Here is a 57303-nt window from a genome sequence, read left to right as displayed (position 1 = left end):
GAAGCACAGCGTGAATCGATGATGACGAGATTCATGCCCGGATTTCCTTCTTTGACTTGGTCCTTCATCATGATTGCTGTGTTGTACGTGCCTGATAGCTCGGACGAAAAAGCGATGTACAGACCGTCTTCTCCTGATGCGGCAAGTTCCTTCCAAGTGGAAAGGAACAGTTCGGGCGATGCTTGTGATGTTTTTGGATGCTTTCCACTACGGATGGCACTATATACTTCCTTGGAATCAATCTCAAGGACATCATCGCCTTCCTTGTCATCGATTAACACGCGTAATGGGATAAGCGTAACATCGTTTTCGTCAAAAAATGATTTCGGCAAATCTGAACCACTGTCAGCAAAAATTCTCATTGTAAAGTCCCCTCACATTCTTTTTATATTTTGTTTGTTAATAATAACCGTTCTTTCAGTACTTCGGCAATTCCATCTTCGTTATTCGTCAACGTCACTTCGTCAGCAATGGATTTCAGTCTGTCTATTCCGTTGCCCATTGCGACGCCGACACCTGCGTAATCGATCATTTCAAGATCATTATCTTCATCGCCAAAAGCGATAATACGCTCGCGCGGGATTCCTAGATATTTAGCGACATGCGATATGCCGACTGCCTTATTCAACCCGTGGCGTACAATTTCGATGACATCAAATGGAGCACCCCATCGTCTATGGTCGATCGCTTCTGCGTGGACTTCCGCCAAATGCCTTCGGATCGTATCGACATTCGTTGGATCCGCTTGAATAAGCAAGCTCGTAGGTTCGACTTGCAAGGATTCCCGTATATCGCCTTGTTTGATGACAGGAGCTCCGAAGCTGAGGATATCCAAAAGCTTTTCATCGTGATATTGCAAGTATACATCGTCCATCACTTCCGCAATGATATTATGGAATCGGAAATCCTGCATCGCTTCGACAACATCATTGACGACGGGAAGAGCAATCGTTTCATGGACCGTTTTCCATGAGCGGTCGGTCGGATTATGTACGAACGCTCCATTAAAGTTGACGATCGGTGTAGTTAAGCCAAGCTCGCGGTAGTAAATCGAGCTTGCACGATATGGCCTTCCAGTCGCAATCATTACTTGGTGGCCTTGTTCTTCCGCACGCTTTAATGTATTGGCAGTTTCCTCCGAAATCACTTTCTCGTCTGTTAACAATGTCCCGTCCAAGTCGAGGACAATCAAATGCGGCTTCATAATTCCGCCCCCTTTGGAAAGTTTCTTTGTTCTATACCCAATTCATTCAGTGATTCAACGAGCTAATACAGCTTGTTATTATACTGTCCAGTTTATCGTTATCTATCTTGGCAAGTCAAAACATTCCAGCGGAAAACCGTCCTTTTTGTTTTTCTAGTAAAACTTTGATACGATTTAGAAAAAGTACAGAAGGTGTTCGAATGATTGTCAAAGAGGAAAATTGGAGCAATATACCATTACTGCATATTGTGGATGAAACAATGGAAAATAGCAATATACCAACCGTCATCTTCCTACACGGCTTTACGAGTGCCAAAGAGCATAACTTGCATTACGCATATAATATCGCAAAGAAAGGATACCGCGTCCTGTTGCCCGATGCCCATTTGCATGGTTCACGGGATGAAGGTTTGGATGAAGTCCAATTGAGCTTGCGTTTTTGGGAAATCGTCCTCACATCGATTGAAGAAATGGATGTGCTATATAAAGAGTTGAGGGAGAGAGGCGTATCAAAAATCGGCATGGGCGGCACTTCTATGGGCGGAATTACTACGCTTGGCTGCTTGACTGCGTATCCATGGATTGACGTAGCGACCGTCATGATGGGAGCACCAGGATATGTAGAGCTTGCTAAAGCACAAATGTCTCAATTTGAGCGTCGCGGTTTCAAATTGCCAATTACCGACGAAGAACGGAAAGCGCTGCTTGATACACTCGCTATTTTCGATTTGACGAAACAAAAGCAAAAGCTCAACAATCGTCCCGTTTTCTTCTGGCACGGGCAAAACGATACGACCGTTCCGTTTGAACCGACATTTAATTTCTTCAACGCGGCGAAGAAGGATTATGAAAATGAACCTGAGCGATTTGAATTTATAAAAGATCCAATAGCAGGGCACGCCGTTTCAAGATCTGGCATGCTTCGGTCGGTCGATTGGTTCGCATCTTATTTGAATGAATAAGCCATCCTTGCTATGATGAAGGCAGAACAGATTCGGAAAGGGGAATTTCAATGAATGATGATATGAAAGGCAGCTTGATGGGTGCCTTGGAAAATGTGATCGATCCCGAGCTCGGTATTGATATCGTCAACTTGGGACTTGTCTATGATGCAGAACTGGACGAAGAAGGTACTGCCAAAGTAACAATGACATTGACATCACTCGGTTGTCCGATGGGACCTCAAATCGTCGCCAACATCAAACAGGAACTGCAAGAGTTGCCTGAAGTGAAAGACGTGGATGTCAACATTGTTTGGAATCCGCCATGGTCGAGAGATAATATGTCACGCTATGCGAAAATGGCGCTTGGCGTGCGTTAATAAACCATAAAAAAAGGTTGTTTGACTTATTGTCAGACGGCCTTTTTTGTTTAACGCTTTTTAGGAAGGGTAGAGGAAAAAAGTAGGCAGTTTGCTTTACTTATAGGAAGGAAAAGCATATAATTTTAATTAATCAAAGATAGTCAAAGTCAAACAATGAGGTGATTGTATATGAGAATGGATGGCGTACAAGAAGACCAACGTACACCACTTGAACAATTTGGCCGAAATCTCGTTGAAGATGTGAAAAACGGCAAAATGGATCCAGTCATCGGACGAGATGAAGAAATTCGGAATGTCATTCGGATTTTATCAAGAAAAACGAAAAACAATCCCGTACTGATCGGGGAGCCTGGTGTCGGTAAAACCGCGATTGTCGAAGGGCTTGCCCAACGGATCGTCAAAGGTGATGTGCCGGAAGGGCTTAAGGATAAGCAGATTTTCGAATTGGATATGAGCTCGCTTATCGCCGGCGCCAAATACCGAGGGGAATTCGAGGAGCGGTTGAAAGGCGTTTTAAAGCAAGTGAAGGAAAGTAATGGAGAAATCATCCTTTTCATCGATGAAATTCATACGATTGTCGGGGCAGGCAAGACGGAAGGCGCGATGGATGCCGGTAATATGTTGAAACCGATGCTTGCGCGCGGAGAGCTGTATTGCATCGGGGCGACGACGCTCGACGAATACCGAATGTATATTGAGAAAGATCCGGCACTGGAGCGCCGCTTCCAGCAAGTTATGGTGCGCGAACCTTCCGTTGAAGATACGATTTCAATCCTACGTGGCTTGAAAGAACGTTTTGAACTGCATCACGGCGTTCGCATCCATGACCGTGCTTTAGTTGCGGCTGCGACATTATCTGACCGCTATTTGACGGAACGGTTCATGCCGGACAAAGCGATTGATTTGATGGATGAAGCGAGCGCGATGATCCGGACGGAAATCGATTCAATGCCGCAGGAACTTGATTCGGTCACACGACGGATCATGCAGCTCGAAATCGAGGAGCAAGCGTTGCGGAAAGAAAAGGATGCAATCAGTCAAAACCGTCTCGAAGCATTGCGCACCGAGCTGCAAGAGCTGAAAGATTCTTCTGCCGGTATGCGGGAACAGTGGAACAAAGAGAAAGAGGCTTTGCGTAATATTCAAGCGAAACGGGAAGATCTTGATCGGTACCGCCGTGAGTTGGAAGATGCGCAAAATCGTTTTGATTTAAATAAAGCCGCAGAACTCCAATACGGCAAAATTCCAGAGCTTGAAAAACAACTTCAGGAATTGGAAGCGCCGCTTGCGAATAGTTCAGACAGCCGTTTGCTCCGCGAAGAAGTGACTGAGGACGAAATTGCAATGATCGTGGCCCGCTGGACGGGAATTCCGGTCACGAAGCTCGTTGAAGGGGAACGGGAGAAGTTGCTGCGTCTCCGCGAAACATTAGAAGAGAGAGTTATTGGTCAAGACGATGCCGTGCAGCTCGTTACTGAAGCGGTTTGGCGTGCACGTGCAGGCATAAAAGACCCGAATAAGCCAATCGGATCCTTCCTGTTCCTTGGTCCTACCGGGGTAGGGAAGACGGAGCTTGCGAAAACGCTGGCAGCAACGCTGTTCGATTCGGAAGATCATTTCATAAGAATCGATATGTCCGAATATATGGAGAAGCACAGTGTATCTCGCCTCGTCGGAGCGCCTCCAGGTTATGTCGGCTACGAAGAGGGCGGACAGTTGACGGAAGCGGTACGACGCAATCCGTACTCGGTCGTACTTCTTGATGAAATCGAGAAAGCGCATCCAGATGTATCTAATATTTTGCTGCAAATATTAGATGACGGTCGGATTACGGACAGCCAAGGACGTCTCGTCAATTTCACAAATACTGTCGTCATTATGACGTCCAATATCGGCTCGGCATACTTGCTGCAAGGCCAGTTTGATTCGGATGAGCATGCCGCAGAGGATCTGGTCATGGCGGAGTTGCGCCGCCACTTCAAACCGGAGCTTTTGAACCGGATGGATGATATTATCATCTTCCATTCGTTATCAGGCGACTCGTTCCGTTTGATTGCACGTAAAATGCTCGAGGATCTTGTTAGACGGCTCGATGAACAAGAGATCGACTTGGAGTATAACGATGATGTACTAGACTGGATTGTCAAGGAAGGCACGGACGCGGAGTTTGGTGCAAGACCGTTGAAACGATTCATTCAACGCCACGTCGAAACAGTCGTCGCGAAGGAAATCATTAAAGGTGATTTGAAAGATGGCCAGAAATTGGTGTTGACGATGGAAGACGGGAAATTGAAGATTGATAAACAATAAAGAAAGCCTTGGTCACCGATTTAACATCGGCTACCAAGGCTTCTTTGCTTCTCGCGCCCAAAGAAGCGTCTCTCGCGTCCAAAGTGGCGTGTTCCGCGTCCAAAGTGTCGTGTTCCGCGTCCAAAGTGGCGTGTTCCGCGTCCAAAGTGACCTGTTCTGCGTCCAAAGTGGCGTGTTCCGCGTCCAAAGTGGCGTGTTCCGCGTCCAAAATGGCGTGTTCCGCGTCCAAAGCGGCATGTTCCGCGTCCAAAGTGGCGTGTTCCGCGTCCAAAATGGCGTGTTCCGCGTCCAAAGTGACCTGTTCTGCGCCTAAAGCGACGTTTTCCACGCCCAAAGTTACGACTACCGCGCTTAAAATATCAACTTCCACATGCAATGGACTTAGAACAAATAAAAAAACCATCCACAATTAAGTGAACGGCTTTACAGATGAATCAATAATCTGCGACTTGCTCGTCAGGAATGACAGCAGTTACGCCTAGTACGATAACTGACAAGATGACCGAAGCGATGACTCCGCCCATGAAGTCGAAAGATGCGATTCCGGCGATTGAACCGGCTACGTAGTTCAACATCGTTACAAGTAGAAAAGACCAAACAAATGTAATGATATATTTCATCAAATTCACCTCATTGTAACTATTTCCTCGTTCATCATACCATAGCACCACCAATCAATAAACAAAATTATATGCAATCTAGATTTTCTTTGGCGAAATCGTGTCGACATATTGAAAAACGATGTGTTATCTTCTATAATTAATACCAGGTACTAATATTAGATGATAAGGAACGGGGTATGTAATATGAATGCAGGGTTGATCGGTGTAGGGAAATTTGTTCCTACGCAAGTTGTGACAAACCATGATCTTGAACAGCGTATCGATACGACAGATGAATGGATCCGCACGCGCACAGGTATTGAAGAAAGACGCATTGCAGATGACAATACCGATACATCCGACATGGCGTATAACGCAGCAGTGGACGCTATTGAAAATTCAGGTCTCCATCCGGAAGATATCGAAATGATCATCGTAGCAACTGTGACGCCAGACCGTCCATTCCCATCCGTCGCAACGATGATCCAAGAGCGACTAGGTGCGAAAAATGCGGCAGCGATGGATGTATCTGCGGCTTGTGCGGGCTTCATGTACGGCGTTGTCATGGCTAAACATTTCGTTGAAGCGGGAACGTATAAACATGTCCTCGTCGTAGGTGTAGAGAAACTATCAAAAATTACGGATTGGGAAGACCGCAATACAGCAGTCCTTTTCGGAGACGGTGCAGGTGCTGCGGTTGTTGGAAAAGTAAGCGAAGGCCGGGGAATCCTTTCCTTCGAATTAGGAGCGGATGGTACGGGAGGCAAGCATTTATACCAAGATAAATATATCCATATGAATGGGCGTGAAGTATTTAAATTTGCGGTCCGTCAAATGGGCGAATCAGCTGTAAATGTAACGAAAAAGGCTGGTCTGACGACAGATGACGTCGATTACTTAATTCCGCACCAAGCGAATATCCGCATTATGGAAGCATCTCGTGAAAGGCTCGGACTTCCTATTGAAAGAATGTCCAAATCCGTCCATAAATACGGAAACACGTCAGCTGCATCGATTCCAATCTCGTTATTCGATGATTTGCAGGAAGGCCGCGTCAAAGATGATGACGTTATCGTCCTAGTCGGCTTCGGCGGCGGACTCACATGGGGCGCCCTATGTATAAAATGGGGAAAATAAAATAGGATTACTATATAATAAACGAAGCGATATAACTAATTATGAATTGTAAAAATGAAGGGGAGTTTTCAATAATGGAAAAACGTCGTGTAGTCGTTACAGGAGTTGGAGCAGTTTCTCCAGTAGGAAATTCCGCAGAAGAATCATGGGAAGCGGTATTGAACGGAAAATCTGGAATCGGACCTCTTACAAGACTGGATAGTGAACAATTTCCGGTAAAAGTAGCGGCAGAAGTGAAAGATTTTGATATCGAAGAATACATTTCTCGAAAAGATGCGCGGAAGATGGACCGTTTTACACATTACGCATTGGCTGCGTCCATCATGGCAATGAAAGATGCAGACCTCGAATTGGATGAAGAGACAGCATTGCGCACCGGCGTCTGGATCGGTTCAGGCATCGGCGGCATGGAAACGCATGAGCAGCAATTCAAGACATTCCTTGAAAAAGGATACCGTCGTGTCAGCCCATTCTTCGTTCCAATGATGATTCCTGATATGGCATCAGGTCAAGTATCGATTCATTTCGGTGCGAAGGGCATCAACTCATGTACAGTGACAGCATGCGCATCCGGAACGAACTCAATCGGAGATGCATTCGAAGTAATTAAACGCGGTGATGCAGACGTCATGATTACAGGAGGCGCGGAAGCACCAATTACAACGATGGCGGTGGCAGGCTTCTGCTCCAACACAGCATTATCCCTAAACCCTGATCCCGCAACAGCTTCACGTCCATTCGATAAAGAGCGGGACGGCTTTGTCATCGGGGAAGGCGCGGGCATCCTTATTCTTGAGGAGTATGAGCATGCAGTGAAGCGCGGTGCCAAAATCTACGCGGAAATCGTAGGATACGGCTCAACAGGCGATGCGCATCATATTACAGCACCTGCCCCTGAAGGAGAGGGTGCTGCACGTGCAATGCGTCAAGCTCTTGACGAGGCAGAGATTAGCCCAGATAAAATCGATTACATTAATGCCCACGGTACGAGCACACCGTATAACGACTTGTTCGAAACGATTGCTGCGAAGACGGTTTTCGGTGAACATGCGTATAAGCTTGCAATGAGCTCAACGAAATCGATGACTGGACATTTGCTCGGCGCTGCAGGCGGACTGGAAGCAATCTTTACGGTAAAGGCATTGCAAGAAGGGATTCTTCCTCCGACAACGAATTATGTGAATGAAGATCCTGAATGCGACCTCGACTATGTCGTTAATCAAGCAAGAAAAGCGGACATCGAATATGCGATGAGCAACTCTCTCGGTTTCGGTGGACATAACGCATCACTCGTTTTCAAGAAAATATAATTTTAGGCAAGTAGTAATGGTCAGGAGTTTCTTCAGCCTGATTGAAAACGCTTGCCAGCCTAGGCGCGAAGTCGAGCGAAGACGCGAATAGAACTAAAGTTCATGAGCGGACGAGCGAGACGAGCAACAACGGATGCGAGCGTTTGCCAACAGGCTGAAAGCTCCCCTTTTGATTCTTAAAGGGGAGCTTTCTTTCATACACTGGAAGAAAAGAAAAAGGGCGATGTATATGATGCGTATCTTCCTCTTCCTCATCAGCTACGGACTTATAGTCGTTACTGTCACACATATGATATTCTATTTCAATTATCTTTCGCTTGGATATAGTTGGCAACGGATTTTGCTGTTCATTATCCAAACGCCCGATTTCACGCTTTTTGTCATGGCGGTCATTCTATTAGCGATTACCGTCTTCTTCCAAGCCCCATCGCGGACTCCATTTTTTTGAGAGTAGCAGATGCAATCTCATTTGCTTTTTCTGCTCCCCTGTCAAGATGTCCATCAAGCTCCGAGGAATTGAGAAGCTCTCCATAGCGCTCTTGGAATGGTGTAAGATGCCCGATAACTGCTTCAGCGACGCCAGCTTTAAACGCTCCATAGCCGAGTCCTTCGTACTTCGATTCGAGGTCGGTAATTGAGATGCCACTTAATGCCGATTCAATTGTCAGCAAGTTGGACACCCCAGGCTTGTTTTCAACATCAAATTTTACGAAGCCGTCAGAGTCCGTCACAGCACTCTTGATTTTCTTTTCGATTTCCTTCGGTGTGTCCAATAGCGTAATCGTTCCTTTTTTGTTTGGATCCGATTTGCTCATTTTCTTTAATGGATCTTGCAATGATTTAATGCGGGCTCCATTTTTCGGTATGCGTACTTCCGGGATGGTTAACACCTCGCCGTATCGTTTATTGAAACGTTCCGCCAAGTCTCTTGTCAATTCAACGTGCTGCTTTTGGTCTTCTCCGACTGGCACGATGTCTGAATTGTAAATAAGGATATCTGCGGCCATTAGTGGCGGGTATGTGAGAAGCGCTGCAGAGACGCCTTCTTTCCCCTCGGATTTATCTTTGAATTGAGTCATGCGCTCAAGCTCGCCGATATAGGAAATGCATTGCATCATCCAGCCTGCTTGGGCGTGCGCTGGCACTTCAGATTGAATGAACAGCAAAGATTTCTCCGGATCGATTCCGCTGGCGATATAGATTGCAGCAAGCGAGCGGATTGTTTTTGCCAATTCATCAGGATCTTGCTGTACTGTAATGGCGTGCTGGTCGACGATGCAGAAACGGCAGTCGTATTCATGCTGAAGTTCTGTAAATTGTTTAAATGCACCGATATAGTTCCCTAATGTTACTGTTCCTGTGGGCTGAACACCCGAAAAAATAGTTTTCATCCAATATTCCTCCTCTGAAAATAAAAAAACACCAGACATCCCTAAAAAGGGACGACTGATGTGTATCAACCGTGGTACCACCCGAATTAGCCTGCGTGCAGGCCACTCAAACCCCTTAACGCGGGGGGACGTGAATGGCTACTGGAGAAGCAATCCTTTTTCGCCAATCAAGCTCAGGAACCCAATTCCTCTTGTTCGCCATACCTGGTCGCACCAACCACAGGCTCTCTTCAATGCCATAACAAGAATACTCTTTCCGTCTTCGCTTTTCATAATAGTTGTCAAAAGTATAATACGACATTTGAAATAAAGCAACTATAAAAAATTGATGTAAGAACTAGGTCTATATGCGGAATCTGACAAAAAAATAGGTTTTTCGACTCGATATCCAGGGAATAGATTACTTTCCCTATTCATTGTATTTTTGCTTTGATAGAATAATTGAGAGAGAGGAAGTGTCGTATGAAAAAAATAAAATGGATGACCTCTGTGATGCTTGCAAGCGCAGTTGCCATGCCGATTGCAGTGCAAGCTGACGAGGCGAATACGGATTTTGAATTCGCTGAACGTACATATGGATTTGAAACGATAGATAGTGGAATTGTATCAAGCTCAAAATTATTTCGTTATGATTCCGGACTTGTATTTGAGTACCCGGATGCAGTAAGAGGAATTTACGTGACGGGACATTCGGCAGGGGGTTCCCGATTCGATAGATTGTTAAAACTAATCGACTCGACGGATTTAAATGCAATGGTTATCGATATTAAAGATGATTTCGGCAACTTAACGTATAAGCCTCAAGAGGATTCGCCTTTATTTAAACTGGATATTGGAAAGCCGTACATAAAAGATCCACGTAAAATGTTAGAGACGCTTGAGGAGCAAAAGGTTTATCCAATTGCGAGGGTCGTAGTATTTAAGGATAGCGTGCTTGCGGAGCAACGGCCAGAACTGTCATTCATGGATGGAAATGAAGTTTGGAAAAATGGGAGAGGCGAGTCATTCGTCAATCCATTCATGAAAGAAGTTTGGGATCACAATGTTGATATAGCGATTGAAGCCGCAAAAATGGGATTCAAAGAAATTCAGTTCGATTATGTTCGTTTTCCGGAAGGATTCGAAAAACGGCATGAGACATTGAAATACTCAATGGATGACTACGCAGAGTCGGATCTTGATCCGGTTCAGCGCAGAGTTGAGGCAGTTACGGATTTTGTGGCATATGCACGAGAACAACTGAAGCCATATGACGTGGACGTATCCGTTGATATTTTCGGCTATTCCGCTACTTTGCCTGAAGCGCCTGGAATCGGACAAAACTTCTCGAAGATTTCCGAGAATGTAGATGTCATCTCGTCAATGATTTATCCAAGTCACTGGACGTCGTATTTTGGCATTTCCAAACCCGACCTCGAACCATATCGACTTGTGACCGAATATGCGAAAGTAGAGAACGCCAAGCTGGGAGCCCTGGAAAGCCCACCGGTTTCACGTCCTTGGCTTCAGGATTTCAGCGCACCTTGGCTCGGGAAAGGGAACTATCTTCGCTACGGCAAAAAAGAAGTAGAAGCACAAATTAAAGCACTGAAAGAGAATGGAATCGACGAGTATCTATTATGGAACGCAGGGAATAATTATACAGAAGGTGTAGATTATACGCCATAAATCATTTCCGGAAGCCTTCGTTAATAGGTTTCCGGAAATTTTTCATTGTTTACTGAAACTTTTTATCGTTCCATTTCGTACTACTTAGTGTAGAATGACATTTTTCATTCAACGAATTCTAAATGAGAAAATGATTTTTTTGAAGTAATGATGTTTAAACAATTCATTCGCCGGGTATAACAGTAAAGAAGTGTCCAAGTACATAACTTAAGGAGCTGTAAACCCTACAATATTGCGAAAATGTGACAAAGAAATCATCTGTTCCACTTTTCTTTGAAAAAGTGTATTCATTGAGAATGAATATGTGTATAATAGGAGTTAAGCTCGTTACTTTAAAATTATTCTAATTTAATTTTCTAAATATAAGATAGTTAGCCGACTGAAAGGAAGTGTCAGCGAATGGGAGTTACATTATTTACCTCACCTAGTTGCACATCATGTAGAAAAGCGAAGGCTTGGTTAGAAGAACACGAAATTCCGTATTCTGAAAGGAACATTTTCTCAGAGCCTTTGAATATCGATGAAATTAAACAAATTTTGCGGATGACGGAAGACGGAACGGACGAAATCATTTCAACGCGTTCGAAAATCTTCCAAAAACTAAACGTAGACGTAGAAAGCTTACCGCTGCAACGTTTATATGAACTAATCCAAGAACATCCGGGCCTATTAAGAAGACCAATCATCTTAGATGAAAAAAGGCTTCAGGTAGGATATAATGAAGATGAAATCAGACGCTTCCTACCTAGAAAAGTAAGGGCCTATCAGCTTCTTGAAGCGCGGCGCATGGTAAACTAACTAAAGACATAGTAAAGCTGATAGGGAGATAACAGGCATTTAGCCAATCCTATCGGCTTTTTATTTTCTCCTTGCTTTGTGGGCTGGTGTTCTCTACAATGCTAGTAACATTATTTAACTCCCTGAGGATAACCCTTTCAAAACCTCATGGACGGTCATATAGTAAGTATAAGCATTGCAGGTTTATTGCGAAAATAACGAAATGGGCTCAAGCCTGTTTGTAGGAAGGGAGAGAAAAGGGATGGAAATAGAGCGAATTAATGATAATACTGTAAAGTTTTACCTTTCGTATATAGACATTGAGGAACGGGGCTTTACACGTGAAGAGGTTTGGTACAATCGCGATAAAAGCGAAGAGCTCTTCTGGGAGATGATGGATGAGATCAATGACGAGACTGAATTTGAAGTGGAAGGTCCGTTATGGATACAAGTCCATGCGATGAATAACGGAATTGAAGTGACAGTGACGCGGGCTCAAGTTTCGGATAATGATGAATCGGATGGCCAATTCGGTTTGGATGATTCCAGAAAGCCTTTTGAACCAGATCCCAGCATGTTTGCCAATTCCGAACAGCTTATGAGCGAGTTGAACGATGAGCCAGTTGTTTGGACGTCCGATATGTTCGTCTTTGATGAGTTTGAAAACGTCATTTCGCTGTCAAAAGTCATTCCGCAATTTGCTGTTGAATCATCTCTCTATTCGTTTGAAAATAAATTCTATTTATACGTAGTTTATGATGAATCGAAAATGGACGATGATGATAAATCCGACTACTGTAGCCTCGTTTCTGAATACGGCTCGTTATCCCAAGTGACGATCCACCGCCTTGAGGAATACGGCAAAGTCATTATGGAATCTGATGTAATGGCAACTGTGAATAAATATTTCGGCTAATAACGATAATATAGCTGTTTCCCGGTAATAAGGGGGGACGGCTTTTTTGTTGTGAAATGAATTTATAGTTAGATCCAGACTTAATTACCAGTTAAATAGGTTAAGATTCATAATATTTGAAATCACATGCCGTGTTTCCTACAATACAATTGAAAGGAGTGAGGGTCATTTTAACAGCTTGGACAAATGAAGGCCGACTGATCATTCTATCCCCAGAGCTGGGAAGGAAAGAATTGCGAGAATGGAGGCAGAAGCAAAGTTTTTATTGTCCGCAATGCAAAAGTCCGGTCCAGTTGAAAGTCGGCGATATTGTGGTACCGCATTTTGCACACCAGAGGAATACTACTTGTATCGATTCTTTTTCCGAAGGGGAATCCCAACAACATTTGAACGGAAAACGGTTATTGTATCAGTTGCTGAAGGAACGCGGGCAAGAAGTAGAATTGGAGCCATTATTGAACAAGATTTCACAGCGTCCCGACTTGCTCGTCAAAGTAGGAAAAAAGAAGTTTCCGATTGAATTCCAATGCAGTACAATCCCCATTTCCGATCTAGAAGAGCGGACAGGTGGATATCGCAGAGCAGGCATGGAACCAATCTGGATTTTGCATACACCTGCAAAATTCGCTAACACCCCAGAAGGCGTCGGCATTTTTCAGTTTTCTAAGTTTCAAGAATGGTTCATCGTCAGTACCCATCCTAATGGAGACGTTCTCCTCACTTTTAACCCCCACACACTAACATTTCACTATTTCAGTAGTCTGCTGCATGTAGCCGGACAGCGGTATATCGGAATGCACCGCGTTCTTCCCCTTGGTTTTCAAATTTTCCCTTTCGCACGCCCGAAGTCACCAACCGAAAATGATATTAAACTATATGGAAATCTTTATGCTGCACATCGGCAAAAGGATTTGCAAAACAGGATTTTATTGAATAGAAAAGGCATCAAAGACCCATTCTTAAGAAGCTGCTATGAAATGAAAATGCTCCCTACACAGCTGCCGCCATGGATCGGTATACCGATTATAGGAAATCAATCATTCCGCGAAGCAGATGTTGAATGGCAGTTCCGTTTTATTCATTTTCTCAAGCGGAACAGAATTCCGGTTTCAGATGTTTCAACATATGCAATTGAGCGTTTTATCCACGGATTTGATAGGAAATTCAACGGAAAAGTCATGGCTTGTAAAAACTATGTCGAATTATTAAGCCAGTTCGGCATAGAGTCAACTGCGTCAAAAACAGATTTTGGTGAAAATGTAATTTTGCAATTAATTTCAGAAAGATTTCTTGCAAATGAGGAACGGAATTGAGAGAATAAAAATGATTCGATTTACGAAGAAAAATGATGGGGAGGTTTTTGAATGTCGACAGAAACTAAAAACAAAGTGTTGACGCGTGATCAAGTGAAAGTAGAAGAAACATGGCGTCTCGAAGATATTTTTCCAAATGATGAGGCATGGGAAAAGGAATTCAAAGAAATTGAAGAACTCTCAGGAAAGGCTGAAACATTTAAAGGCACTTTGAATGAAGGTGCAGATGCATTGTTCGCGGCGCTTTCATACCGAGATACGATTTATCAAAGAATGGGGAAACTGTATACGTATGCCCATTTGAAAGGCGACCAGGATACGACGAACAGCTTCTACCAAGCGATGGAAAGCCGAGCGAAAACTTTGTACGTCAAAATTTCGACAGCACTTTCTTACTTCGCGCCTGAATTGCTTGCTATTCCTGAAGAGGAATTGAATAGCCTCGCAGAAAACAACGATAAATTGAAAGTGTACAAGCATGAATTCGAAGAAATGAACGCTTATCGTGCACATATCCTCCCGGCTGAGCAAGAAGCTATCTTAGCACAAATGGGTGAAGTGACGGGCAGTTCTTCCGAGACATTCAGTATGCTAAACAATGCAGACTTGACGTTTCCGACGGTGAAGGATGAAGACGGGGAAGAGGCAGAGCTGTCACATGGCCGATATATCCGTTTCCTCGAAAGCAAAGATGCTCGTGTACGAGAAGACGCATTTAAAGCAATGTACAGCAAATACGGCGAATTCAAGAACACATTCGCTTCAACGTTGAGCGGAAATGTTAAAAGAAATAACGTCAACGCGCGCATCCGGAAATACTCATCTGCGCGGGAAGCCGCATTGTCAAATAACCATATTCCAGAGCAGGTATATGATAACCTCGTCAATACGATCAATAAAAACCTTGAATTGCATCATCGCTATGTTGCATTGCGAAAAAAGGTCCTCGGTTTAAATGAGCTCCATATGTGGGATATGTTTGCGCCGATGGTGAAAGACGTGGAAATGAAAATTCCATATGAAGAAGCGACAGAAACGATGCTTGAAAGTTTCCATCCGCTAGGTGAGGAGTACACTTCAATTGTAAAAGAAGGACTTGAAAACCGTTGGGTGGATGTCCGTGAAAATAAAGGGAAGCGTTCAGGCGCTTATTCATCTGGCTCATATGGAACAAATCCGTATATCCTTATGAACTGGCAAGACAACGTAAATAATATGTTCACATTGGCTCACGAGTTCGGGCATAGTGTGCATAGCTATTATTCGAGGAAGAATCAGCCGTACAACTATAGCGGTTATTCAATCTTCGTTGCAGAAGTTGCGTCTACAGTAAACGAAGCGATCTTAAACGATCATTTACTGAAAACAATCGATGATAAGCAAAAACGTATTTATTTATTGAACCACTGGCTAGAAGGCTTCCGTGGAACGGTCTTCCGCCAAACAATGTTCGCGGAGTTCGAGCATCTGATCCATCAGCTTGACCAACAAGGCGTCGCATTGACTGCAGACAAATTGTCGGAAGAATATGCTGCATTGAACAAGAAATACTTTGGAGATGCAGTCGAAGAAGATAAGGAAATCGCTCTCGAATGGGCGCGCATCCCTCATTTCTACTACAATTATTATGTGTATCAGTATGCGACAGGCTTCAGTGCTGCTGTGGCACTTAGCCATCAGATCTTGTCAGAAGGGCAGCCAGCTGTCGATCGTTACATCAATCATTTCCTAAAAGCCGGTTCATCGGATTATCCGATTGAAGTATTGAAAAAAGCAGGAGTCGATATGACAAGCACGGCGCCGATTGAAGAGGCGTGCAAAGTGTTTGAGGAAAGATTGAACGAGCTGGAAGAATTGCTTGGTTAATCTAAAACAGTGAAAAAGAACCTGACGCAGCGCTTTCGGCGACTTAGTCAGGTTTTTTCATTTAAGTTGTATTATGATTATATTTATATAACAATAAGTTAAGCGCTTTCATTTTGGTGAGTGAGTAAATGTGTATTTTTACAACTTCTTGAAAGTCTTTAGGTATAGGATTTATCTCGTGTTTTATTTGTGACAGAGATGTGAATTTTTATGTGAAATGTTGATGTTACTATTATTTTATGATAAGTTATAGATGTGAAATAAATCACATACCAAACATACACCCCTTTTGTTTGAACGTGAACATTTCTCCCATTCCCTTTGTAAAAGAGCATCCCTCTCCCCCAAGAGTGGATGCTCTTTTCTTTTATTGTTTACTATAATGTAAAAAGCAGATTGCATGGGATTCGACGACCATGCAATCTGCTTTTTTCAATTAATGCGTTTACGCCATAGCGTCATGTTTGTCAAAGGTAGTCTTTCTATCTTTTGGAGAAGAAGCTGTTTCTTTAATTCGCGCTCGGCCGATTTTTCCGGGATGTTGTATATTTCGGCGATCTCTTTCGTTGAAAGTGAATCGAAACGCAGGAACAATTCATCTAAAGTCGGTGGGGCGTCTGGTCTGATTTCGTACCCGACCATCTCTTCCAAAATCTGTTCATATATTTCATAAGAATGTAAACCATTCACTTTCAAGCCTTCATCTTCAATATTTTCATTGAAGAAAACAAAGGAAGGTGCGTCCTCGACTTCCATTTCATTCGCTAAATGCAAATCGACTTGCATGGAACGCAGTACATGATGTGATGAAAAATCAAGGATGAATTCATCAACATCTAAATTAATACTTTCTGCTATTTCGACGAGCACTGAAAAGGAGAAGACGTTCCTCTTTTTCAAATATGTGTATTCGAATAGTTTCGATAGGAATCGGAAACCTGCACGCTTTCCTTGAAACTCCGCGGCTTTTAAAGCGATGCTCGGAAATGCAGGATGATTTTTATCGCAAGCTTTCGCATCATTCAAGTTGACGAAACAGCATGAATTCGTCTTTGTCAAGGAAGTTCTAAGAACGACTTTCAATGTGAAATAACGTTCATATTCGACTTGCAATCTGCGCAGCAATGGCTGTAGCGCCCAACTGTTCATGCATAAGGGATCTACGAATACGTAAATCTCGATGGGCTTCGACAAGGAGGCTGAAGAAGTAGCGCTGCTTTCCAACAGAGTTTCCCGGTTCACCGCTCATCCTCCTCGCTTCTATTCACCATATGATTTGCAGTTAGTACGAGTCGTTGATAATATACGTCCCGCAATGGTCCTTCCAAACCTACATCATCCATCGCTTCTGCCATGCAGGCGAGCCAAGCTTTTGCACGTGTTGGAGTTATCGGAAAAGGCATATGACGCGCTTTCATCATCGGATGGCCGTGCTCTTCCGTGAATAAATTCGGTCCGCCTAAATATTGTGTTTGAAATTGTTTCTGCTTTCGTGCTGTTTCCGTCAGATCTTCAGGGAAAATCGGATATAGGTCCGGGTGGACAGCCACTTTTTCATAAAAACGATCGATGAGCTCCGACAATTTTTCAGCACCGATTTCCTCATAAGGAATCAAAGGTTTTCGAGTCATGTATGTCAATCTCCTTTGTTCTGACTGTATGGACATTTTATCAACCAAACAATTCTTTCACAAACATATTGCTTTCAACTGAACTAGGAAGCTGTCAGACTTCAAAGCGATTGTAGTAGTTTAGCACTTTAGATACATATTGTTCTGTTTCCTTGAAAGGCGGGATTCCGCCATATTTTCTAACATTTCCGGGGCCGGCATTATAGGCAGCCAATGCCATTTCGACATTGCCGAATTGGTCAAGCATTTGCCGTAAATATTTTGCCCCGCCCATTATATTTTGCTCTGGATCGAATCCGTCTTGCACACCTAACAGTCTAGCAGTGCCTGGCATGAGTTGCATTAAGCCCATGGCACCTGCGCCACTGACTGCTGAGCTGTTAAAGTTGGACTCCTGTTTAATGACAGATGAAATCAAGTTCTCTGGTAAGCTATATGTTTCCGCCGCCCGCTTAATGAAAACTGTGAAGTTGTTCTCTCCAGCAGGTACAGAAGTTTCACTGTTCAACGCTTGAGAGTTGAAAATAGCCGATTGAAGGCCATTTGGTACATAAACGTTATTCGAACCTGCGTATTGGAGACTGTTCATCGACTCAAGTCCTCCAAGCATTCCGAACGACTGTATTGGAAATGTCTCTGTTCGTGTAGAATCTTCTGTCATGCCATTCAATAGATCATTTATCATAACGCTGAATAGCGAGGAAGTTGAATCCTGACTGTTCGCGATAGTTTGCACCGAACCTAGTGTCTGCATCGCCTGGATATCCATCAAAGTGCGTATTGCACGTGCATCCATTTTGCTACTCCCTTTCTTTAGGACTTTCTACTGTTGCTTATGAATTAAGTATATCAAGTTTGACATAAAAACGCATGTTACAGACTGCACCGACGGCTCTCATATGGTAGACTGAACGTAAGATAATTGAAAGGAAGAAGACCTATGCGAATTCAGAACCGAGTAATTAACGGGCAACAGAGCGGTGACGACATCCTGTTTTTGTTGGAGGCGGAAGCTGACCGTCCGACTGGGGTCCCTGCAAAGAAAATGATAACCGATTCCGAAGAACATTCATTTGTCTATTTGATGGACGAAGATGAAGGGTATACATACATACATTTCCCAAAAGAAACTTGGCCATATATGGCGCTTGTATTGGAAGCCGGAACAGACCCGGTTCTCATGTGGAACGATGAAAAAATTCCCTTGCCAGGTTTTGTAGAAGAGCTGACGATGCTCGTCTATAATATCGAAGGGAACGACAATTATGGAGAGGCATTCACGACTGCGGTGGAGCAGGAATTCGAGGCCTTCCTCCAAAACATCAACTACTAGTTTGGAGGGCTACTCATGAAGGAGTGGAAGCAATTTCTTGAACCGTATAAACAGGCCGTTGCCGAACTGAAGGTGAAACTGAAGGGGCTTCGCACGCAGTATGAACTTGAAGGAGTCCATATGCCTGTAGAATTCGTGACAGGCCGAGTGAAACCGCTCGCAAGCATTTATGATAAAACACTTGAAAAGGGTATTCCTTTCCAACCTTCCGCGGAGTTGGCGGAAGAATTGCCGGATATCGCGGGGGTCCGCATCATGTGCCAATTCGTTGATGATATTGGCAAAGTTGTTCATACATTGCGGCAGCGCACCGATATGCAAGTCGTTGAGGAGAGGGACTATATATCTCATAAGAAACCGAGCGGATACCGTTCCTTTCATATGATCATCGAGTACCCGGTTCAAACGATCCACGGGGAAAGGACGATACTCGCGGAAATCCAGATCCGTACGTTGGCAATGAACTTCTGGGCTTCCATCGAACATTCCTTGAATTACAAATATCAAGGCGAATTGCCGAACGAAATCAGACATCGACTGGAACGGGCAGCAGAAGCCGCATTCAGATTGGATGAAGAGATGTCATTGATTCGGGATGAAATACATGACGCCCAGCAATACTTCAGCGCATTTAAAGAAACAGCCGATAGGGATTACGGCAAAACGAAACGGAAAAGGGGAGTCAATGATGAAATTCGCCATCCAGACGAGAAATGATTCATTATCGAATCGGTTAAAAGATGAAGCGAAGGATTATTTGACTGATTTCGGGTTAGTTTTTGACGAAGATGAACCTGATATCGTTTTATCAGTCGGAGGGGATGGCACTTTGCTCCATGCTTTCCATAAATATATCCACCGACTGAAGGATACTGCATTCATCGGCATCCATACGGGGCATCTCGGATTCTATGCCGATTGGAAGCCTGCTGAAATGGAAAAGCTTGTCTTGTCCATTGCCCGGAAGGAATATAATGTCATCGAGTATCCCCTTCTCGAAGTGACGATCAACTATCGGAATTCGGAAAAAGTCGCAAAATATCTTGCGCTCAATGAATCGACGGTAAAATCCCCTGAAGTGACATTAGTCATGGACGTAGAGTTAAATGGTGTACATTTCGAAAGATTCCGCGGGGATGGACTTTGTATGTCGACGCCATCCGGATCAACCGCCTATAATAAGGCACTCGGTGGCGCGATTATCCACCCGTCTTTACATGCCATTCAACTGACTGAAATGGCTTCTATCAACAACCGGGTCTTCCGGACAGTCGGTTCTCCGCTCGTTCTGCCAGCGCATCATAGTTGTGTACTGACGCCGGTCAAAGGGCCGGATTTCATGGTGACGATCGACCATTTGCAACTATTGCATAAAGATGTGAAATCGATTGAATATAAAGTGGCAGATGAGAAAGTTCGGTTTGGCAGGTTCCGTCCTTTCCCATTTTGGACGAGGGTCCACGATTCGTTCATCGCGAGTGATGAGTGAAGTGGTTGTGGATAAAAAGAAGTTCATCCTGGAATTCATTGTTGACGAAGACCGGATCCTACTCCGGGAATTCCTTCATAGCCATGGAATTTCCAAACGGACTTTGACGGCTGTAAAATACGACGGAGGCTGCCTGCTTGTAAACGGGACAGAGAAGACGGTGAGGCATATGCTCAGTAAAGGCGATGCTGTCACAGTTCAGTTTCCGCCGGAAGAGCCAAGCCTCGGTCTAGTTCCTGAAACTGGCAATCTGGCAATCGTTTATGAAGATGAAGCGATTTTGATTATCGATAAGCCTGCTGGTCAAGGAACGATACCTTCACGCGATCAGCCGAACGGGACGGTCGCCAATTTCGTAGCTGGAAAGCTCGAAGCTGAAGGCGTCCCATCGACCGTGCATGTCGTGACGAGGCTGGATACGGATACTTCGGGAATTGTTTGCATAGCAAAAAACCGACATATTCACCATCTGCTCAGCGAACAGATGCAGACAACCGGTTTTGACCGCAGTTATATTGCAATTGTTGAAGGGTATATAGAGAACGATGCCTTCACAATTGAAGAGCCGATCGGACGGAAGGACGGCAGCATTATTGAAAGGACAGTCCGGGATGATGGGCAGTACGCAAGAACCGATGTGAAAGCAGAAGGCCGCTTCGAATGGAACGGCGAAACGTACACAATCATTTCTTTGAAGCTGCATACTGGGCGAACTCATCAAATACGAGTTCATATGCAATGGCTCGGTCACCCGCTTGCTGGAGACGATTTGTACGGCGGCTCTCTTCAATTGATCGATCGTCAAGCGTTGCATTGTGCAGCAATTGGCTTCTGCCATCCGCTGACAGGTGAACCGATGACCTTTACGAGTAGTCTGCCATCGGATATGGCGCAATTAATTCCTCAATCAAAGTGAGTGAACTTCTCCGGGATGAACGGTTGCTGTGATGGAACTGATACGATTTCCATTTCAGGATAGCGGACGGCGGTAAGTTTGCCGCCAAATACGCATCCTGTATCGATATTGACAGTCTGGTTGACGAACCGTGCATCTGTTACTGGAGTATGTCCGTAGACGATCCACGCGTCGCCAAAATACTTTTTCGCCCAATCCCTTCGAACGGGACGGCCGTCCGGAAGCGTTTCGCCGGTCGTATCTCCATAGAGGACGAACGATTGTATTTTCTTTGAAAATGGTTCTCCAATCATCTGTTCACGAATTCCTGCGTGTGCGATAATAAGTTTTCCATTGTCCAGATTTTCGTATAAAGGCAAAGCCTCGTAGAATTGTCTATACCGATCCAGAAAGCGCATTTTGTCTTTAGGAGGTAGGGCATTCAACTCGGCCACTGTCGTTTCAAGCCCATTCTTCAGCTGGACTTTGCTGCCTTTCGAGAAACGGTACAGTTTGTTGCAATGATTGCCGGGAGAATAAATAAGTCGGTGATTATCCTGCAGCTTGAACATCAATTCCAAAGTTTTTAACGAAGCCGGACCCCGATCCATCGAGTCTCCTACAAAAGCGAGCTGCCTTCCATCGTTATGGAAAGGCAAACCCGATGTGAATGAATAACCAAGCTTGTCCATCAAAGACAGCAATTCATCATAACATCCGTGTATATCACCAATAATATCCAGTTTCATATCTATCGATTCTCCTTTGTAGAGATTCTCTTTTCATTATCATACATTTAGGAATGCATTCATGCATGTCGGAGCGGAAAGGAAGGTGCAGCCATGACTGTAAACGAAGAAATTCGCGATGAAATTATTATCGACGAAGAAAATCTTATAAATTCATTGGAGCAGCAAGATATTAAAACGTTCCGTGATGAATATTTGATGCTTCACCCATATGATCGAGCTGTTTTTTATGAAAAGGTGGAAGCAGAACAACGAAAATTGATGTATTTTTTCCTCTCTCCGAAAGAGTTGGCGGAGATATTCGAGACGAGCGAAATCGATGAAGATGAATATAAGCAGTTCCTTCAGGAGATGGACACGACTTATGCCGCGGATATGATTTCTCACATGTTCGTCGACAATGCGGTAGATGTCCTGAAAGAACTTGATAAAGCGCAGATTGCCAGCTATTTGACGTTAATGAATAAAGAAGCGGCTGCACAAATCAAATCGCTCTTGCACTATGAAGAATATACTGCCGGTTCGATCATGACGACGGAATATGTTTCGATTCCGCAATATTCGACTGTTCGCTCCGCCATGACGATTCTTCGGAATGAAGCCCCCTCTGCAGAAACGATCTATTATGTCTTCGTCGTCGATGAAGATAATCGTTTAACGGGCGTCGTTTCGCTTAGGGATTTAATCATTACGGACGAAGATACGTTAATACAGTCTATTATGAATGAGCGTGTTGTCAGTGTACTTGTCTCCGATGACCAGGAAGACGTCGCAAGGACGACACAGGACTATAACTTGCTAGCTGTTCCTGTCGTTGATTTCCAACAGCATATGTTAGGGATCATTACGGTCGATGATATTATCGACGTATTAGACGAAGAAGCATCTGATGACTATTCAAAACTTGCCGCCGTATCCAATATGGATTCCTTTGACAAAACGTCATTTTCAGCTGCGAAGAAACGGATTCCATGGCTGATCATTCTGTTAGTGCTCGGCATGTTGACCGCGAATCTAATCGATCTATTCACCGATACAATTTCGCAAGTCGCATTGCTCGCTGCATTTATTCCATTAATTGCAGGTACTGCGGGTAATAGCGGGACTCAAGCATTGGCAGTCGCAGTTCGCGGTATTGCGACTCGTGACGTTGAGGATGAGAGCAAGTTCAAACTGCTATTGCGGGAAGCGGGCACTGGCTTGATTACCGGACTAATTTGCGCAATCTTCGTTGTCGGCCTCATTTTTATATGGAAGCATGAATTCATTATCGCGTTGCTCGTCGGGGCGGCCATTTTAGTTTCGATATTTGTTGCAACCATTTCCGGATCGTTCATCCCGCTCTTCATGCATCGGATGAAAATCGATCCTGCCGTCGCATCAGGTCCATTCATCACGACATTGAATGACGTCATTAGTATTATCATTTATCTCGGATTGGCAACAGTGTTCATCGGCAGCCTTTGAACAGAGGAAAGAACTTCATTCCGAATAGGCGCATATACTACGGAAAAAAGGGGGAATCAACATTTCCTACAATGAACCGTTACTATTTGTGCAGGGGCCGCCCGTCTATATAAAGGTGGCCGTCTATGAGGAAGAAAGCACGTCAGTCTTCGTTCCGAACGATGTATCCGTGAGAGAGGCGATTGACGTCAACTCATCCGTTCAAGCTGAAAGCCATGTTGTCAACCCCGCCATCATGAGCAAAATACGCTATTTGAGCGAACCGTTCAGGAAGCAGGCATATAAGCCTCTTCAATTCGTCATAGAAGGCAATCTCGTAAAAGGCGCAATCCATAAAGTCGAAAATGGCATTGTATGGATTGAAACGGATAATATGATTTCTGAAGTTGAAATCGCAAAGATAGAAGACGTCCTCTGGCGCGGGCAGCCATTTGACGAGAGATAGTAAAAACAGGACGGACCAGCAAATGGTCCGTCCTGTTTTTGGGTATAATAAAACGAAAAACTGCCCGATCGGATCGATCGGGCAGAGTCAGCATCACAGGTTATTCCTTCAATCTTCGTCACAATCGATGAAAACGTCTTTTACGCATTGAATTGCACAGAAGCATGTTAAATCGACAGTGACGCAAGTGCCTGTCGCTTCGAAGTTTTCTACTTCGCATACTGCATCGAGGTCTAATTTGCCGCCTTTGAATAAGTCGACTTTGCGACCTCTAGCATCACGCGGTTCAAGTACTTGGATTGTTGCGCAGCAATTGTCGAAAATATTTTGAACCCTGAAGAAGATCGAGAAACAAGTTGCACAGTCTCTACGCCCTTGGTCGGAGGCCGGTGCGCTATCACTCTCGTCGAACCGTCTTCTTCTTCTGAACATTGCTTTGAATGGATTACCTTTTTCGTCCAATAGCATGAATACACGCGTATTGGCCCGTTGACGTGCAGGGCTTACAAGGCTACCGAGCGGAGTCAGGAAACAGTCAGTTCTGCAATCGTCGCAATCTAGATCATCGCGGATATCCTGCACACGTTTAATGGCACGGACAACCTCGCAAATGCAATTGTCGTTGCGCCGTACATCTCCGACTTCTTCATTTCTTCCACATCCCATTCATTCCACCTCCTTTTCTCAACTCTTTATACCTTATGCGCTTGATTGCTCAGGGCTAGGGCAAACATCACGCATGAATAAAAAACAACAGCGATCGCCATACTGTTAAAAAAAGGGGATGGTGAATATTCGTCAGCTCATAACGTTGCTATGCTTGCTTCTTCTGCTATCTGGCTGTATTCCAAATGAATACAAATTCGAAAATCATACAGACGAGGATGCAAGTAAAGTAGAAGAGTTAGTGAAGGGAGATGATCGAATTAAAGGGGCTGCTGCCTTGTTTTATGAGGATCATTTGCTCGTTGGAATCCGTGTAAAAACCTTTTCCAGGTTTAATAAAAGGAAAATTGCCGCTGAACTTGAAAAGAAGTTGAAGGAAGAATACCCAGATTTATCGGTTTTCGCTTCTGCGGATAGCAAGATTTTAACGGAAACGAATAAACTCATCTTAAAAGACGATGAAAAGGGAATGAAGAAAAAAATTCATCATTTGATATCACTAGCGGAGGAAGAAACATAATGGACAAAGACAAATACGCGAAACTGGAGCAAGGGATCACTCCCAAGCCGCCATTACTCAAAAACATGATTAAAGCATTTCTTGTAGGCGGCACGATTTGTCTCATCGCGCAGTTCATAGCACTTTTCTATATGACTTTCTTCGACTTCACCGAACGGACAGCGAGCAATCCGACAGTTGCGACGATGATTTTCATCTCTATGCTGTTAACTGGATTTGGCCTCTATAAAAAAATTGGTCAAGTTGGTGGGGCAGGAGCGGCAGTCCCGATAACTGGGTTCGGCAATGCGGTTGTGTCAGCGGCGATCGAGCATAAGTCAGAAGGCTATGTGCTAGGTGTCGGGGGCAATATTTTTAAATTGGCTGGTTCAGTCATCGTGTATGGTGTTTTTTCAGCCTTTCTCGTTGCCCTTATTAAGACGATTTTAGTGAAGATGGGAGTCGTTTCATGGTAATGAAAGGCTTGTTGACATTCCAATCGACCCCTTCCATCGTTGCAACAGGCGTAACGGCAGGACCTCTTGAGAAGAAAAGTCCATTTCACACTAGCTTCGATAAGATATATGAAGATGAAAGATGCGGCATGGAAACGAATGAACAGGGACATTCAAAATTGATGGAAGATGCATGCATGATTGCGTTAAGTAAAGTGGATAAAATTCCATCGGATGCCGATTTTATATTAACAGGGGATCTTGTCAATCAAATGACCCCTACCAGTTTCTGTGCAACGTCAGTTGGAATCCCATATGTCGGCATGTTTTCGGCATGCGCAACTTCTGTCTCGTCCTTGCTTTTTGCGGCATTATTGGCGGAAGCGGGAATGTCGAAATTGGCAATTGCGGGTTCATCTAGCCAGCATAATGCGATCGAAAGGCAATTCCGATATCCGATTGAATACGGCGCGCAGAAAGGCAGTACCGCACAATGGACTGCGACTGCAGCAGGAGCTGCTGCCATTGCACCTTTCCAAGAAGGAGTTCCTTCTATAGAATGCGGAACGATTGGCATAGCGATAGATATGGGAATGACAGACCCATTGAATATGGGAGCCGCCATGGCGCCCGCCGCAGCTGATACGCTGAAGCGGCATTTGACTGGCCATGGAAAAGCTGCGAGTGACTATGATTTGATTATGACTGGCGATTTGGCTCAAGTCGGATTTTCAATTTTTCAAGAGCTAGTTAAAAACCAAGGAATAACTGATTTAAAGAACTTCAGTGATGCTGGCATGGAATTTTACGGCAACAATCCTGATTTCATGGCAGGAGCGAGCGGGGCGGGTTGTTCAGCCGCCGTTTATTTTTCGGAAGTCTATAAGAAGATGATGGATAAGGAATATAAACGAGTACTCCTGATTGCGACTGGTGCGCTTCTTTCCCCATTATCATACCAACAAGGAGAAACGATTCCGTGCATCGCGCACGCGATCGAACTAACGATGAAATGAGTGGTTTGATTGTTTTCGATTTACATTACCTCCTTTATAGTCGGCGGTCTCATTTGTGTCATTGGCCAGCTGATGTTTGATGTTGCAAAGCTGACACCGGCGCACACGCTCTGCATTCTTGTCGCAGCAGGCTCTGTATTGGACGGCTTTGGCCTTTACGAACCGCTTATTGATTTTGCAGGAACAGGTGCAACGATTCCGATCACGTCTTTCGGTAACGCATTGACGCATGGAGCGCTTGCGGAAGCTGAAAAACATGGCCTTATCGGTGTGCTGACAGGGATGTTTGAAGTGACAAGTTCTGGAATCAGTGCTGCGATTCTATTTGGCTTCATTGCTTCGTTTCTTTTCAAGTCTAAGGGCACCAATTGAAAAAATCTGTGCAAACGCCCCCTTCTTCTCTCCGCTATCTGCATAGGATAGACGGAAGGGAAGGAGGGATTTTTATGTTCGGTGGATGCTATTCTGGCGGAGGCTTTGGCGGCGGATATGGCGGGTATGGAAGAGGCTATGGCGGTTCCACTTTCGTACTGATTGTTGTTCTCTTCATCTTGCTAATCATCGTTGGCAGTAGCTTTGTCTAAGGAGGAGGGATGACAATATGAATGACTCGTTTTTTAAAAAGATAGAATCAAAAACCGGCGTTCCGATGGAAGAAGTATTCGCATTGGCGAACGCAATTCAATATGCGGATTTCAGCGATGAGCGACAAGTGCGGAAAATCGTTAAAAAAGTAGGCAGACTCGCAAAAAAAGAAGTCCCGCAACATATGGAAGATGAACTCGTGAAATCGATCGTAAACAACGGAAAATCAGTTAATTTCAATGATATTCAGCGGATGATGGGGTAACCCAAAAGTAGCTGGATGACGTCCAAATACCCACGCCTGTATCATTGTCCACATAACCGATGACCCGGGCTGGAAATAGATTATGCCTAGTTGATCACTACGAAAATAGGTGAAACCATTCATTTTCAGTCTTATATGTTTCATAAACTATAAATGAGGTTAAAGGGTATGTGAGAAATTAATGTAAAGGGGTGTGGGAAATGGGCTATATACTACCGATTCAGCAGACGCAGGCTGAAATGTACGCGAATCGAATGAATGCAGTGCGTAACAATTTCGCATATGTCGATCGAGTGGAAAAAGTTAAAATGGATCCGGATTTGATGGATAAATTTGATGATACACTTCGAAGTGAACAGGAGCGAATCATGGAGGAAGGAGAAACAGTTATCGTAAACTCCCGCCCTCCTTACTTAAAAGGGTTCATCTATCCGAATCCTGCCAACCTATCGCCTGAAATAGCGCAACTTGTAGGAAAAGGACTCGCGGTAAACGAATATGTGTAAAACAAGATGGGCGGCATCTATATTCTATTAAAAGGATTAAAGATGACGTCAAAAAAAGAGCAGACTCGCAACCGGTCAACGGAAGCGATCTGCTCTTTTTATTCATTAAACTAGTTTGAAACTATTTCCTTTTCCATTGCGCGATGCGGAATATCCGCATCCATGAATTCAGGTGATGTGACCGTATACCCGAGTTTCTCATAAAAAGGCACGGCATAAGATTGTGCGTTCAGTACGATTTTCGTCATCCCGACAGATTTCGCATGTCTTTCAAGTTCATGCATTATCAAATTCCCGAGATGCTTTCCACGTAACTCTTTCACTACGCACACCCGCTCTACTTTAGCGATTCCCGATTCGATTTCCCGAATGCGTCCAGCTCCGATCGGGCGCTGTTCATCATAGACGATGAAATGGGTAGCGGATTTATCAAACTCATCAATTTCAAGACTAATTGGTACCCCTTGCTCATCCACAAAAACTTTTTTTCGCACGTCATACGCATCTGCCCGTTCACGCTCTGAACGGGCAATTTTTACTTCGATCAATCTTTAGCTTTCCTCGCCGAGACGGAAAGTTTCATAAACTGTCCAAGACCCGTCTTCAAGTTGATAGAGTAGGTGAATGCGGTCGATAGTCTCGGTATGGTCTACGCCAAACATTTTAATTTGTCCGATAATATCGTCATGTTCACCAGAATTCAATTTTTGTGCGATTGTAATATGCGGAACGAAGGAATATTCAGGTTTTTCACCGAAAAAGTCTTCATTTAGGTCTTTATGAAGTGAAAGGATATCTTCATTTGGTGTAACTTTAAAGAAAATCGTGTTGGTGATGGGTGCAAACGTGCTAACTTTCGATACATTCAATTCGAAAGGCTTATGGCTGCGAGCAACCTTCTTAATGGCTTCTGCAACTTGCTCGATCTCCTTATCATCTGCCTCGAAAACACCTTTGACGGTCATGTGAGGCGTAATAAGCGCATAATGTGGATCATAACGTTTCCTATACCCATTCGCCAAGTCTTGAAGTTTCTTTGAAGGGAAAGCTACAATACCATATTTCATAATAAAAGACCTCCTCGTAAAATGTTTACATACATCTTAGAATTAATTATAGCAGAATGAACTACTCTTTGAAATGTTTGGCATCATTCCTCTTGAAAGGATTCCTTAATTGCTCTTCGGACGTCCTGTTGCCAATACTTCCATGTATGGTTCCCTTTAAATTCTTCATAGAAGTATGAAAACCCTTTTCTTTTGATCAAATTATGCAATTCCCTGTTTGGAGTGAGGAAATCGCGGATGCCATCTTGTGTCGTTTTCACTTCCGTTTCCTCTTCGCCGATGACATGGTAAACGGAAAATGCTGATGGATCTTTGAATCCTTCCACTTTTTCCATTACATATTCATCAACATAGGGAGAATGGAGAATCACCTTCCCGAAGCAGTTCGGATATTTCAAAGCGGTCAAGAGCGAAATTGTTGCAGCCAATGAATCGCCGATTAACCCTCGACCTGCGCCGACTTGGTAGGTCGGGTAATTTTCATCGATATAAGGGACAAGCTCATGCGCAAGAAAACGGATATAATCTTCATGCCGGTCGCCTTCCGGATGGTACATCCTTCTGCGTTCCTCTACACTTTTATACGGGATGCCGACAACAATCATATTATTGATGTCACCTTCGTAAACTAATTCGTCTACAACCCGTCCGATCCTTCCGTACTGAAAATAATCTTTCCCGTCTGAAGCAATTAGAACTGAATACTTGTAAAGTGGTGAATACTGATATGGCAAATGGATGAGAAGTTGCATCTCCTCATCGAGTGCCTTGCTATATAAGTTTATTTCTTCGATTTTTCCGTACTTCATCAGCAAGTCCTCCCAGTTGTATTATGTAAGAAGATTGTAACATAAGTGAATGAACAGGTATAATGGTTGGATAACCTGTTACATGTTGGAAGAAACAGTCGCAAAATTGAGTAAACATCTGAAAGGCTGCTGTCATATTATACGTGACGGGCAGAGGAAAGAATAAGGAGGTAGTAATTATGTTCACGGGAAAAAACATTGTCCATTCCGACGTTGTTGCAAAAGCTACAAAAGAAGCATTGATCCGAAGAGGCGTTACATTGGAAGATATAGCTAAAATCGTATACGAAATGCAAGTGCCTTATAATGAAGGTCTTGACCTTGCCGAATGTGTAGATTCAGTCGAAAGAGTGTTGCGGAAGAGAGAACTTCAGCATGCAATACTTGTCGGAATCGAATTGGATGAGCTCGGGGAACAAGGGAAACTTTCGGCTCCGCTTCAACAAATCGTTGAATCCGACGAAGGGCTCTTTGGCGTGGATGAAACAATTGCATTAGGCGCGGTCTTTACTTACGGATCGATTGCGGTAACGACATTCGGCCATCTTGATAAAAACAAAATAGGCATTATCAATGAGCTGGATACGAAAAAGGGAAATGGTGTCCATACATTCCTTGATGATCTAGTCGCAAGTGTCGCATCCTGTGCCGCATCAAGACTCGCACACCGAAAAAGAGATTTGGAAGAAGCAGGAATCACTTATTTCGATGAGACAAACAAAGAACTAGATTGATCAATAAAGAGGAAGGTGATGGATTTCATCTTCCTTTTCAGTATTGAAATCGCTTGCAAGTTACTGAAAGTTGCCAAGAATGATTGACAAGCGAATAACCTTTCGTGTTAGAATAGGTGTTAAGTTGCAAAAATACTATATAAAAAGGGGAGAATGGAAATATGAATACAAAGAGATTTCGTATTCTTGCATTCATTTCGATGATCGCGTTGCTAGTCCTGTCAGCTTGTAATTCAGGTGATTCAAGCAAGGGATCAGGCTCTGATTCAGGCAAAACAAAAGAAGATTATGATTTTCTGAGTGTATTGACGGGTGGTACACAAGGTACATATTACGCACTTGGAGGCGCACTTGCGGATATCATCTCGCAAGAAACGGGTGTTAAAACGACTGCTGAAGTTTCACAAGCGTCAGCAGCGAATATGACTGCTTTAAAAGACGGCAGCGCTGAAATCGCTTTCGTACAAACAGATATCGCTTATTATGCATCTAAAGGTGAAATGATGTTTGATGGAGAAGTCATCGACAACGTTTCAGCTATCGGTGCTCTATATCCTGAAACAGTTCAATTGGTTACATTGGAAAAGACTGGCATCAAAACGTTTGAAGATTTGAAAGGTAAAAAGGTTTCTGTAGGAGCACCTGGTTCCGGTACGTATGCGAACGCGGAGCAGTTGCTAGAAATTCATGGCTTATCGATGGATGATATCCAACCGCAAGACTTGGATTTTGGGGAATCCCAAGAAAGCTTGCAAGCAGGTCAGATCGACGCAGCTTTCATCACTGCAGGTACTCCAACTGGCGCGGTTGAAGGTTTGAACGCTGTCGCACAAGTTTACATCGTACCTGTCTCTGATGAAAAAGCAGACGAATTGATTTCAAAATATCAATACTACGCAAAAGAAGTCATCCCTGCAGGAACATATGGAATTGCAGAAGATACGCCGACTGTTTCAGTTGGTGCAATGTTGATTATCCAAAACGACGTTCCTGAAGATCTTGCTTATGAAATCACAAAAGCGATCTATGACAATGCATCTAAACTAACACATCCAAAAGGCGCGTTGATCAAAGCTGAAACAGGACTTGATGGAATCGGGATCCCTGTTCACCCAGGCGCTCAAAAGTACTTTGACGAACAAAAATAATTGAATGAAATTTGATTGTTGGACGGGGCGGTGAGGCGTATGCTTCAGCCGTCCCATTCTTAATTGCTAGTGTGAAAGGGAGAAATGTATGAAGAAGAAGCAAGTAATTCTCCCCAGTCTGCTATTTGCACTACTCATTTTCCTCGTCACTATTTTCCTGCCGATACATAAGGTTTTCACCTTTACGGAATATCGAACTGATCATCCAAAAACGTATTACTATAAAATAGAGGATGAGCGAGATTTTCAAATACGCTATGTACACTCCATATTTTTAACCGATGTCGTTGAATCCTATCGTATTACTGATCAAAATGCCATCCAATTACTATCGATGCAATATGAAAGTGTTGGAATTGGATTGCCGGGCTATGCAGAGGAAGGAGAAACGCTATCAGTAAATGATGGAATGTATACGCTTACGTACGAGCAGAACATTATTCAATCATTTGTCCTTTTCGTAGGCGATGTCAATGCTGATCTTGCCTTCAGATATAAAGGAAATGAAGTGGATTTGAAAAGCTATTTGACTAGAGGGAAATCGTACACATTTCGTGTGCAACGCCAATCATTCTATCAATTGATGAAAGGAGTAAATTTGAATGGCTAAAAATAAGAATCGGGAAGAATCTCTGAAAGAGTCCCAAGTTGACAGCCTTGAAACATTAACAGAAGAACAACAGCTTGAAATTCTTCAAAAATATGATCCCGAATCGAATACACGGAATGTGAAAGGGTTCTTTAAAATCGTCGTTTTTGCAGGATTGTTGGCTTTCTCGTTATTTCAATTATATACGTCAATCGGGACACCGTTTACTGCATATATACAACGATCCATCCACTTAGGATTTGCTCTAGCATTAATTTTCCTTTTGTTCCCTGCTATTAAAAAAACGGGAGTCAAGAAAGACAAAGTGCCTTTCTACGACGTCATTCTATCTTTGCTGGCCATTGCGGTAGGTTTATACTGGCCATTATTTTATGATGATCTTGTCTTTCGAGTAGGAAGGGTATCCGATTTGGATCTATTCATCGGAATTGTCGCTATTCTATTGACATTGGAGGCTGCAAGACGTGCAGTCGGCTTGCCGATTACAATCATCTCGGTAGTTTTCCTAATTTATGCATTTTACGGCCGCTATTTCCCTGGCTTCTTGGCGCACCGCGGCCAAGACTTAAAAAGCATTGTCCAGTTAATGTTCTATACGACTGATGGTATTTTAGGAACGCCGATCAGCGTATCTGCTACATTCATTTTCGTCTTCCTCTTATTCGGTGCATTCCTTGTGAAGACCGGAGTTGGAAACTACTTCAATGACTTAGCTGTCGTCCTCGCAGGCCGTTTGACAGGAGGTCCTGCTAAAGTTGCTATCTTCTCAAGTGCATTGCAAGGAACGATTTCAGGAAGCTCCGTTGCAAACGTAGTCGGATCAGGTTCTTATACGATTCCAATGATGAAGAAATTGGGGTATCGTAAGGAATTTGCAGGCGGCGTTGAAGCGGCTGCTTCAACGGGTGGGCAAATTATGCCTCCGATCATGGGAGCTGCAGCATTCCTAATGGTTGAGTTCATTGGCGGCATCACGTATTGGGAAATTGCAAAAGCAGCTGCGATTCCTGCATTGCTCTACTTTACAGGAATTTGGATTATGACGCATTTTGAAGCGAAGCGTGTCGGTCTAGAAGGCATGTCTCCAGACCAGATACCTGATCGGAAAGCGACATTGAAAAAGATTTATCTCCTATTGCCGATTTTAGGAATTATCTTATTCCTATTATTAGGGATTCCAACAATGAAAGCTGCATTATTGGGGATTGTCCTCACTTTAGTTGTCAGCTTCTTTGATAAATCGACGAGACTCGGGCCGAAAGATATTATTATGGCCCTCGTTGACGGGGCGCGTACTGCATTGGCCGTTGCCGCGGCGACTGCTTGTGCGGGTATTATCGTCGGTGTCGTCGTAAAAACCGGTTTAGGACTAAGCCTTGCAAACGGCCTCGTTTCTGCAGCGGGCGGTAATATCCTATTAACTCTTATCTTTACGATGTTGGCAGCTCTAGTCCTCGGGATGGGCTCACCAACAACGGCTAACTATGTTATTACATCTACAATTGCTGCTCCGGCAATCATTTTGTTGCTGATGGGCGGCGAAATGGGACCAGGTACTACAGTTCCGGTTGTAGTTGCCGTCTCTGCACATTTGTTCGTGTTCTATTTCGGAATCATCGCGGATATTACACCGCCAGTTGCATTGGCAGCATTCGCCGCATCTGGAATTTCTGGCGGAGATCCGATCAAAACTGGCGTCAATTCTGCGAAGCTTGCGATTGCGGCATTTATTATTCCGTATATGTTTGTCTTCAATCCAGCTATGCTCATGATCGACTCCAGTCTCTTTGAGATCTTATGGGTCACCTTCTCCGCTATCATCGGTATGATTGCTATCGGGGCGGGCATGATCGGCTTTTGGTACCGGAAGTGTAATTGGATCGAGCGTATTCTCGCTGTCGTAACAGGATTATTATTGATATTCCCTGAAACGATTACGGATATTGTCGGTTTAGTTCTATTCGTCATCCAAGTTGCCATTCAATGGAAAACAAAGAACAACACACCGAAAAATAAAGAAGTAGCAGTGTCATAATTAAAAAGGCTGTCACATTGTCAACTAGACAATTGTGACAGCCTTTTACATTTATAGAAACGCTACGTAAATAAAATAGAATAAAAGAACCAAGTTCGATTAATTAAAAGTTTATGGACTATTGAAATATTACAATAATATGTCTATAGTGTAATAAGACAAACAAAAATTTGGAAAAACTGAAGACGTTGGAATCAAAAGGGAAGCTGTGATGAATCGGAACTAACTAAAACACGAGTTTAATGTGAACTTTCGTCGGGGGAAAGCGGTTGTAAGAACAAACTGAAAGGCGGAAAAACAAATGCTGAAATTATCAAATGTGTCAATTACGTATAATGATAGAGCTGTTCTCGATAAATTGGACTTAACTGCAAATATAGGAGAGATCATTGGGGTGGCGGCTCCTAATGGTACGGGGAAATCTACAATGTTTAATGTTATGGCAAACTTTGTGAAGCCCGATTCGGGACATGTGCTGTTTGATGGTAAATACGCATACCGAAATGAAAAAGAGGAGTTATTGATCCATAAGCAGTTGTGCACGTTTCCTGAACAGAAAGATCTGTTCGAGGAACTATCCGGAGTGGATCATTTGAAATTATATGCAAACATGTGGAAAGGTTCATCGAAGCATGTACCTACAGTAATTGAGCGACTTCATATGGGCAATTATGTTAAACGGAAAGTACGTACGTATTCATTAGGAATGCGACAACGTCTATGCTTTGCTATGATGATGGCCGCTGATACGCCGGTCATGCTAATGGATGAGGTGATGAATGGACTGGATGTAGATAATGTAGCGTTAATTTCAGAATGCTTAATGGAAATGAAAAAGGATAAGCTTATCTTTGTCGCATCCCATTTACTATCCAACTTGGATCTATATGCGGATAGGGTCCTATTCCTGAAAGACGGAAAGTTTGTCCATGAACATAGATTTACAGGTGAAAACGATGTGTTCCTGAAGATTGAAGTAACTCCGGACCAATACGAAGCATTGAAAGAAAAAGTTGCACTTCCGCAAGGCTACATCTATATAGCGAAACACTTATTATGCATCCCTCTTAAGGGGATGAGCGAGTCCGAACAAACAAAGTGGATTGAGCGGATGCTCGATTATAACGAAAAAGAAATGACGGTCGGGCCTTTGGGTACAGTGGAATACTATGATAAGTATTATTCCAAAAATGTTTAATAGTAAAGCGGAGCAATGGAAAATGCCTTGCCTTTAGGCACTTTTTTCTTAATACTTAACGACCAAAAGGGGAAGCTGGGATGAACCGTAATTATTTGAAGCATGAATTTCTTATAACAGGCAGAAGCAGGCGTAATATACCTTTTCTTTTGTTCATCAGTGTATTATTGCTGAGCTATTGTATTATTTTGCTGCCGAACGAAGAGACAAAAGAAACATATAAGCCTGACGAAGTTAGAAGCTATTTAATAGATCTAGAAGTGGAACAAGAATTAAGGGAAGCAAAGGGAAATACGGGCATTATCAAGATGACAGGCATGCCTGTCTATGCCTATAATGCATACTATTACAAACTGAATCACGCAATGCTTACAGCGTATGAGGATAACAACTATCCACGGTTGCTTTATTTAAGGAACTTTTCCCTATTAGGAAATGAATATGAATATACGTCAGATGAAAACCTTTTTGCGCTATCTCCATACCCAGGGAAAGATCGCTCTCATTTATATAAGCAAACGATGATGCGATATGAAGATTATTTAACGAATGACTATCCTATTACATATGGTTTGATGTATGAAAAGACAGGGTTGCAAGCATTGCAAAAGTTCCTACAGACGAATGGGATACTATTTATCTTATTTTGTGCAATCTTTTTCAGCAGTGATATGTTATCGAGAGACCGCAAAAATCGATCGGTATTGCAAGGCGTTCCTCTATCCTGGTATCGCCAATTGAACTTGAAATCACTATCCGCATTCTTCTATTCGTTGCTCGTTATTATCGGAATCCTTGTTGCAGGGGTTGTCGTGATGAGTGTGCAATTCGGCTTTGGTTATTTCGATTTACATGTTCCCATCATGATCGCACAAGAAACTTTTACATTCGAAGATTATGATGTCATTTCAATTGCAGTCTTTTTAGGAAAAACACTAATAGTCGTTCCTCTATTAATCTTCCTCTTTATCCGATTGAACGTCATTTTAGGTCTTCTGTTTAAAAATGAATGGCTCGTCTTGCTAGTCAGCAGTTTAATTCTCTTCTCAGACCGCCTATTCGTTTCAAGAACGACAAGAGAGATTTTCGGAAAAGATATTAGTTTCTTTCCTCAAACGTATTTTGATTTCGGTAAAATTGTAAACGGGGATAAGAACTTTCTATTAAATACAGAGACGATTACATATACGAAAGGTATTATCGTATTGCTAGTAACGATTGCTGTTATTGAACTTGTGCTATTCGCACTTTCAAAGATCATTAATAAACGACGTTTCTATTTTGAGTGAAAAATATGAACGAGGAAGGATACAATTATGTTTTGGAAGTATTTATTATTTGAAACAAAACTATTGCTCCATAATCGGAAAAACTGGTTGCTTGGAATTGGTCTCATCCTGTTTTTCCCTTTGTACTACTCCCAATACAGTCAAATTGACATTAAAGATATGCAGAGACTCAAAAACGAGGAAGCACAGCATTTCCATACAGTGTTTAATGCGTTTCCTGAGGAATTGCGGGAGACGGCAGAAGGAGAAGCAATCTATACCAACTTGACCCAACAATCTTCATTGATTAATATGCAAAGGTTTTATTTATGGAAGAAAGACGATTATGACAAATATATTGAAGATGGCATTAAATTGAACGAATTGCGCCTCGAATTACATGAGTTGGGAAACAAAGGAATCCATCCTAACTATGTGATTCCAAAGAATGTCATTCAAAAAGAATTGGCGATTTTGCGCTATTACAAAGTACATAAATTGCCGCTAGTGCCAAATCCATTCGTAGCCAGCAATTATTTGCCCGTTGCATTGAGCATGATCAGCGGTTTGCTATTTTGTATTTTCGTATTAATAATCGGAAGCAGTATGTTGTTGAATGACCAGCGACATCGATCAGTTGTTGGAGGCTTTCCGATATCCTTTATGCAAAAGGTAAGCAGCAAGGTTGCTATCCATCTAGTCCAAGTTATGTTATTCCTAGGTCTTGGCGTACTGATCGGTGGTTATTATGTTGCCCAAAAAACGGAATGGGGAAACTTCACCACGCCTATTCTTATTTATCAAGACATGGATTACATTGCGGTATCGACAATTAGGTATTTAACTTACATGTTCATCGCATTTGCGTTAATTGCCTTATTCCTGTTGCTCGTATTTGTTCTCATCAATGTCATGACGAAGAATTTATACGCGACCATTTTGGCGATGCTTGTCATTTTACTGCTGCCCGATGTAATGAGTGTCGCGGATGTGAAATTCAATTGGCTATATCCATTGAAATTTATCGACATTAGCTCCGTTTTGAATGGGGAAGCAGCTATGGAATTCGGCAATGAAAAATTGGACTTCAAACATTCTTTTCGTTGGTTAGTAGGTCTCAATCTGCTAGCCGTAGCTATTCTGTACGGGCGGAATAAACTTCTATACATCCGAAAAGGGGAAGTCGCATTACCATCAAACTGATAAGATGGCAAAGGATGCGACCTCAATGGAAAATAAGGAACGGTGGAGTATTATGAAAAACACTATGCAGAAATGGTTCCAATTGTTAGGCGGCAAGACAGGTCCAACGATTTTAATTGCCTCATGCCTACTGATCCTGTCGGCATGTCATCCTTTACAAAAATCGGAACCCGAAAAGTTAATTCCTTATGAGAAGAACTTTGAAATTGTTGGTCCTGAAAAGGATGCATTGATCGGAAAAGTGAACCCGGCAATTTACACGACAGTGGATCGTAGCAACGAAAACGCTGAACAGGTTGAAAGCGAGGTCTATACGAAAGAAGGAGTCAAGGTTACTCTTCAACCGGGGAGATATTCAATCACGGGATATCCAGTAGGAAACATTTTTATTTATGATAAAAACGGAGATCTTGTCATTCGTGAAATACTAGGACATTCAGCGGGAGTCGGCAGTTTAACAGTCGATATTGACGGTACATATACTGTTTTTGCGGATGGTGGGTATGATTACGTCAGTTTCGTACCGATACCGACACAGCTGTCTACTGACTTAAATGCAGGTATTTGGGAAGTAGGACTAGATATTGAAGCTGGTGAATATATATTTGGCAGTGAGTACGGTCTCGGATATTTGGAACTTCACGAAGAGGGGAAGGAACCTGTCCTTTATGAAGTAATTGGTGGCATTGAGACCGGATCAAAAAGCCGCGTGAAATTGACAGAAGGGCAAAAGATTAGGATTACGGGAATCTCTCTCGTGAATTTTAAGCCGATAGACGAATAAATGGAACGGTGGATCGAACAGGATCTGCCGTTTTTCAATAAAACTATGGAAGTGAGTGACGTACAATGCAAAACGTAATTGACATGGAGAAAGTAATGTTTCGCAGAGGCGATAAGGAGATTCTTACAAATATCGATTGGACGATCAGGGAGAATGAGCACTGGGCGATTTTAGGGTTGAATGGTTCCGGTAAAACGTCGCTTCTCAATATTATATCCGCACATCAATTTCCGACTGAAGGAGAGGTTCACGTTCTAGGTAACCGATTTGGTGAAACGAACCTACCGGAACTACGAAAAGAGATCGGCTTTGTAAGCAGTTCGTTGGAGCGATTCGCGCAAATGTTTCAAAATGACACGGTCGAGCGAGTTATCATTAGTGGTAAGTTTGCGAGTTTCGGCTTGTATGAGCATCCATCCCCTGTTGATTGGGAAAGAGCGGACGAGCTGTTGCATGATTTCCGGTTATCCTACTTAAGAGGAAAGCGCATTAACTCGCTTTCAGAAGGTGAAAAACGTCGGATTTTAATTGCTAGAGCACTCATGAATAAACCACGAATGCTCATTATGGATGAACCATGTTCCGGTTTAGATATATTATCAAGGGAGCAATTTTTACATACGTTGCAAGTTGTTACGAAAAATGACTGTCATCTCGTCTATGTGTCGCACCACGTCGAGGAATTGGTCGAAGACATTACCCATGTCCTTCTTTTAAAAGAAGGAAGGATTGTGGCATCCGGAAAGAAAGAGGATGTAATGACGGATGAATTGCTGACAGAAACATACAACGTTCACGTTAAAATTCGATGGGATGAAGGAAGGCCATATCTTTCGATAAGAAGAAGTGCCCCCGTGGGGATAGAAAGTTGACCGAATAAAATTGTTCACGTAAATGTACGTTACCGGTCGGTGCTTGTTTTCTTTCTATACTACAATGGTTGTAATGATATGAAGAAAGGAACGAGGTGCCTGTGCAACTCACGCTTACATTCATCATTTTAGGAATTACGGTCGTTTTATTCATGACGAATAAAATACGCGCGGATCTCGTCGCGATTCTCGCCTTGCTCGCTTTCGTTCTGACGGGTATCTTAACGCCCGTAGAAGCGTTATCCGGTTTCTCCAACTCAGTCGTCATTATGATTGCTGCCCTATTTGTAATAGGAGCCGGTATTTTGCGGACTGGGCTAGCACAAATGGCCGGTACATTATTATTGCGGTATTCAGGTGATAGTGAGGAACGGCTGTTCATTCTCCTCTTGGTCATTGTCGCTTCAGTGGGCGCATTCATGAGCAATACAGGAACAGTCGCCCTTATGCTGCCAATTGTCATTAGTATTGCCATCAGTATTAACAGCAGCCCGTCAAAGTATTTGATTCCGCTTTCCTATATGGCAAGCTTCTCAGGATTGCTCACGCTTATTGCATCACCGCCCAATTTGATCATCAGTCAAATGCTTGTTGATAATGGGTATGAGAAACTTGGCTTTTTTCAAATCACCCCAATCGGTGTCATCGGGGTTATCATCGGCCTCATTTATTTGTATTCGATCCGAAATTCATTGCTGCCGAAAGGGAAGAAGGCGTCCAATTCCAATCAGGCTCAAAAGCTATCGACGAAGCAATTGGCGGCTGACTATAAGCTTGGAGGAAACTTGTATGTAGTAAAAATTCCAGAAGGGTCTGAAATGATTGGGAAGCGGCTCGCTCAATTGAAGATCCCTGCGACGTATAAGTTATGTATTTTAAAAATAAGTAGGAAATCGAAGGAAGGTCTGAATTTATTGCCGATGACCTATCAAGAGATGGCGGGGCCAAACAGCATTATTCAGCCGAAGGACCGACTTTACGTGCAAGGATCGGCCGATAATGTGGAACAATTCATCGAAGATTACGGGCTGGCGATGGAACGAGGTACGTCTGAGACGGATGAGCTCGTTTCGAAGCAGCTCGGCATCGCGGAAGTGCTGCTTACTCCGCATTCAAAGTTAATAAATGAGACGCTCCGAACAATCAACTTCCGCGAAAAGTACAATTTGAATATTCTAGGCATCAACCGTCAAGGTGAGTATGTCGTGAAAGATATGTCGAAGCAAAAACTCCGGTTTGGAGATGCCCTTCTCGTTCAAGGATCTTGGGATTCGATCGAATTGCTTTCACGTGAAACGAATAACGTTGTCGTCATCGGCCAGCCGAAGGAACATGCAAGCATGGCGGCTGCGAGCGGGAAGGCGTCGATCGCGGGTGCCATTATGATTTTAATGGTTCTGCTCATGGTGTTTGAAGTGTTTCCGGCAGTCATTTCTGTATTGATTGGCGCTACACTAATGATTTTAACAGGTTGCGTACGGAATATGGATGACGCATACGGGCAAATCAACTGGGAAAGTATCATCCTTATCGGAGCTATGCTTCCGATGGCAACCGCGCTTGAAAATACAGGCGGAATGGTGTTGCTTTCAGAAGGAATCATCCAATTGCTCGGCGGACTCGGACCATTGGGCGTGCTAGGGGGAATCTTCCTATTGACAATGACTTTTGGTCAATTCATTAGTAATACCGCGACAGCTGTCTTGTTTGCGCCGATTGGATTAAGCGCTGCCCTCAGCATTGGCGTCAGTCCTTATCCGTTTCTCATTGCAGTCGCGGTCGGGGCAAGCATGGCATTCTCAACTCCAGTCGCCTCACCGACGAATGCGCTCGTCATGACTGCTGGCGGCTACCAATTCAAAGACTTTGTAAAAATTGGCGTGCCGCTTCAATTCATCATGCTTGTCGTTATGATGATCGCTATTCCGATATTGTTTCCATTTTGATTCATTATCGATTTGCAAGAGGGCTTGTACATGGTAAACTGAATTGAATGAATATTAGGGAAGGGGTAATGGCAATGGCAGTAGAAGTCTATTTGAATTTCAATGGAAATTGCAGGCAAGCGGTCGAGTATTATGCGGAGGTCTTCAATACGGAGAAACCTGAAATTATGACATTTGGTGAGACTCCACAACATCCTGATTATCAACTGCCTGAAGAAGCTAAAAACTTGGTTATGCATACAAGGTTGAATATTAATGGAAGCAGAGTCATGTTCTCTGATACTTTTCCAGGTTCTCCTTTTATCGAAGGAAACAATGTCAGCCTTGCCTTTGTCAGCAATGATGTCGAGCTAATCAAAAATGCCTTTGATAAGTTAAAGCAAGACGGAACTGTAGTGATGGATCTTCAGGAAACGTTTTGGAGCAAAAGCTACGGCTCGTTGAAAGACCAATTTGGCATCGAATGGCAGTTCAGCCACGAAGAATGAATAATTGAAAGTAAAACGGCGGGAGATTGCTTCCTGCCGTTTTTGTTTAAAGCAAGCCGTCGCGCGTCCAAAATCGTTCACTCCACGTCCAAAGGAAGCCGTCGCGCGTCCAAAATCGTTCACTCCACGTCCAAAGGAAGCCGTCGCGCGTCCAAAGTCATTCACTCTTCGTCCAAAGCAAGTCGTCGCGCGTCCAAAGTCAGCTACTCCACGTCCAAAGGAAGCCGTCGCGCGTCCAAAGTCAATCACTCTTCGTCCAAAGCAAGTCGTCACGCGTCCAAAGCAAACCCCTGCCTAGTCCATTCTTTCATCGAAATCCTGACAATGATACAATAATAAAAAACAATTGCCATTGTGAAAGGAAGACACATCTTGAAAATTAAAGAAATCGAAATATATGCAATCAACCTGCCTTTACATGAACCGTTCATTATAAGCTACGCAAGATACGACACAATGCCTTCCATCATCGTCAAACTGACAACAGATAATGATATTGTCGGATATGGCGAGTCAGTGGCAGATGAGCATGTCACAGGGGAAAGTTGGGAAAGTACATATGCTGTCCTCAAAAATACGCTTGCGCCGAAGCTCATCGGCATGAATCCTGCCCATATGGAAAAGATTCACGAGCGTATGGACGCGGAAATTTATGGTGTGCCTGCAGCGAAAGCCGCAATTGATATAGCTTGCTACGACGCTGTCGGAAAAGCGTTAGGTGTTCCTGTCTATGATTTGTTAGGCGGGAGGTACCATGATGAATTCCCAATCACACACGTACTGAGCATCGGTACACCGGAACATATGGCCAAAGAAGCGGAACAGCGCGTCCAAGAAGGATATCGTTCGTTAAAAATGAAAGTCGGCACCGATGTACTGGAAGATGTGAAACGAATTCAAGCTGTCCGCGAACAGGTTGGTGAGTCAATCGCCATCCGCATTGATGTAAATCAAGGATGGGTAAACAGCTCGGCGACGTTGCAAGCGTTACGAAAACTTGAAAATTGTTCGCTCGATTGGTTGGAACAGCCGGTGAAAGCGGATGATATCGACGCAATGGTGGAGATAAAAACGAAAACGTCCGTGCCTATCATGATTGATGAAGGCTTGCGCGGAAATCGTGAAATGAGGGAAATCATCGCTAAACGTGCCGCAGATAAAGTGAACATTAAATTGATGAAATGCGGCGGTATTTATCCGGCAATGAAACTTGCCCATATGGCTGAAATGGCGGGAATCGAATGTCAAGTCGGCTCAATGGTTGAATCGTCAGTCGGTTCAGCAGCTGGATTCCACGTTGCCTTTTCTAAAAAAATCATGACAAGCGTCGAATTGACTGGGCCATTGAAGTTCAGCGAAGATATCGGAAACTTGAAATATGACGTTCCTTTCATTCGTTTGACTGAAAAGCCGGGTCTGGGTGTAGATGTTGATGATGCTGTCTTGGAAAAACTGACTGTCTTTTCGGAGAAGGTGGTTGGATGAAGAAAGAAATAATCTTACGAAATGGCCAACAGGTGACGATTAGAGAATTGGCTCTGAGCGACCTTCCGGTAATTAAGGAATTGCAGGAAAGAGTGATTGCTTCCTTGGAAGTCACTTCTTTTTTGCAACCTTTGTCCGACGAGGAATTCCGTTACATATTGAACGGCAATGGCTCAATGATCGGGGCTATGCATGATGACCGTCTCGTCGCGTTCAGAGCGATGCTCGAACCGGAAATTGACGAACATCATTTAGGGAGAGATGCTGGCTTGCCGGAGTCTGAACTGCCTTTCGCATTGTATTCGGAAGTGACAAATGTGGACCCGGATTATAGAGGGAACAGCCTCCAGCAAATTCTTGGCGAACTTCTTATAAAGCAAGTTGACAGAGATCGTCATCGATATGTATTCGCCACTGTAGCCCCTTTCAATATTGCAAGCTTAAAAGATAAGTTTGCATTACATATGCACATAATTAAATTAGAAAAGAAATATGGAAATCTACTTAGATATACATTGATGAAAAAGCTTTGTGAAGATAGTAAAACAGGTTCACTCACTGTCAAGGTGGATATGTCCGATGTGATGAAGCAGCAGTATTTATTGAATGACGGATGGATAGGCATCGGCTTGGAAAAAGACGAATTATCGTGGAAAGTGAAATTCCGAAAAAAAAATAATTGAAGTGAAACCGTACAGAGTGGAATGGCTCGGTACGGTTTTTTTAGTTAAAAAAGACTATTATTATCATCATGTTCATTATAAATTAATATGTCAGGGTACTTCCGACTGATTTTTACATTCTATCTACCTATGTCTATACGAGTAAAAGATAGTAGTTTATAATATGGAAGGCTACTATTATAGGAGGAAAACAATGAGATATTCAGTAAGTAAAAAGTTGTGGACAGGTTTTTTATTACTATTAGTTTTGATGGTCATTTCAGGTGTTTTAAATTATTTGACCATTCCAGACATTGCGGGGAAGTATAGGTCGCTTATTGATGACCAGATGGAAAAAGTTATCTTATTAGAACAGCTATCAACCAATCAAAAAGAGCTTTCAAATGATTTGCGGGGCTATTTACTTTATAAAGAAACAAAATACTTGAAGAATCGCAAGGAACTGCTTGAAACAACTGATGAAATAGTGAATGAAATTGAATCTTCACTTCACACAGAAGAAAGCATTACGTTGCTCAATGAATTAAAAATCGCATCTGAACAATATAATAATCTCTCTGAAAAAGCAATTGCCGCTTTTAATAACGCCAAGGATGATGAAGCGCTAATGTATGCCGAAGAAGCGGAGCCCTATCAGTCACTTATAATAAATAAGGCGGATAAATTGATTTCTCGCCAACACGAGCAGATGGTTGATGTTGAAAAAATGATTGATAAAAGATTAAAATCAACTGGCATTTTCATTATCGGCCTTCTTGGATTAGTAGCAATTCTAAGTATGATCATTGCGTATATTATTAGTAAAAGTATCACAAAGCCAGTTACAAAGATGACAGTCGCTTTAAAGCAACTGGCACAAGGAAATTTAGCTTTAGAGCCTTTACATATTAAAAATCGTGATGAAATAGGTGAAATGGCAACAGCTTTCAATGAGATGAAGTCTGATTTACGCAGTGCCATTATGAGCAGTAGGGATACATCACATCAATTGGCGGCCCAAGCGGAGCAATTAACAGCAAGTTCCGAAGAAAGCCTTGCTGCTTCCGAAATGGTAGCTGAAATCGCCGAAAAGAATTTGCTTGCAAGTGATATGCAAGTTAACCTTGTCAACGATTCTTCTCAAGCGATGGCTGAAATGACAAATGGTATAAATCAAATTACAAATAACAATGAATCGATGCTTGCATCTTCAGATGAAGTGTCCCGCCTTGTGGGAGAAGGCGCGAATCTTATGAAAGATGTAACAGATCAGATGTCCAGCATATCAGCATCAATCCGAAACTCTGCAAGTATCATTACCGACTTGTCCGTCCATTCGGAAAATATCCGAAATGTAACAGGTCTTATTACAGGAATTGCCGAGCAAACGAATTTACTAGCGCTGAATGCTGCGATTGAAGCGGCACGAGCTGGAGAACAAGGCAAAGGCTTCGCTGTTGTCGCGAATGAAGTCCGAAACCTTGCCGAGCAATCGAAGGATTCTGCCGAAGAAATCGGACGGATGATTGAAGCAGTTATTCAAAACGTTTCAAGGGCTGTTGAAAGTGCAGAAGCCGGAAACGACCGTGTGCGAGACGGAGTTAATATCACAGAGCAGGCTCATGCGGTGTTCGATCGAATTGAAATGGCGTCTCAGGATGTCAGCGACAAAGTCCAAACAGTTTCTACCGCTATCGAACATATCCGCACGATGAGCGAGCAAGTGATGGAAAGCTCGAAAAAAGTGCAAGAACTAGCAATTCAATCGTCTGCCGAGGCTCAGTCCACGAGTGCGGCAACAGAAGAACAACTAGCTTCCAACCAAGAAATCGCTTCAAGTGCACAAACACTTTCCGGAGTAGCAGAAAAACTGCAAAACGATATGGGACGTTTTACAGTGTGATAAAATCTCCACGCCAAACAAAAGGCGTGGAGATTTTTTATTTCATGAATGTGCTGCTCTCTTATCAAATGATTGAAATTGATAATCATTATCACTTGCTGTATAGTGGATAGTAAGAATACGAAAAATTGAAAAAGGGGAATAGATAATATGCAAATCTATTGGACAAAAATAAAAGAGATAATTGAAGAAGCGCCTGAGGTTAAAACGTACTTGCTAGACTGTCCGGATGGCCTTACATGGGAAGAAGGTTCCCACATCCACTTGGCACTGGAAGGCTTTAATGCTGGGGATAAACCAAACCGCAGCTTGATCCGTCACATGTCCATCTCTACGCTGCCGCATGAAAACTCGATCGGCATAACAACACGCATTAAAGAGCAGTGTTCTGAATTTAAATCGACGTTAAGAAATCATAAAATTGGAGATGAAGTTGCCATATTTAAAATCCATTCGAATGTTCCGCTAAAAAGAGAAGACAAAAATGTGTACCTCCTCTCTTCAGGAGTCGGATTGGCAACTTTTAGACCGCTTGTACTCGATTATTTCGACCGTGCTGATAACGTCAATCAAATCCATTCCCTGAACATTGATTCAACAAAAGATTTCTTGTTCCCTGATGTGTTTGCACCTGCAGCTGATAAGAAGTTCACTGTCCAGTTCGTTGATAATCGTAAAGATTATTATGAAGAAGTGAAAAATCTTGCTGCAGACAAGGAAGGCCTCTTCTATATTGTCGGCAGCGACGAATTTCTCGTGCAGAATATCGAAGTGCTACGTGAGCAAGGCATTAAACCGGATCAAATTATGCTCGACAAGCGTGAACAGCAACGGACCGAGTTTTTCCCTGTTGAATTGTCTATGTAAGAACATTTGTATAGAACTGGTATGTCCCCGTTTTTCAAAACGGGGCTTTTTTTAATTAACGTGAAGTATGATTATAATGATTCTGAATAAATCATATTGCCTAAAACATTCCATAATGGTACAATCAATTTCTGTTTCATTTTAACCCCAACATCTCACCTAGAAGAGCAGGACGCAAAATACGCAAAACGGAGGACTGTCTATGCAGAAACATCCCGATTTTGAGTTCGAATTGCAGCGCCTTGACTACACGAAGCACTATATGCAAAAGCTCTTGGAAGAGTCGATGCGTGATGTGCAATCCTCGCAAGATGAAATCCGACATGCGATGGCCGACTTGGACTATTTGGATTCTAGTTTAAGCTACATCAATATTTTGACGAACACCCGATTTTTTGAAATGGCCCGTTCCCAGAAGGAAGGGCTCGAAGCGATTCAGCAAAAGCCTTATTTCGCTCGCATTCATTTCCAGACTGAAGGGGAAAAGGATGAATTCCTCTATATTGGAAAAACATCCGTCTTTCATCAGGAAACCCAAGAACCAATCATCGTCGATTGGCGGTCGCCTGTCGCAAATGTTTACTATGATGGAAGATTAGGAGACTTGACGTATAAAGTGCGGGATGAAGAAATTAGTGGACATCTTTTTTCGAAACGGCAGTACAAAATCGAAGAAGGAGAATTGCTGGACGTCCTTGATATTGATTTAACGACGAATGATGAACTGCTTCAGGAAGCACTATCAGGGAAAGCAGATGTCCGTTTAACGGAAATTGTTTCAACCATCCAAGCAGAGCAAAACGAAATCATTAGGGCAAATCTGAAACAGCCGATCATCGTTCAAGGCGCTGCGGGCAGTGGGAAGACGACGATCGCCCTTCACCGGATCTCCTATTTCCTTTATACGATGGGCACCGATTTCCCTTCAGAGAAGCTGATGATTTTGGCACCTAGCCGATTGTTCATGGAATATATCGGAGAAGTGCTGCCAGAGTTGGGAGTCGGGCGAATATGCCAAACGACATTCGCCGAGTATGTACTTGACGCTACAGGTCTGAAGTTGAAATTAACTGACCCGAATAAAAAGCTGGAGCTGTTGACCGCAGCTGCATCGGTAGATGAAGAACAACTTTTCATTGCCCGCATGAAAGGAACGCTTCACTATCGTGAAATCATGCAAAGGTATGTTAATAAGCTGGAACAAGAAACAGCAGCCCTCTTTGAAGATGTCTATATTGAAAAATACCGAATTATGCGCGCAAGCCGTTTGAAGAAGTTATTCCTAGAAGACTTCAAATATATGCCTCTTGAAAAAAGGATCGAACGTATTAAGCTCATTATGCAGAGTGAAGTGAACCGAAAGCGAAAACAGCTGTATAAGCTCTTATCCGACAAATATGAAGAAGCGCTCGATAAAGCGTTGTATGGTATACGTGATGATGTGAAGCGGAAGGCACGTATTACAAGGGTTATGGATGAGCGTGACGAACGGCTTCCTTCTATTGAAAAGGAAGGGAAGAAAACCGTTTCCACTTACATGAAGAGATTTAATAAGTTTAATATTAAAAAACTGTACAGGGATTGGTTAACAAAACCTCAATTACATAAAGAACTGGCATGCCACTGGTCCGATTCGGAAAGGGATGCTTTTTTTGCCGCGCACGTTAGTGATGCATGGGAGACGGAAGACCTGGCAGCTCTCTATTTTCTCCACGCCAAGTTGAAAGGTGTGACGGATAAATGGAAAATGCGAGTCGTCTTCATTGATGAAGTGCAAGACTACAGCGAATTCCAGCTGGCAGCACTGCAAGACGGATTAGAAACGGATATGTTCACGATGGTCGGGGACATGGCACAAGGAATCCATAGTTACAGGGCATTGACATCATGGGAACCTGTGAAGGAAATGTTCCCGCGGGCCACGTATACAACATTGCAAAAAAGCTACCGGACGACAATCGAAATTATGCAGTTGGCAAACAAGGTTCTGGAGCAGATGGAAGAGGATCTTCCGCTTGTCGAACCGGTTGTCCGCCACGGAAGAGAGCCGGAGTTTTACGAAATGCAAACACTCGATGCTTCAAAGGTGAATGAAATTCATGAAGCGATTAAAAGCAGGGGACATCGATCGATCGCTTTAATTTGTAAAACAAGGAAAGAGGCGGGGGCTATTTATAAGCAACTTGAAAAAGCCGGCTTACCTGTCCAATTGTTAGGCGAGGACTCCGACATAAACGGCGACTGCTTGTTAATCGTGCCAAGCCATTTATCAAAAGGCCTTGAATTCGACGCCGTCATCATCGCCGCGTTCGATGAACCATTCCGCGACCATCCGATCGATCGGAAGCTTTTGTACGTAGCGATGACAAGACCAATGCATGAATTGCACTTGCTATCCGACTCATTGCTACCATTGATAAGGCCGAAAAAAGCATAACCAGCTCACGCATAAATCGAACGAAAAGCTCATAAATGAGTGAAAGGATTCTCCACGAGGGAATCCTTTTTTTATTCTCATAAAAACTTAAAACCTTTTCCAAAGAAAATACGAATATACTTATAGGCAAAGATATCGGAAAGCATGTGATCAATGAATGGATAACGACCTACGCTGGATCAAACAGATAAAGAAGAATGCCAGTGAGTCTGCGGCAAATAATCTAGTCTCAAAATATTATAAGGAAATGTATGCTTTTCATTACAAGCAGACGCTCGATCCGGATCTGTCCTTAGATGTAACGCAAGAGTTATTCATCACTGTCTTGCAATCTATTCATGCATACGACCCGAAAAAAGCATCGTTCAGGACGTGGCTATACAGAATAGCCTCTAACCGAATAGTCGATTATTTCCGCTCTAAGCACTATCGATATGCACAATTTACGCAGCCAATTGAAGACATTCATCAGGAAGTTGAAGATGAATACAATTTGGAAATCGAGATTGAACACAAAGAACAATTCGAATTTGTTAATGCAGTGGTGAATCGACTTGATGCACATTCTCAACAAGTTATTCGTCTCAAGCTATTTGGCGGCTATACGTTAAAGGAGATTGCGGCCATTGAAGCCATCCCCTTATCAACTGTCAAAACGAGATACTACGTAGCACTGAAGTGGATCCGTAAAGAAATGGAGGCGGCGAACATTGAAGAGAGATAAATTACATATCCCGATACCAGATGACAGCACCATTGAAAGGCAGATCAGTCAAATTGTCTTTCAAGGCTTAGTGAAGAAGGAAACGTTCATTTCCTATTTGCAATCAATGGTTCAACAAGTCGGATGGCGGCATCTGTTATCTGACCGATTGGAGCTGAGCTTCATTGCAATGATTGCCATCGGATTATACAGCCTATTTCTCATCATGCCAATTCATGGTGATGTACAAAATCTGTATGCCTATATTTTCCTTTTATCACCAATTCTGTTCCTTGCCTTTTCAATCTATACGTACATGAATAAAACACAAAATGCCACCTATGACGTGGAAATGGCTTGTAAATACAACGTCTATCAAGTCATTGCCTTCCGGATGCTGGCGTTTAGCGTTTCGACAATGATTCTGAATACGCTTGCGATTGCTCTCATTGTCATGAAATATGAAGAAATTCACTTCTTACGAGCATTCATGATTTCCGGTACATCACTATTCCTGTTCTCCATCATTCTTTCGATCGCCCTCATGAACCGGAGGACAAAAGGAATTGTCATCGTGACGATTACTGTATGGCTACTCGGAAACAACATCTTGAGATCAGTCAATAACGAGTATTACAATGGCATGCTCCTCCATATTCCAGTATTCATTTACGCAGTCGTTCTAATTGGTTGTCTGATCTTGTATATGAACTACTTAAAAAAACTAATCATTTTCAAACAGACGGAAGGGGTATTTTAATATGTTAGTCGTGAAAGATGTGAGCAAGCGTTATGGGGATTTTACCGCATTGCAAAATATCAATTTGGAATTCAACACAGGTCTATATGGATTGCTTGCTCCGAATGGTGCGGGGAAAACGACGCTAATCAAAATGTTGGCGACTTTGATTACGCCGAGCGAAGGGGAAATCCATTATAACGGGAAAAACATCCTCGAGATGGACGAGAATTATCGTGAACTGTTAGGATATTTGCCACAGCAATTCGGCTATTACAAAAATTATTCGCCAAAGCAATATATGTTATATTTAGCGGCATTGAAAGGAATCGGCAAAAAAGAGGCACTCAAAAAAATCGAGGAGCTGATGGAAAAAGTCGCTTTGGGTGATGTAGTGAATAAAAAAATGAAGAAATTTTCGGGTGGAATGATACAACGCGTCGGCATTGCACAAGCATTGCTGAACGACCCGGAAATCCTGATTTTGGACGAGCCGACAGCTGGCCTTGATCCGAAAGAAAGGGCGCGATTCCGTCATTTACTCACTGAACTTGCTCGTGACAGACTCGTTATTATATCTACCCATATCGTATCGGATATAGAATCGATTGCGAATGAAATTATAATGATCAAAAACAAACAGTTGTATTATAAGGATTCTGTTGAGGATATTTGTTCAACTTTGAAAGGCAATGTGTTTGAAACAACCGTTGATTTTGAACTGATGGATGTATTCCGGAAGAAATATGTCCTTCTTACCGAGAAGCAAGAGTATGGCAAGATGATTGTCCGGTTCATTCATAAAGGCGTGCCCGAGCCTGAATGGAAGCCAGTGGCGCCACAGCTGGAGGATGTTTTCCTTTACGAATACCGTGATGAAATCGAAGGGGAAGTATGATGCGAATTATCTTCCATGAATGTAAGAAGGCACTGTCATCGCCTATATTGATTGCACTGCTCATCGTATTTTCTGCTTTTAATCTATTTATCATCATAAGTTCGTCCGACCATAAAGAAGAATTGAAGATGACGAATGAAATCATTGCTCAATACGGCATGGATATTACAGACACTTCATTGAATCAATTCGAAAAGGATATCCAACTTGATCTCGTAAAGTTAATGGATATCACGGGACAGCAATTCAGCAGCATTTATGATTTTTTGGACGGATTGCGATTTGAGGATCAAGAGAAGTATAGCGAAGAACAATGGGAGTTTTTTCACCAGCTGCAACTGAAAGAAATGTATTTGAACATGGCAAATTCAATAGATGATAGCTATGAAGAAATTGACATACGAAAATTTGCCGAAATAGAGATTGAGCGGTACGGCCTTAGTGGCAAAGCTGCCGAAATATTTCTGAATGAAAACAAGCAGTTCTCTGAACGATTCGAGGAAATGGTGAACAACGGGGAACATAAGCAATGGTTTTTCGCGGGAAAAGCATATTTCATGCATACCTTTCTTTTTAAGACGGTCTTTCTGCATATCATTATCGAATCTCTTCTATTAATTGCCTTGACGACAGCAATGATTACGACGTTTGAGTTTGAAAACAAGACGCATTTAGTTGCATTCACCACGAAACGCGGCAGAGAGCTGATGAAGAACAAGCTTCTGGCTTCTTTGGCAATGGCTGCATCTATTGCAGTCTTCCTATTCTCGCTAACACTTGGAACGTTTTTCACTGTTTTTGATTACACGCATGTATGGCAAACATCCATCAGCAGCGCATTCAACTGGGAATATAATTTTCCGTATGTAGCTTGGTGGGATCTAACCGTAGGGACCTTTTTAATCGGTGTGATTGTACTTGTTTTCATCTCGCTACTGCTATTTTCAGGTTTGACATTTGCATGTTCAGTTGCGGTGAAAAACAGCTACATTACTTTCTTTTTGGTCACAGCATTATTCGTCCTTGTATGGCTATTACCAAGCTTTATTCCAAAGTCTTCAATCTTGTTATTCGTCTCTGCGTATACATTGCCGACTATACTCTTGGCAGTTACATCTTCGTTCATGGGAAGCAGCGGATTGATCCTATTTCAAAACTTCGAATGGATGACCATAAGCTGTTGGATGATGATTACGATTGCAGTTTGTTATATGTCGTATAAACGTTTCAGTAAGATTGATATTTCATGAGGAGGTGCAGCAATGATAATTTTATGGAATGAATTGAAGAAAATTTTCACGTGGAAAACGATGCTATTGTTGTTGTTTATCAATAGCGTGCTATATTTTTTATTGATTGAATTTGATATCAAGCATTTCCCGAACGGCAGCGCGGTTTATTCGTATAACATCGGAGTTGAAATGGTAGAGAAATATGGTGTGACGATGGATGAAAATGAGTTTACTGACTTTAGTAACATGTACGCGGAAAAAGTGGAAGAAACAAATCGATATTTGGAAACTAGAGAGGATTTTATTGCAGAGGGGATAGATACATATGAAAAATTCCAAGCATATGATTGGGATAATGCATCCCAAGAAGCGCGCAATCTTCGAGATGATGTTGTTTTCTATAATAAAATAGATCTCTTTTGGGAGTTGCAAGAGTTTGAAAGGTTGATGGAATTTTATAACCATAGAGAAGATATTCCTGATATGCTTTCTGATAGCCAGAGAGCCCGTTATGAAGAATTGATTGTAAAAGAGAAATTCGACATATATCCTGAATTGGTAATTACTAATTTTCAGGACTTCATTGTCAATGTCGGTGTTGCTATTCTGTTCAGCGTTGTGTTAGTTACTTCGCCAACTATTTTGAGGGACCGTTCAAGAGGGCTGCTTCCGTTGCAGTACACGTCCAAAAAGGGAAGGAATCTTTTCAAGACGAAACTCTTGGCCGGATATATCGCCACATTCACTATTGTTACTGGTTTGTTGGCTGTCTATTTCGTCTTGTATTCGTCGAATGATACATCTATGTTTTTTAATGTGCGTGTCAACACTTTTATTGGCAATCAATCTTGGTACGATCCGACATTCTTTCAATTTATCATGCTTTGTATTGCTGCAATTTACTTGATCGGATTTATATTCGTCACTCTTTCCATGAGTTTTTCAAATGTAGTTCCAAATTTGGTGTCCTTAATCGGCATTCAAATCCCGTTCATTGTAGGATTCCTTATATTCGGACTGAATCGTTTATTACCGTATATGATTCTTATCTGGAATCCCGAATGGCTAGCCGTTATATCTTACGGCAGCATGATTATTGTAAGCTTCATTATTATTTATTGTCTTGTGAAGCGAGAGGGAAAGATGGATGTTTTGATATAAAAAAACACCTTTTTATTCGTATTAAATGAATAGTTGGCAATGGAAGCGTCTCGCCATGGGACGCTTCCAATTCATGAACAGGTAGGGATTACCGCCATTTCTTCAAATTTACATGATCTGGCGTCCCGTCTTTGCCGATGACGAACTGCAGTTCAAAGTCATTAAGATGATAACGAATATTCTTCTCTCCAGTCGACTCGATTCGGCGACTGTCCGCAGGTTTGCCGAGTTGCTCGATCAAATTCTCCTCAGTGATCCCGCCTAGATTTGTTTGGCGTTCCACATTTGTTCCGAAGTAGCGTGCTTCCTCAAGCACGTCCTTTCCGTCATATTTGAATGCGACTGAAGGATTGCCCATTGAGCCATGGTAATGATCATAGCCGCCTATCTTTTCCTCAGGCTCTCCAATTGCTTTTACTATGTCATTCCGTTTCGTCTTTCCAATTATGAATCCTTGGTCTGGGCGGTAGACTTTCCCTTCCTTCGCATCATTAACCAAGTCGTTGAGCATATCAATCGCCATCTGCTTTTGTTCATCCTCCAAGGATTCGGCAGAAGAATTATCGGTATTTCCATCGGTAGTTGAAGAGTCACTGTCGGTTGTACTGTTATCCGTTGTTCCTGCATCTTCTATATCGTCGGTAACTGGTGAATTGTTCCCCATCGCTTCTTTCCCGTCCTCTTCGTTCGCATCAGTGCATCCCGCGATAAGGATGGAGATTGTTGCTACTATTAGCATCCATTTTATCGATTTCATATACTATTACCCCTTTTTATAAAATGTCCGTTCTATTCATTATTTTACCCTCAAAGAGCCAATTGATAACGATACGGGAAATTCCTCTGAATTGCGGAATATTTTTTACAGTAGTTGTCACAAAAACCCTTTCTCATTCGTTTTGATTACAAAACAAATTAGGAGGGTTTTTCATGCTTCAATATGATGTTGCAATCATTGGTGGCGGATTAGCTGGATTGACAGCAGCTAATTTTTTGGCGCAGGAAGGAAAAAAGGTCGTTATTTTGGAAAAATCGAAACGACTAGGTGGAAGGGCGATGACCAATGATAAAAATGGGGTTCTTATGAACTTGGGACCGCATGGTTTGTATGTGTCAGGGGATGCGGCAAACATTATAACCGAACTAGGAATATCTCTTCCTGGTGGAAATGCTACGAAAGCTGTTAAGATTCATGGCATTTTAAATCATGCTGTTCATGTCATACCAACAGATGTACCTTCTATCATGTCATCTACACTATTATCATGGCAAGCTAAATTTATGTTCGGCAAACTAATGGTAAAGATTATGAAGTTAAATATTGATTCCATACCCGAAGTTAGTCTCAAGCAGTGGGTAGATTCTGAAGTATCCGATCCGATGGTGAGGCATATATTTAATTCGATTTGTCGATTGTCTTCCTATACGTGTGCCCCGACACTGCAGCTTGCAAGGCCAGTTTTAAAGCAAGTGAAGCGTTCATTACATGCAGGTGTCTTATATATCGATGGAGGTTGGGAGACAATTGTTCAAAAACTTATGAAGCAGGCAGAAGCGCGGGGTGCTGAAATAGCAACGAATAAAAATGTAACAATTATTGAACATCACGAGCAATATCAAATCATACGATGCTCAGATGGTACGGTCATTCAAGTTCCCATTTGCATCATTGCAGTCCCTCCCAAAGAGGCAATGAACATGTTGAATGGCGCACAACATACTTCTTTGCGTTTGTGGAATGAACAATCAATTCCTATTACGGCATGCTGTTTGGATATCGGGATTAATAAGTTGCCTACACCAAAACATCAATTTGCGATAGGACTTGATCAAGCTTTGTTTTTCACGAACCAATCAAGGGCAGCAAAGTTAAGTGAAGACGGGACATTGGTAGTAAGTTTAACGAAATACCATAATCCAATGGAAGAAATAAACGTAAACGAAGATAAGCAACAATTAGAATCAGTAATGGATTTGCTTCATCCTGGATGGCGAAAGGAAGTTGTGGTGCAACAATTTTTACCGAAACTAACGGTAACGTATGACTTTCCACATGTAAAAAGAAGAGAAAACCCTGGCCCGAGCATACCAGAAATGAAAGGAATTTTTATAGCAGGAGATTGGGCAGGACATGAAGAAGTATTAGCTGACGCCGCAGTTGCGAGCGGGAAGCGTGCAGCATTAGAGATTTTACGAGCAAACGAACTAACGTTAGCGAAGGAAGGTTAAGTGTTTGGAGACTGAACAATTGTATCAAACGTATAAACCTTTGTTGTTTTCAATCGCCTACCGAATGACTGGGAGTATTACAGATGCAGAAGATCTTGTCCAAGAGGTGTTCTTAATATATGACCATGTTAGTAGTGAAAAAGTAATTGAAAACGAGAAAGCGTATTTATGTAAGATTATGATGAATAGCTCTATAGACAAATTGAGATCGGCTGCAAGTAAGCGTGAGGTTTATGTTGGAGAGTGGCTGCCAGAACCATTAGTAGAGGTAAGAAATGACCCTGCACATACTTATTTGATGAAGGAGTCTATCTCGACCGCTTATCTTTTGCTTTTACAACAGTTAACTGAAGATGAACGGGCTGTCTACTTATTAAGGGAAGTTTTCCAGTATAGCTATGAAGAAATTGCTGTTATTATTGAAAAGTCCTCTACCAATTGCAGGCAGATTTTTCATAGAGCTAAAAAAAGTATGGATAATCGACCGAAAACTTCTACATTGGATTTTCAATCAATGAAAAGTAGTATTGAACAATTTACAGTAGCGCTTCAAAAAGGGAATATACCCAAAATGTTAGAGTTATTGAAGACAGATTCTATTTTTATTTCTGACGGAGGCGGCAAAGTAAAAGCTGCGCTAAATCCAATCCATACATCAGAGCGCATTGTCCTATTGTTTACAAGCATTATGAAAAAGCTGCCTGAAAACTCAAGAATGGATTTCGAAGTTGTAAATGGGTACCCAGGCGTAGTCGTGTCAATTAATGACTATGTCGCTTATGTCGTCTCGATGGAGTTTCAAGACGATAAAATTTCTCGGATTTACATGGTGTCCAATCCGGATAAATTGGAGCACTTGCAAAAATAAAAAGGGAAATGAATAAAAAGACGGTTGAAGAATAGTAAAACACTAATCTTCAACCGTCTTTTATTAAAACTTCTCGTTCTTTCCGAAAAGTTCTCATTCCAACTAAATTACATTCACTTCTTCACCTTATCCTCATAA

63 protein-coding genes and 1 other annotated feature (2 of these 64 running past the window's edge) are annotated in these 57303 nt (G+C 42.7%); of the genes, 48 read left to right on the top strand and 15 right to left on the bottom strand.

All coding sequences use genetic code 11. The features are described from left to right. Positions 1-362: the start of a DegV family protein gene (locus tag ACTHPA_RS08735; RefSeq protein WP_440499787.1), read on the bottom strand. The gene continues 493 nt to the left of window position 1, outside the view; 362 of the gene's 855 nt are visible here — the first part of the coding sequence; the start codon lies at positions 360-362; its stop codon lies beyond the left edge, outside the window. Between the two features lie 23 nt (positions 363-385). Continuing rightward, positions 386-1204 carry a Cof-type HAD-IIB family hydrolase gene (locus tag ACTHPA_RS08730; protein ID WP_440499786.1) on the bottom strand — a complete coding sequence of 273 codons (819 nt, stop codon included), beginning with the start codon at positions 1202-1204 and terminating at the stop codon, positions 386-388. Positions 1205-1404: 200 nt separating this feature from the next. Here ACTHPA_RS08730 and ACTHPA_RS08725 point away from each other — a divergent pair, with 200 nt between their 5' ends. The 3 genes from ACTHPA_RS08725 to ACTHPA_RS08715 all read left to right on the top strand — a co-directional run bounded on the left by ACTHPA_RS08725 (position 1405) and on the right by ACTHPA_RS08715 (position 4838). Next, on the top strand, positions 1405-2166 hold the full coding sequence (locus tag ACTHPA_RS08725) for a prolyl oligopeptidase family serine peptidase (protein WP_440499785.1): 762 nt from the start codon (positions 1405-1407) through the stop codon (positions 2164-2166). A gap of 50 nt (positions 2167-2216) precedes the next feature. Next, positions 2217-2525, top strand: coding sequence for a metal-sulfur cluster assembly factor (locus ACTHPA_RS08720; RefSeq protein ID WP_440499784.1), 309 nt, complete (start codon positions 2217-2219; stop codon positions 2523-2525). Positions 2526-2696: 171 nt separating this feature from the next. Beyond that, complete coding sequence (locus ACTHPA_RS08715) at positions 2697-4838, top strand: ATP-dependent Clp protease ATP-binding subunit (RefSeq protein ID WP_440499783.1); 2142 nt, start codon at positions 2697-2699, stop codon at positions 4836-4838. Here the strand turns inward: ACTHPA_RS08715 and ACTHPA_RS08710 are convergent. Together ACTHPA_RS08710 and ACTHPA_RS08705 are read right to left on the bottom strand one after the other, a co-directional pair. Next, positions 4762-5241: a hypothetical protein gene (locus ACTHPA_RS08710; protein ID WP_440499782.1), complete on the bottom strand. Its 480-nt coding sequence runs from the start codon at positions 5239-5241 to the stop codon at positions 4762-4764. The two genes, ACTHPA_RS08715 and ACTHPA_RS08710, sit on opposite strands and share 77 nt — an antisense overlap. A gap of 31 nt (positions 5242-5272) precedes the next feature. Further along, positions 5273-5458, bottom strand: coding sequence for a DUF2929 family protein (locus ACTHPA_RS08705; RefSeq protein ID WP_440499781.1), 186 nt, complete (start codon positions 5456-5458; stop codon positions 5273-5275). A 186-nt stretch (positions 5459-5644) separates the two neighbouring features. On the opposite strand from ACTHPA_RS08705, the gene ACTHPA_RS08700 reads away from it, so the two are divergent. The 3 genes from ACTHPA_RS08700 (at position 5645) to ACTHPA_RS08690 (ending at position 8335) form a co-directional block, all read left to right on the top strand. Further along, positions 5645-6577 carry a beta-ketoacyl-ACP synthase III gene (locus tag ACTHPA_RS08700; RefSeq protein ID WP_440499780.1) on the top strand — a complete coding sequence of 311 codons (933 nt, stop codon included), beginning with the start codon at positions 5645-5647 and terminating at the stop codon, positions 6575-6577. Positions 6578-6651: 74 nt separating this feature from the next. Beyond that, entirely contained in the window at positions 6652-7887 is a 1236-nt protein-coding gene (fabF, locus tag ACTHPA_RS08695) for a beta-ketoacyl-ACP synthase II (RefSeq protein ID WP_440499779.1), read from the top strand. 229 nt (positions 7888-8116) lie between these two features. Beyond that, the gene (locus ACTHPA_RS08690) at positions 8117-8335 is read left to right on the top strand and encodes a hypothetical protein (protein WP_440499778.1); all 219 of its coding nucleotides are present in this window, start codon (positions 8117-8119) and stop codon (positions 8333-8335) included. Here the strand turns inward: ACTHPA_RS08690 and trpS are convergent. Beyond that, on the bottom strand, positions 8292-9278 hold the full coding sequence (trpS, locus tag ACTHPA_RS08685; RefSeq protein ID WP_440499777.1) for a tryptophan--tRNA ligase: 987 nt from the start codon (positions 9276-9278) through the stop codon (positions 8292-8294). The two genes, ACTHPA_RS08690 and trpS, sit on opposite strands and share 44 nt — an antisense overlap. A gap of 44 nt (positions 9279-9322) precedes the next feature. Then, positions 9323-9550: a binding site (T-box leader), on the bottom strand. Positions 9551-9740: 190 nt separating this feature from the next. Here trpS and ACTHPA_RS08680 point away from each other — a divergent pair. From ACTHPA_RS08680 to pepF, 5 genes are all read left to right on the top strand, one after another. Next, positions 9741-10946 (top strand): putative glycoside hydrolase, encoded by a 1206-nt coding sequence (locus ACTHPA_RS08680; RefSeq protein ID WP_440499776.1) that lies wholly within the window; start codon positions 9741-9743, stop codon positions 10944-10946. Between the two features lie 399 nt (positions 10947-11345). Further along, positions 11346-11744 carry a transcriptional regulator SpxA gene (gene spxA, locus ACTHPA_RS08675; RefSeq protein WP_060206922.1) on the top strand — a complete coding sequence of 133 codons (399 nt, stop codon included), beginning with the start codon at positions 11346-11348 and terminating at the stop codon, positions 11742-11744. A gap of 241 nt (positions 11745-11985) precedes the next feature. Beyond that, positions 11986-12639: an adaptor protein MecA gene (gene mecA, locus ACTHPA_RS08670; RefSeq protein WP_440499775.1), complete on the top strand. Its 654-nt coding sequence runs from the start codon at positions 11986-11988 to the stop codon at positions 12637-12639. Between the two features lie 233 nt (positions 12640-12872). Beyond that, positions 12873-13952 (top strand): competence protein CoiA, encoded by a 1080-nt coding sequence (locus ACTHPA_RS08665; RefSeq protein ID WP_440499774.1) that lies wholly within the window; start codon positions 12873-12875, stop codon positions 13950-13952. Positions 13953-14003: 51 nt separating this feature from the next. Continuing rightward, entirely contained in the window at positions 14004-15818 is a 1815-nt protein-coding gene (pepF, locus tag ACTHPA_RS08660) for an oligoendopeptidase F (protein WP_440499773.1), read from the top strand. Between the two features lie 432 nt (positions 15819-16250). Here pepF and ACTHPA_RS08655 read toward each other — a convergent pair whose 3' ends face one another. The 3 genes from ACTHPA_RS08655 to ACTHPA_RS08645 form a co-directional block, all read right to left on the bottom strand. After that, on the bottom strand, positions 16251-17060 hold the full coding sequence (locus ACTHPA_RS08655; protein ID WP_440499772.1) for a DsbA family protein: 810 nt from the start codon (positions 17058-17060) through the stop codon (positions 16251-16253). Then, positions 17057-17449 carry a globin domain-containing protein gene (locus tag ACTHPA_RS08650; RefSeq protein WP_440499771.1) on the bottom strand — a complete coding sequence of 131 codons (393 nt, stop codon included), beginning with the start codon at positions 17447-17449 and terminating at the stop codon, positions 17057-17059. The genes ACTHPA_RS08655 and ACTHPA_RS08650 overlap by 4 nt, the downstream gene beginning before the upstream one ends. A gap of 94 nt (positions 17450-17543) precedes the next feature. Continuing rightward, entirely contained in the window at positions 17544-18245 is a 702-nt protein-coding gene (locus ACTHPA_RS08645) for a lytic transglycosylase domain-containing protein (RefSeq protein WP_440499770.1), read from the bottom strand. A 144-nt stretch (positions 18246-18389) separates the two neighbouring features. Between ACTHPA_RS08645 and ACTHPA_RS08640 the strand changes: the two genes are divergently transcribed. From ACTHPA_RS08640 to ACTHPA_RS08625, 4 genes are read left to right on the top strand one after another with little or no spacing between them, the layout of a single operon-like run. Continuing rightward, positions 18390-18782 carry a hypothetical protein gene (locus tag ACTHPA_RS08640; RefSeq protein ID WP_440499769.1) on the top strand — a complete coding sequence of 131 codons (393 nt, stop codon included), beginning with the start codon at positions 18390-18392 and terminating at the stop codon, positions 18780-18782. Between the two features lie 15 nt (positions 18783-18797). After that, positions 18798-19499, top strand: coding sequence for a GTP pyrophosphokinase (locus ACTHPA_RS08635; protein WP_440499768.1), 702 nt, complete (start codon positions 18798-18800; stop codon positions 19497-19499). After that, a complete protein-coding gene (locus ACTHPA_RS08630) occupies positions 19471-20271 on the top strand; it encodes an NAD kinase (protein ID WP_440499767.1) in 801 nt (266 codons plus the stop codon). The genes ACTHPA_RS08635 and ACTHPA_RS08630 overlap by 29 nt, the downstream gene beginning before the upstream one ends. Further along, positions 20171-21187 carry an RluA family pseudouridine synthase gene (locus ACTHPA_RS08625; protein ID WP_440499766.1) on the top strand — a complete coding sequence of 339 codons (1017 nt, stop codon included), beginning with the start codon at positions 20171-20173 and terminating at the stop codon, positions 21185-21187. Before ACTHPA_RS08630 ends, ACTHPA_RS08625 begins: the two co-directional genes overlap by 101 nt. Here the strand turns inward: ACTHPA_RS08625 and prpE are convergent. After that, entirely contained in the window at positions 21175-21915 is a 741-nt protein-coding gene (gene prpE, locus ACTHPA_RS08620; protein ID WP_440499765.1) for a bis(5'-nucleosyl)-tetraphosphatase PrpE, read from the bottom strand. The genes ACTHPA_RS08625 and prpE overlap by 13 nt on opposite strands. A 93-nt stretch (positions 21916-22008) precedes the next feature. Between prpE and mgtE the strand changes: the two genes are divergently transcribed. Together mgtE and ACTHPA_RS08610 are read left to right on the top strand one after the other, a co-directional pair. Then, positions 22009-23382: a magnesium transporter gene (gene mgtE, locus ACTHPA_RS08615; protein ID WP_440499764.1), complete on the top strand. Its 1374-nt coding sequence runs from the start codon at positions 22009-22011 to the stop codon at positions 23380-23382. A 169-nt stretch (positions 23383-23551) separates the two neighbouring features. After that, the gene (locus tag ACTHPA_RS08610; RefSeq protein WP_440499763.1) at positions 23552-23827 is read left to right on the top strand and encodes a hypothetical protein; all 276 of its coding nucleotides are present in this window, start codon (positions 23552-23554) and stop codon (positions 23825-23827) included. A gap of 108 nt (positions 23828-23935) precedes the next feature. Here ACTHPA_RS08610 and ACTHPA_RS08605 read toward each other — a convergent pair whose 3' ends face one another. Then, positions 23936-24493 (bottom strand): CotY/CotZ family spore coat protein, encoded by a 558-nt coding sequence (locus tag ACTHPA_RS08605; RefSeq protein WP_440499762.1) that lies wholly within the window; start codon positions 24491-24493, stop codon positions 23936-23938. A gap of 118 nt (positions 24494-24611) precedes the next feature. On the opposite strand from ACTHPA_RS08605, the gene ACTHPA_RS08600 reads away from it, so the two are divergent. From ACTHPA_RS08600 to ACTHPA_RS08570, 7 genes are all read left to right on the top strand, one after another. After that, positions 24612-25013, top strand: coding sequence for a hypothetical protein (locus ACTHPA_RS08600; protein WP_440499761.1), 402 nt, complete (start codon positions 24612-24614; stop codon positions 25011-25013). Further along, positions 25013-25468, top strand: coding sequence for a stage V sporulation protein AC (gene spoVAC / locus ACTHPA_RS08595; RefSeq protein ID WP_440499760.1), 456 nt, complete (start codon positions 25013-25015; stop codon positions 25466-25468). Before ACTHPA_RS08600 ends, spoVAC begins: the two co-directional genes overlap by 1 nt. Further along, positions 25462-26463 (top strand): stage V sporulation protein AD, encoded by a 1002-nt coding sequence (locus tag ACTHPA_RS08590; RefSeq protein WP_440499759.1) that lies wholly within the window; start codon positions 25462-25464, stop codon positions 26461-26463. Before spoVAC ends, ACTHPA_RS08590 begins: the two co-directional genes overlap by 7 nt. A 9-nt stretch (positions 26464-26472) precedes the next feature. Further along, entirely contained in the window at positions 26473-26835 is a 363-nt protein-coding gene (spoVAE, locus tag ACTHPA_RS08585) for a stage V sporulation protein AE (protein ID WP_440499758.1), read from the top strand. Positions 26836-26909: 74 nt separating this feature from the next. Continuing rightward, positions 26910-27047, top strand: a complete 138-nt coding sequence (locus tag ACTHPA_RS08580; RefSeq protein ID WP_440499757.1) for a YjcZ family sporulation protein — start codon at positions 26910-26912, stop codon at positions 27045-27047. A gap of 17 nt (positions 27048-27064) precedes the next feature. Then, on the top strand, positions 27065-27313 hold the full coding sequence (locus tag ACTHPA_RS08575; protein ID WP_440499756.1) for a stage VI sporulation protein F: 249 nt from the start codon (positions 27065-27067) through the stop codon (positions 27311-27313). A 200-nt stretch (positions 27314-27513) separates the two neighbouring features. Further along, positions 27514-27819 (top strand): hypothetical protein, encoded by a 306-nt coding sequence (locus tag ACTHPA_RS08570; RefSeq protein WP_440499755.1) that lies wholly within the window; start codon positions 27514-27516, stop codon positions 27817-27819. Between the two features lie 110 nt (positions 27820-27929). Here the strand turns inward: ACTHPA_RS08570 and ACTHPA_RS08565 are convergent, their stop codons facing one another. From ACTHPA_RS08565 to ACTHPA_RS08555, 3 genes are all read right to left on the bottom strand, one after another. Continuing rightward, the gene (locus tag ACTHPA_RS08565) at positions 27930-28367 is read right to left on the bottom strand and encodes a GNAT family N-acetyltransferase (protein ID WP_440499754.1); all 438 of its coding nucleotides are present in this window, start codon (positions 28365-28367) and stop codon (positions 27930-27932) included. A 3-nt stretch (positions 28368-28370) separates the two neighbouring features. Next, a complete protein-coding gene (locus tag ACTHPA_RS08560; protein ID WP_440499753.1) occupies positions 28371-28886 on the bottom strand; it encodes a YjcG family protein in 516 nt (171 codons plus the stop codon). An 83-nt stretch (positions 28887-28969) separates the two neighbouring features. After that, a complete protein-coding gene (locus ACTHPA_RS08555) occupies positions 28970-29695 on the bottom strand; it encodes an alpha/beta hydrolase (RefSeq protein ID WP_440499752.1) in 726 nt (241 codons plus the stop codon). Between the two features lie 179 nt (positions 29696-29874). Between ACTHPA_RS08555 and ACTHPA_RS08550 the strand changes: the two genes are divergently transcribed. From ACTHPA_RS08550 to ACTHPA_RS08445, 22 genes are all read left to right on the top strand, one after another. Then, positions 29875-30429 carry a phosphatidylglycerophosphatase A family protein gene (locus ACTHPA_RS08550; RefSeq protein WP_440499751.1) on the top strand — a complete coding sequence of 185 codons (555 nt, stop codon included), beginning with the start codon at positions 29875-29877 and terminating at the stop codon, positions 30427-30429. Positions 30430-30590: 161 nt separating this feature from the next. Beyond that, positions 30591-31577 carry a TAXI family TRAP transporter solute-binding subunit gene (locus ACTHPA_RS08545; protein WP_440499750.1) on the top strand — a complete coding sequence of 329 codons (987 nt, stop codon included), beginning with the start codon at positions 30591-30593 and terminating at the stop codon, positions 31575-31577. An 88-nt stretch (positions 31578-31665) separates the two neighbouring features. Then, entirely contained in the window at positions 31666-32187 is a 522-nt protein-coding gene (locus ACTHPA_RS08540) for a DUF1850 domain-containing protein (RefSeq protein WP_440499749.1), read from the top strand. Continuing rightward, complete coding sequence (locus ACTHPA_RS08535; RefSeq protein ID WP_440499748.1) at positions 32180-34222, top strand: TRAP transporter permease; 2043 nt, start codon at positions 32180-32182, stop codon at positions 34220-34222. The genes ACTHPA_RS08540 and ACTHPA_RS08535 overlap by 8 nt, the downstream gene beginning before the upstream one ends. Positions 34223-34523: 301 nt before the next feature. Beyond that, on the top strand, positions 34524-35420 hold the full coding sequence (locus ACTHPA_RS08530) for an ATP-binding cassette domain-containing protein (protein ID WP_440499747.1): 897 nt from the start codon (positions 34524-34526) through the stop codon (positions 35418-35420). 80 nt (positions 35421-35500) lie between these two features. Next, positions 35501-36709 (top strand): hypothetical protein, encoded by a 1209-nt coding sequence (locus ACTHPA_RS08525; protein WP_440499746.1) that lies wholly within the window; start codon positions 35501-35503, stop codon positions 36707-36709. Positions 36710-36736: 27 nt separating this feature from the next. Further along, complete coding sequence (locus tag ACTHPA_RS08520) at positions 36737-37891, top strand: hypothetical protein (RefSeq protein WP_440499745.1); 1155 nt, start codon at positions 36737-36739, stop codon at positions 37889-37891. A 25-nt stretch (positions 37892-37916) separates the two neighbouring features. Next, positions 37917-38675 carry a hypothetical protein gene (locus ACTHPA_RS08515; protein WP_440499744.1) on the top strand — a complete coding sequence of 253 codons (759 nt, stop codon included), beginning with the start codon at positions 37917-37919 and terminating at the stop codon, positions 38673-38675. 65 nt (positions 38676-38740) lie between these two features. Beyond that, on the top strand, positions 38741-39547 hold the full coding sequence (locus ACTHPA_RS08510) for an ABC transporter ATP-binding protein (RefSeq protein ID WP_440499743.1): 807 nt from the start codon (positions 38741-38743) through the stop codon (positions 39545-39547). Between the two features lie 95 nt (positions 39548-39642). Next, the gene (locus ACTHPA_RS08505) at positions 39643-41493 is read left to right on the top strand and encodes an SLC13 family permease (protein WP_440499742.1); all 1851 of its coding nucleotides are present in this window, start codon (positions 39643-39645) and stop codon (positions 41491-41493) included. A 74-nt stretch (positions 41494-41567) separates the two neighbouring features. Further along, positions 41568-41981 (top strand): VOC family protein, encoded by a 414-nt coding sequence (locus ACTHPA_RS08500; protein WP_440499741.1) that lies wholly within the window; start codon positions 41568-41570, stop codon positions 41979-41981. Positions 41982-41985: 4 nt separating this feature from the next. Beyond that, positions 41986-42279 carry a hypothetical protein gene (locus ACTHPA_RS08495; RefSeq protein ID WP_440499740.1) on the top strand — a complete coding sequence of 98 codons (294 nt, stop codon included), beginning with the start codon at positions 41986-41988 and terminating at the stop codon, positions 42277-42279. Positions 42280-42353: 74 nt separating this feature from the next. Next, entirely contained in the window at positions 42354-43466 is a 1113-nt protein-coding gene (locus tag ACTHPA_RS08490; RefSeq protein ID WP_440499739.1) for a mandelate racemase/muconate lactonizing enzyme family protein, read from the top strand. After that, entirely contained in the window at positions 43463-44149 is a 687-nt protein-coding gene (locus ACTHPA_RS08485; protein WP_440499738.1) for an N-acetyltransferase family protein, read from the top strand. The genes ACTHPA_RS08490 and ACTHPA_RS08485 overlap by 4 nt, the downstream gene beginning before the upstream one ends. Positions 44150-44342: 193 nt before the next feature. Beyond that, a complete protein-coding gene (locus ACTHPA_RS08480) occupies positions 44343-46031 on the top strand; it encodes a methyl-accepting chemotaxis protein (protein ID WP_440499737.1) in 1689 nt (562 codons plus the stop codon). A 150-nt stretch (positions 46032-46181) separates the two neighbouring features. Further along, positions 46182-46898, top strand: a complete 717-nt coding sequence (locus ACTHPA_RS08475) for a ferredoxin--NADP reductase (RefSeq protein WP_440499736.1) — start codon at positions 46182-46184, stop codon at positions 46896-46898. Positions 46899-47100: 202 nt separating this feature from the next. Next, positions 47101-49335, top strand: a complete 2235-nt coding sequence (gene helD, locus ACTHPA_RS08470) for an RNA polymerase recycling motor HelD (RefSeq protein WP_440499735.1) — start codon at positions 47101-47103, stop codon at positions 49333-49335. Positions 49336-49492: 157 nt separating this feature from the next. Further along, the gene (locus ACTHPA_RS08465; RefSeq protein ID WP_440499734.1) at positions 49493-50059 is read left to right on the top strand and encodes an RNA polymerase sigma factor; all 567 of its coding nucleotides are present in this window, start codon (positions 49493-49495) and stop codon (positions 50057-50059) included. Beyond that, positions 50046-50798 carry a hypothetical protein gene (locus ACTHPA_RS08460; protein ID WP_440499733.1) on the top strand — a complete coding sequence of 251 codons (753 nt, stop codon included), beginning with the start codon at positions 50046-50048 and terminating at the stop codon, positions 50796-50798. Before ACTHPA_RS08465 ends, ACTHPA_RS08460 begins: the two co-directional genes overlap by 14 nt. A gap of 1 nt (position 50799) precedes the next feature. After that, a complete protein-coding gene (locus ACTHPA_RS08455; RefSeq protein ID WP_440499732.1) occupies positions 50800-51675 on the top strand; it encodes an ABC transporter ATP-binding protein in 876 nt (291 codons plus the stop codon). Continuing rightward, positions 51675-52925, top strand: coding sequence for a hypothetical protein (locus tag ACTHPA_RS08450; RefSeq protein ID WP_440499731.1), 1251 nt, complete (start codon positions 51675-51677; stop codon positions 52923-52925). Before ACTHPA_RS08455 ends, ACTHPA_RS08450 begins: the two co-directional genes overlap by 1 nt. Before the next feature lie 12 nt (positions 52926-52937). Then, complete coding sequence (locus ACTHPA_RS08445) at positions 52938-54068, top strand: hypothetical protein (RefSeq protein ID WP_440499730.1); 1131 nt, start codon at positions 52938-52940, stop codon at positions 54066-54068. A gap of 88 nt (positions 54069-54156) precedes the next feature. On the opposite strand, the gene ACTHPA_RS08440 is transcribed toward ACTHPA_RS08445, so the two are convergent. After that, complete coding sequence (locus ACTHPA_RS08440) at positions 54157-54825, bottom strand: YjgB family protein (protein WP_440499729.1); 669 nt, start codon at positions 54823-54825, stop codon at positions 54157-54159. 173 nt (positions 54826-54998) lie between these two features. Between ACTHPA_RS08440 and ACTHPA_RS08435 the strand changes: the two genes are divergently transcribed. Both ACTHPA_RS08435 and ACTHPA_RS08430 read left to right on the top strand, forming a co-directional pair. Further along, positions 54999-56297: a phytoene desaturase family protein gene (locus ACTHPA_RS08435; RefSeq protein ID WP_440499728.1), complete on the top strand. Its 1299-nt coding sequence runs from the start codon at positions 54999-55001 to the stop codon at positions 56295-56297. A gap of 4 nt (positions 56298-56301) precedes the next feature. Next, entirely contained in the window at positions 56302-57165 is an 864-nt protein-coding gene (locus ACTHPA_RS08430) for an RNA polymerase sigma-70 factor (protein WP_440499727.1), read from the top strand. Positions 57166-57278: 113 nt separating this feature from the next. Here the strand turns inward: ACTHPA_RS08430 and ACTHPA_RS08425 are convergent, their stop codons facing one another. After that, positions 57279-57303, bottom strand: the 3' end of a protein-coding gene (locus tag ACTHPA_RS08425; protein ID WP_440499726.1) for an alanine/glycine:cation symporter family protein. It continues 1430 nt past the right edge of the window; only the last 25 of its 1455 coding nucleotides appear in the window; its start codon lies beyond the right edge, outside the window; it ends in the stop codon at positions 57279-57281.

The organism is Sporosarcina sp. SAFN-015 (assembly GCF_051966875.1).
Classification (GTDB): Bacteria; Bacillota; Bacilli; order Bacillales_A; family Planococcaceae; genus Sporosarcina.
This window is presented reverse-complemented; position numbering and strand designations above follow the sequence as displayed.

What these genes read in the sequence shown, in the direction of transcription:
- ACTHPA_RS08590 (WP_440499759.1), top strand. Translation starts at nt 25,462, where the DNA reads ATGGTAATGAAAGGCTTGTTGACATTCCAATCGACCCCTTCCATCGTT.
- ACTHPA_RS08710 (WP_440499782.1), bottom strand. Translation starts at nt 5,241, where the DNA reads ATGGTTTTTTTATTTGTTCTAAGTCCATTGCATGTGGAAGTTGATATT.
- ACTHPA_RS08530 (WP_440499747.1), top strand. Translation starts at nt 34,524, where the DNA reads ATGCTGAAATTATCAAATGTGTCAATTACGTATAATGATAGAGCTGTT.
- ACTHPA_RS08575 (WP_440499756.1), top strand. Translation starts at nt 27,065, where the DNA reads ATGAATGACTCGTTTTTTAAAAAGATAGAATCAAAAACCGGCGTTCCG.
- spxA (WP_060206922.1), top strand. Translation starts at nt 11,346, where the DNA reads ATGGGAGTTACATTATTTACCTCACCTAGTTGCACATCATGTAGAAAA.
- ACTHPA_RS08485 (WP_440499738.1), top strand. Translation starts at nt 43,463, where the DNA reads ATGAAGAAAGAAATAATCTTACGAAATGGCCAACAGGTGACGATTAGA.
- trpS (WP_440499777.1), bottom strand. Translation starts at nt 9,278, where the DNA reads ATGAAAACTATTTTTTCGGGTGTTCAGCCCACAGGAACAGTAACATTA.
- ACTHPA_RS08635 (WP_440499768.1), top strand. Translation starts at nt 18,798, where the DNA reads ATGAAGGAGTGGAAGCAATTTCTTGAACCGTATAAACAGGCCGTTGCC.
- ACTHPA_RS08570 (WP_440499755.1), top strand. Translation starts at nt 27,514, where the DNA reads ATGGGCTATATACTACCGATTCAGCAGACGCAGGCTGAAATGTACGCG.
- ACTHPA_RS08500 (WP_440499741.1), top strand. Translation starts at nt 41,568, where the DNA reads ATGGCAGTAGAAGTCTATTTGAATTTCAATGGAAATTGCAGGCAAGCG.
- ACTHPA_RS08605 (WP_440499762.1), bottom strand. Translation starts at nt 24,493, where the DNA reads ATGGGATGTGGAAGAAATGAAGAAGTCGGAGATGTACGGCGCAACGAC.
- ACTHPA_RS08680 (WP_440499776.1), top strand. Translation starts at nt 9,741, where the DNA reads ATGAAAAAAATAAAATGGATGACCTCTGTGATGCTTGCAAGCGCAGTT.
- ACTHPA_RS08550 (WP_440499751.1), top strand. Translation starts at nt 29,875, where the DNA reads ATGTTCACGGGAAAAAACATTGTCCATTCCGACGTTGTTGCAAAAGCT.
- ACTHPA_RS08525 (WP_440499746.1), top strand. Translation starts at nt 35,501, where the DNA reads ATGAACCGTAATTATTTGAAGCATGAATTTCTTATAACAGGCAGAAGC.
- ACTHPA_RS08535 (WP_440499748.1), top strand. Translation starts at nt 32,180, where the DNA reads ATGGCTAAAAATAAGAATCGGGAAGAATCTCTGAAAGAGTCCCAAGTT.
- ACTHPA_RS08555 (WP_440499752.1), bottom strand. Translation starts at nt 29,695, where the DNA reads ATGAAGTACGGAAAAATCGAAGAAATAAACTTATATAGCAAGGCACTC.
- ACTHPA_RS08630 (WP_440499767.1), top strand. Translation starts at nt 19,471, where the DNA reads ATGAAATTCGCCATCCAGACGAGAAATGATTCATTATCGAATCGGTTA.
- ACTHPA_RS08520 (WP_440499745.1), top strand. Translation starts at nt 36,737, where the DNA reads ATGTTTTGGAAGTATTTATTATTTGAAACAAAACTATTGCTCCATAAT.
- mgtE (WP_440499764.1), top strand. Translation starts at nt 22,009, where the DNA reads ATGACTGTAAACGAAGAAATTCGCGATGAAATTATTATCGACGAAGAA.
- ACTHPA_RS08510 (WP_440499743.1), top strand. Translation starts at nt 38,741, where the DNA reads ATGCAAAACGTAATTGACATGGAGAAAGTAATGTTTCGCAGAGGCGAT.
- ACTHPA_RS08640 (WP_440499769.1), top strand. Translation starts at nt 18,390, where the DNA reads ATGCGAATTCAGAACCGAGTAATTAACGGGCAACAGAGCGGTGACGAC.
- ACTHPA_RS08455 (WP_440499732.1), top strand. Translation starts at nt 50,800, where the DNA reads ATGTTAGTCGTGAAAGATGTGAGCAAGCGTTATGGGGATTTTACCGCA.
- ACTHPA_RS08480 (WP_440499737.1), top strand. Translation starts at nt 44,343, where the DNA reads ATGAGATATTCAGTAAGTAAAAAGTTGTGGACAGGTTTTTTATTACTA.
- ACTHPA_RS08730 (WP_440499786.1), bottom strand. Translation starts at nt 1,204, where the DNA reads ATGAAGCCGCATTTGATTGTCCTCGACTTGGACGGGACATTGTTAACA.
- pepF (WP_440499773.1), top strand. Translation starts at nt 14,004, where the DNA reads ATGTCGACAGAAACTAAAAACAAAGTGTTGACGCGTGATCAAGTGAAA.
- mecA (WP_440499775.1), top strand. Translation starts at nt 11,986, where the DNA reads ATGGAAATAGAGCGAATTAATGATAATACTGTAAAGTTTTACCTTTCG.
- ACTHPA_RS08705 (WP_440499781.1), bottom strand. Translation starts at nt 5,458, where the DNA reads ATGAAATATATCATTACATTTGTTTGGTCTTTTCTACTTGTAACGATG.
- ACTHPA_RS08600 (WP_440499761.1), top strand. Translation starts at nt 24,612, where the DNA reads ATGGTGAATATTCGTCAGCTCATAACGTTGCTATGCTTGCTTCTTCTG.
- fabF (WP_440499779.1), top strand. Translation starts at nt 6,652, where the DNA reads ATGGAAAAACGTCGTGTAGTCGTTACAGGAGTTGGAGCAGTTTCTCCA.
- ACTHPA_RS08580 (WP_440499757.1), top strand. Translation starts at nt 26,910, where the DNA reads ATGTTCGGTGGATGCTATTCTGGCGGAGGCTTTGGCGGCGGATATGGC.
- ACTHPA_RS08650 (WP_440499771.1), bottom strand. Translation starts at nt 17,449, where the DNA reads ATGACTCGAAAACCTTTGATTCCTTATGAGGAAATCGGTGCTGAAAAA.
- ACTHPA_RS08475 (WP_440499736.1), top strand. Translation starts at nt 46,182, where the DNA reads ATGCAAATCTATTGGACAAAAATAAAAGAGATAATTGAAGAAGCGCCT.
- ACTHPA_RS08435 (WP_440499728.1), top strand. Translation starts at nt 54,999, where the DNA reads ATGCTTCAATATGATGTTGCAATCATTGGTGGCGGATTAGCTGGATTG.
- ACTHPA_RS08560 (WP_440499753.1), bottom strand. Translation starts at nt 28,886, where the DNA reads ATGAAATATGGTATTGTAGCTTTCCCTTCAAAGAAACTTCAAGACTTG.
- spoVAC (WP_440499760.1), top strand. Translation starts at nt 25,013, where the DNA reads ATGGACAAAGACAAATACGCGAAACTGGAGCAAGGGATCACTCCCAAG.
- ACTHPA_RS08540 (WP_440499749.1), top strand. Translation starts at nt 31,666, where the DNA reads ATGAAGAAGAAGCAAGTAATTCTCCCCAGTCTGCTATTTGCACTACTC.
- ACTHPA_RS08515 (WP_440499744.1), top strand. Translation starts at nt 37,917, where the DNA reads ATGGAAAATAAGGAACGGTGGAGTATTATGAAAAACACTATGCAGAAA.
- helD (WP_440499735.1), top strand. Translation starts at nt 47,101, where the DNA reads ATGCAGAAACATCCCGATTTTGAGTTCGAATTGCAGCGCCTTGACTAC.
- ACTHPA_RS08645 (WP_440499770.1), bottom strand. Translation starts at nt 18,245, where the DNA reads ATGGATGCACGTGCAATACGCACTTTGATGGATATCCAGGCGATGCAG.
- prpE (WP_440499765.1), bottom strand. Translation starts at nt 21,915, where the DNA reads ATGAAACTGGATATTATTGGTGATATACACGGATGTTATGATGAATTG.
- ACTHPA_RS08720 (WP_440499784.1), top strand. Translation starts at nt 2,217, where the DNA reads ATGAATGATGATATGAAAGGCAGCTTGATGGGTGCCTTGGAAAATGTG.
- ACTHPA_RS08445 (WP_440499730.1), top strand. Translation starts at nt 52,938, where the DNA reads ATGATAATTTTATGGAATGAATTGAAGAAAATTTTCACGTGGAAAACG.
- ACTHPA_RS08545 (WP_440499750.1), top strand. Translation starts at nt 30,591, where the DNA reads ATGAATACAAAGAGATTTCGTATTCTTGCATTCATTTCGATGATCGCG.
- ACTHPA_RS08440 (WP_440499729.1), bottom strand. Translation starts at nt 54,825, where the DNA reads ATGAAATCGATAAAATGGATGCTAATAGTAGCAACAATCTCCATCCTT.
- ACTHPA_RS08690 (WP_440499778.1), top strand. Translation starts at nt 8,117, where the DNA reads ATGATGCGTATCTTCCTCTTCCTCATCAGCTACGGACTTATAGTCGTT.
- ACTHPA_RS08715 (WP_440499783.1), top strand. Translation starts at nt 2,697, where the DNA reads ATGAGAATGGATGGCGTACAAGAAGACCAACGTACACCACTTGAACAA.
- ACTHPA_RS08465 (WP_440499734.1), top strand. Translation starts at nt 49,493, where the DNA reads ATGGATAACGACCTACGCTGGATCAAACAGATAAAGAAGAATGCCAGT.
- ACTHPA_RS08700 (WP_440499780.1), top strand. Translation starts at nt 5,645, where the DNA reads ATGAATGCAGGGTTGATCGGTGTAGGGAAATTTGTTCCTACGCAAGTT.
- ACTHPA_RS08725 (WP_440499785.1), top strand. Translation starts at nt 1,405, where the DNA reads ATGATTGTCAAAGAGGAAAATTGGAGCAATATACCATTACTGCATATT.
- ACTHPA_RS08450 (WP_440499731.1), top strand. Translation starts at nt 51,675, where the DNA reads ATGCGAATTATCTTCCATGAATGTAAGAAGGCACTGTCATCGCCTATA.